This is a genomic window from Ferrovibrio terrae, from assembly GCF_943372915.1.
GTDB classification, from domain to species: domain Bacteria; phylum Pseudomonadota; class Alphaproteobacteria; order Ferrovibrionales; family Ferrovibrionaceae; genus Ferrovibrio; species Ferrovibrio terrae_A.
This window is the reverse complement of record NZ_CALSAN010000011.1, coordinates 55,139-110,654: the sequence shown is the minus strand read 5'-3', so window position 1 is coordinate 110,654 and position 55,516 is coordinate 55,139. Positions and strand designations below refer to the sequence as shown.

Annotated in this window: 57 protein-coding genes and 1 pseudogene (2 of these 58 cut by a window edge); 33 read left to right on the top strand and 25 right to left on the bottom strand. The window is 63.1% G+C overall.

The features are described from left to right. The 6 genes from AAG821_RS10085 to AAG821_RS10060 form a co-directional block, all read right to left on the bottom strand. Window positions 1-497: the 5' portion of a diacylglycerol kinase family protein gene (locus AAG821_RS10085; protein ID WP_341913183.1), read on the bottom strand. The gene continues 403 nt to the left of window position 1, outside the view; only the first 497 of its 900 coding nucleotides appear in the window; it begins with the start codon at window positions 495-497; its stop codon lies beyond the left edge, outside the window. 17 nt (window positions 498-514) lie between these two features. Next, window positions 515-1,141, bottom strand: a complete 627-nt coding sequence (locus AAG821_RS10080) for an exopolysaccharide biosynthesis protein (protein ID WP_341913186.1) — start codon at window positions 1,139-1,141, stop codon at window positions 515-517. Window positions 1,142-1,211: 70 nt separating this feature from the next. Beyond that, window positions 1,212-2,225: a TerC family protein gene (locus AAG821_RS10075; protein WP_341913188.1), complete on the bottom strand. Its 1,014-nt coding sequence runs from the start codon at window positions 2,223-2,225 to the stop codon at window positions 1,212-1,214. A gap of 201 nt (window positions 2,226-2,426) precedes the next feature. Further along, window positions 2,427-3,227, bottom strand: a complete 801-nt coding sequence (locus AAG821_RS10070) for a TerC family protein (RefSeq protein ID WP_341913189.1) — start codon at window positions 3,225-3,227, stop codon at window positions 2,427-2,429. A 165-nt stretch (window positions 3,228-3,392) separates the two neighbouring features. Further along, entirely contained in the window at window positions 3,393-4,070 is a 678-nt protein-coding gene (locus AAG821_RS10065; RefSeq protein WP_341913190.1) for a cation transporter, read from the bottom strand. 12 nt (window positions 4,071-4,082) lie between these two features. Then, window positions 4,083-4,430, bottom strand: a complete 348-nt coding sequence (locus tag AAG821_RS10060) for a metalloregulator ArsR/SmtB family transcription factor (RefSeq protein WP_341913192.1) — start codon at window positions 4,428-4,430, stop codon at window positions 4,083-4,085. 179 nt (window positions 4,431-4,609) lie between these two features. Between AAG821_RS10060 and AAG821_RS10055 the strand changes: the two genes are divergently transcribed. From AAG821_RS10055 to AAG821_RS10045, 3 genes are read left to right on the top strand one after another with little or no spacing between them, the layout of a single operon-like run. Beyond that, entirely contained in the window at window positions 4,610-5,590 is a 981-nt protein-coding gene (locus tag AAG821_RS10055; RefSeq protein ID WP_341913194.1) for a hypothetical protein, read from the top strand. 10 nt (window positions 5,591-5,600) lie between these two features. Next, a complete protein-coding gene (locus tag AAG821_RS10050) occupies window positions 5,601-6,281 on the top strand; it encodes an SDR family oxidoreductase (protein WP_341913196.1) in 681 nt (226 codons plus the stop codon). Then, entirely contained in the window at window positions 6,275-7,030 is a 756-nt protein-coding gene (locus AAG821_RS10045; protein WP_341913198.1) for an SDR family oxidoreductase, read from the top strand. Before AAG821_RS10050 ends, AAG821_RS10045 begins: the two co-directional genes overlap by 7 nt. Before the next feature lie 6 nt (window positions 7,031-7,036). Here AAG821_RS10045 and AAG821_RS10040 read toward each other — a convergent pair whose 3' ends face one another. The 6 genes and pseudogenes from AAG821_RS10040 to AAG821_RS10015 form a co-directional block, all read right to left on the bottom strand. Continuing rightward, window positions 7,037-7,687, bottom strand: a complete 651-nt coding sequence (locus tag AAG821_RS10040; protein ID WP_341913200.1) for a hypothetical protein — start codon at window positions 7,685-7,687, stop codon at window positions 7,037-7,039. A gap of 5 nt (window positions 7,688-7,692) precedes the next feature. Next, entirely contained in the window at window positions 7,693-8,151 is a 459-nt protein-coding gene (locus AAG821_RS10035; protein WP_341913201.1) for a GNAT family N-acetyltransferase, read from the bottom strand. Further along, a pseudogene (gene metH / locus AAG821_RS10030) lies at window positions 8,148-10,865 on the bottom strand (methionine synthase); the annotation flags it as partial. The gene AAG821_RS10035 and the pseudogene metH, both read right to left, overlap by 4 nt. Next, window positions 10,859-11,938, bottom strand: a complete 1,080-nt coding sequence (locus tag AAG821_RS10025; protein WP_341913202.1) for a homocysteine S-methyltransferase family protein — start codon at window positions 11,936-11,938, stop codon at window positions 10,859-10,861. The pseudogene metH and the gene AAG821_RS10025, both read right to left, overlap by 7 nt. 11 nt (window positions 11,939-11,949) lie before the next feature. Beyond that, window positions 11,950-12,864: a methylenetetrahydrofolate reductase [NAD(P)H] gene (gene metF / locus AAG821_RS10020; RefSeq protein ID WP_341913204.1), complete on the bottom strand. Its 915-nt coding sequence runs from the start codon at window positions 12,862-12,864 to the stop codon at window positions 11,950-11,952. Beyond that, entirely contained in the window at window positions 12,861-13,856 is a 996-nt protein-coding gene (locus AAG821_RS10015) for a metalloregulator ArsR/SmtB family transcription factor (RefSeq protein ID WP_341913206.1), read from the bottom strand. The genes metF and AAG821_RS10015 overlap by 4 nt, the downstream gene beginning before the upstream one ends. 179 nt (window positions 13,857-14,035) lie before the next feature. Here AAG821_RS10015 and AAG821_RS10010 point away from each other — a divergent pair, with 179 nt between their 5' ends. Continuing rightward, window positions 14,036-14,662 (top strand): ABC transporter substrate-binding protein, encoded by a 627-nt coding sequence (locus tag AAG821_RS10010; protein WP_341913208.1) that lies wholly within the window; start codon window positions 14,036-14,038, stop codon window positions 14,660-14,662. 70 nt (window positions 14,663-14,732) lie between these two features. Here the strand turns inward: AAG821_RS10010 and phoB are convergent, their stop codons facing one another. From phoB to hutG, 8 genes are all read right to left on the bottom strand, one after another. Beyond that, complete coding sequence (phoB, locus tag AAG821_RS10005; protein WP_341894146.1) at window positions 14,733-15,452, bottom strand: phosphate regulon transcriptional regulator PhoB; 720 nt, start codon at window positions 15,450-15,452, stop codon at window positions 14,733-14,735. Further along, window positions 15,449-16,168: a phosphate signaling complex protein PhoU gene (phoU, locus tag AAG821_RS10000; protein ID WP_341913210.1), complete on the bottom strand. Its 720-nt coding sequence runs from the start codon at window positions 16,166-16,168 to the stop codon at window positions 15,449-15,451. The genes phoB and phoU overlap by 4 nt, the downstream gene beginning before the upstream one ends. Window positions 16,169-16,187: 19 nt before the next feature. Then, on the bottom strand, window positions 16,188-16,985 hold the full coding sequence (pstB, locus tag AAG821_RS09995; RefSeq protein ID WP_341913211.1) for a phosphate ABC transporter ATP-binding protein PstB: 798 nt from the start codon (window positions 16,983-16,985) through the stop codon (window positions 16,188-16,190). A gap of 47 nt (window positions 16,986-17,032) precedes the next feature. Continuing rightward, complete coding sequence (gene pstA, locus AAG821_RS09990; protein ID WP_341913249.1) at window positions 17,033-18,301, bottom strand: phosphate ABC transporter permease PstA; 1,269 nt, start codon at window positions 18,299-18,301, stop codon at window positions 17,033-17,035. A gap of 61 nt (window positions 18,302-18,362) precedes the next feature. Continuing rightward, entirely contained in the window at window positions 18,363-19,745 is a 1,383-nt protein-coding gene (gene pstC, locus AAG821_RS09985) for a phosphate ABC transporter permease subunit PstC (RefSeq protein ID WP_341913213.1), read from the bottom strand. A gap of 95 nt (window positions 19,746-19,840) precedes the next feature. Further along, a complete protein-coding gene (locus AAG821_RS09980; RefSeq protein WP_341913215.1) occupies window positions 19,841-20,896 on the bottom strand; it encodes a PstS family phosphate ABC transporter substrate-binding protein in 1,056 nt (351 codons plus the stop codon). A 162-nt stretch (window positions 20,897-21,058) separates the two neighbouring features. After that, a complete protein-coding gene (locus AAG821_RS09975; RefSeq protein WP_341913217.1) occupies window positions 21,059-22,477 on the bottom strand; it encodes an ATP-binding protein in 1,419 nt (472 codons plus the stop codon). Then, window positions 22,474-23,277, bottom strand: a complete 804-nt coding sequence (hutG, locus tag AAG821_RS09970) for an N-formylglutamate deformylase (RefSeq protein WP_341913219.1) — start codon at window positions 23,275-23,277, stop codon at window positions 22,474-22,476. Before hutG ends, AAG821_RS09975 begins: the two co-directional genes overlap by 4 nt. A gap of 183 nt (window positions 23,278-23,460) precedes the next feature. Between hutG and AAG821_RS09965 the strand changes: the two genes are divergently transcribed. Then, the gene (locus AAG821_RS09965) at window positions 23,461-24,114 is read left to right on the top strand and encodes a TerC family protein (protein ID WP_341913220.1); all 654 of its coding nucleotides are present in this window, start codon (window positions 23,461-23,463) and stop codon (window positions 24,112-24,114) included. 48 nt (window positions 24,115-24,162) lie between these two features. Here the strand turns inward: AAG821_RS09965 and AAG821_RS09960 are convergent, their stop codons facing one another. Beyond that, complete coding sequence (locus AAG821_RS09960; RefSeq protein WP_341913222.1) at window positions 24,163-25,068, bottom strand: alpha/beta hydrolase; 906 nt, start codon at window positions 25,066-25,068, stop codon at window positions 24,163-24,165. A gap of 126 nt (window positions 25,069-25,194) precedes the next feature. On the opposite strand from AAG821_RS09960, the gene AAG821_RS09955 reads away from it, so the two are divergent. The 11 genes from AAG821_RS09955 (at window position 25,195) to AAG821_RS09905 (ending at window position 34,170) form a co-directional block, all read left to right on the top strand. Further along, window positions 25,195-25,524, top strand: coding sequence for a hypothetical protein (locus AAG821_RS09955; RefSeq protein ID WP_341913224.1), 330 nt, complete (start codon window positions 25,195-25,197; stop codon window positions 25,522-25,524). A gap of 121 nt (window positions 25,525-25,645) precedes the next feature. Beyond that, on the top strand, window positions 25,646-26,122 hold the full coding sequence (soxX, locus tag AAG821_RS09950; protein WP_341913226.1) for a sulfur oxidation c-type cytochrome SoxX: 477 nt from the start codon (window positions 25,646-25,648) through the stop codon (window positions 26,120-26,122). Window positions 26,123-26,156: 34 nt separating this feature from the next. Continuing rightward, complete coding sequence (gene soxY / locus AAG821_RS09945) at window positions 26,157-26,627, top strand: thiosulfate oxidation carrier protein SoxY (RefSeq protein WP_341913227.1); 471 nt, start codon at window positions 26,157-26,159, stop codon at window positions 26,625-26,627. Window positions 26,628-26,655: 28 nt separating this feature from the next. Next, entirely contained in the window at window positions 26,656-26,985 is a 330-nt protein-coding gene (soxZ, locus tag AAG821_RS09940) for a thiosulfate oxidation carrier complex protein SoxZ (protein WP_341913228.1), read from the top strand. Window positions 26,986-26,995: 10 nt separating this feature from the next. Continuing rightward, complete coding sequence (soxA, locus tag AAG821_RS09935; protein WP_341913230.1) at window positions 26,996-27,859, top strand: sulfur oxidation c-type cytochrome SoxA; 864 nt, start codon at window positions 26,996-26,998, stop codon at window positions 27,857-27,859. Window positions 27,860-27,940: 81 nt separating this feature from the next. After that, complete coding sequence (soxB, locus tag AAG821_RS09930) at window positions 27,941-29,644, top strand: thiosulfohydrolase SoxB (protein WP_341913231.1); 1,704 nt, start codon at window positions 27,941-27,943, stop codon at window positions 29,642-29,644. Window positions 29,645-29,656: 12 nt separating this feature from the next. Continuing rightward, a complete protein-coding gene (soxC, locus tag AAG821_RS09925; RefSeq protein WP_341913233.1) occupies window positions 29,657-30,928 on the top strand; it encodes a sulfite dehydrogenase in 1,272 nt (423 codons plus the stop codon). Beyond that, entirely contained in the window at window positions 30,912-31,562 is a 651-nt protein-coding gene (locus AAG821_RS09920; RefSeq protein ID WP_341913235.1) for a cytochrome c, read from the top strand. Before soxC ends, AAG821_RS09920 begins: the two co-directional genes overlap by 17 nt. Then, window positions 31,562-32,005, top strand: coding sequence for a hypothetical protein (locus AAG821_RS09915; RefSeq protein ID WP_341913236.1), 444 nt, complete (start codon window positions 31,562-31,564; stop codon window positions 32,003-32,005). The genes AAG821_RS09920 and AAG821_RS09915 overlap by 1 nt, the downstream gene beginning before the upstream one ends. A gap of 8 nt (window positions 32,006-32,013) precedes the next feature. Beyond that, on the top strand, window positions 32,014-32,604 hold the full coding sequence (locus AAG821_RS09910) for a thioredoxin family protein (protein WP_341913238.1): 591 nt from the start codon (window positions 32,014-32,016) through the stop codon (window positions 32,602-32,604). A 21-nt stretch (window positions 32,605-32,625) separates the two neighbouring features. Continuing rightward, window positions 32,626-34,170 (top strand): fused MFS/spermidine synthase, encoded by a 1,545-nt coding sequence (locus tag AAG821_RS09905; RefSeq protein WP_341913240.1) that lies wholly within the window; start codon window positions 32,626-32,628, stop codon window positions 34,168-34,170. Here the strand turns inward: AAG821_RS09905 and AAG821_RS09900 are convergent. Beyond that, window positions 34,167-35,159 carry a response regulator gene (locus tag AAG821_RS09900; protein WP_341913241.1) on the bottom strand — a complete coding sequence of 331 codons (993 nt, stop codon included), beginning with the start codon at window positions 35,157-35,159 and terminating at the stop codon, window positions 34,167-34,169. The genes AAG821_RS09905 and AAG821_RS09900 overlap by 4 nt on opposite strands. Window positions 35,160-35,222: 63 nt before the next feature. Further along, window positions 35,223-37,745: an ATP-dependent helicase HrpB gene (gene hrpB, locus AAG821_RS09895; RefSeq protein WP_341916261.1), complete on the bottom strand. Its 2,523-nt coding sequence runs from the start codon at window positions 37,743-37,745 to the stop codon at window positions 35,223-35,225. A 137-nt stretch (window positions 37,746-37,882) separates the two neighbouring features. Between hrpB and AAG821_RS09890 the strand changes: the two genes are divergently transcribed. From AAG821_RS09890 to AAG821_RS09865, 6 genes are all read left to right on the top strand, one after another. Then, window positions 37,883-38,785 carry a DMT family transporter gene (locus AAG821_RS09890; RefSeq protein WP_341915369.1) on the top strand — a complete coding sequence of 301 codons (903 nt, stop codon included), beginning with the start codon at window positions 37,883-37,885 and terminating at the stop codon, window positions 38,783-38,785. Window positions 38,786-38,923: 138 nt separating this feature from the next. After that, complete coding sequence (locus tag AAG821_RS09885) at window positions 38,924-39,679, top strand: ABC transporter ATP-binding protein (RefSeq protein ID WP_341915370.1); 756 nt, start codon at window positions 38,924-38,926, stop codon at window positions 39,677-39,679. Next, complete coding sequence (locus AAG821_RS09880; RefSeq protein ID WP_341915372.1) at window positions 39,672-40,382, top strand: ABC transporter ATP-binding protein; 711 nt, start codon at window positions 39,672-39,674, stop codon at window positions 40,380-40,382. Before AAG821_RS09885 ends, AAG821_RS09880 begins: the two co-directional genes overlap by 8 nt. Window positions 40,383-40,409: 27 nt before the next feature. Further along, on the top strand, window positions 40,410-41,624 hold the full coding sequence (locus AAG821_RS09875; protein ID WP_341915373.1) for an ABC transporter substrate-binding protein: 1,215 nt from the start codon (window positions 40,410-40,412) through the stop codon (window positions 41,622-41,624). A gap of 149 nt (window positions 41,625-41,773) precedes the next feature. After that, window positions 41,774-42,655 carry a branched-chain amino acid ABC transporter permease gene (locus AAG821_RS09870; protein WP_341915375.1) on the top strand — a complete coding sequence of 294 codons (882 nt, stop codon included), beginning with the start codon at window positions 41,774-41,776 and terminating at the stop codon, window positions 42,653-42,655. A 10-nt stretch (window positions 42,656-42,665) separates the two neighbouring features. Beyond that, window positions 42,666-43,646 (top strand): branched-chain amino acid ABC transporter permease, encoded by a 981-nt coding sequence (locus AAG821_RS09865; protein WP_341915376.1) that lies wholly within the window; start codon window positions 42,666-42,668, stop codon window positions 43,644-43,646. Between the two features lie 71 nt (window positions 43,647-43,717). Here AAG821_RS09865 and rfbB read toward each other — a convergent pair whose 3' ends face one another. Next, the gene (gene rfbB, locus AAG821_RS09860) at window positions 43,718-44,776 is read right to left on the bottom strand and encodes a dTDP-glucose 4,6-dehydratase (protein WP_341915377.1); all 1,059 of its coding nucleotides are present in this window, start codon (window positions 44,774-44,776) and stop codon (window positions 43,718-43,720) included. A gap of 155 nt (window positions 44,777-44,931) precedes the next feature. Between rfbB and uvrB the strand changes: the two genes are divergently transcribed. The 8 genes from uvrB to AAG821_RS09820 all read left to right on the top strand — a co-directional run bounded on the left by uvrB (window position 44,932) and on the right by AAG821_RS09820 (window position 52,705). Beyond that, complete coding sequence (gene uvrB / locus AAG821_RS09855) at window positions 44,932-47,163, top strand: excinuclease ABC subunit UvrB (RefSeq protein WP_341915379.1); 2,232 nt, start codon at window positions 44,932-44,934, stop codon at window positions 47,161-47,163. Beyond that, the gene (locus AAG821_RS09850; protein ID WP_341915380.1) at window positions 47,163-47,951 is read left to right on the top strand and encodes an SDR family oxidoreductase; all 789 of its coding nucleotides are present in this window, start codon (window positions 47,163-47,165) and stop codon (window positions 47,949-47,951) included. The genes uvrB and AAG821_RS09850 overlap by 1 nt, the downstream gene beginning before the upstream one ends. A 1-nt stretch (window position 47,952) precedes the next feature. Continuing rightward, window positions 47,953-48,381, top strand: a complete 429-nt coding sequence (folB, locus tag AAG821_RS09845) for a dihydroneopterin aldolase (protein ID WP_341894178.1) — start codon at window positions 47,953-47,955, stop codon at window positions 48,379-48,381. 336 nt (window positions 48,382-48,717) lie between these two features. After that, window positions 48,718-50,613 (top strand): excinuclease ABC subunit UvrC, encoded by a 1,896-nt coding sequence (gene uvrC, locus AAG821_RS09840; protein WP_341915382.1) that lies wholly within the window; start codon window positions 48,718-48,720, stop codon window positions 50,611-50,613. Window positions 50,614-50,666: 53 nt separating this feature from the next. Then, window positions 50,667-51,251, top strand: coding sequence for a CDP-diacylglycerol--glycerol-3-phosphate 3-phosphatidyltransferase (gene pgsA, locus AAG821_RS09835; RefSeq protein ID WP_341915383.1), 585 nt, complete (start codon window positions 50,667-50,669; stop codon window positions 51,249-51,251). Further along, window positions 51,251-51,502, top strand: a complete 252-nt coding sequence (gene moaD, locus AAG821_RS09830; RefSeq protein WP_341915385.1) for a molybdopterin converting factor subunit 1 — start codon at window positions 51,251-51,253, stop codon at window positions 51,500-51,502. Before pgsA ends, moaD begins: the two co-directional genes overlap by 1 nt. A 15-nt stretch (window positions 51,503-51,517) precedes the next feature. Next, window positions 51,518-51,970: a molybdenum cofactor biosynthesis protein MoaE gene (locus AAG821_RS09825; protein WP_341915386.1), complete on the top strand. Its 453-nt coding sequence runs from the start codon at window positions 51,518-51,520 to the stop codon at window positions 51,968-51,970. A 189-nt stretch (window positions 51,971-52,159) separates the two neighbouring features. Next, complete coding sequence (locus tag AAG821_RS09820) at window positions 52,160-52,705, top strand: PAS domain-containing protein (protein WP_341915388.1); 546 nt, start codon at window positions 52,160-52,162, stop codon at window positions 52,703-52,705. Between the two features lie 37 nt (window positions 52,706-52,742). Here AAG821_RS09820 and AAG821_RS09815 read toward each other — a convergent pair whose 3' ends face one another. After that, window positions 52,743-53,627: a branched-chain amino acid aminotransferase gene (locus AAG821_RS09815; RefSeq protein ID WP_341915389.1), complete on the bottom strand. Its 885-nt coding sequence runs from the start codon at window positions 53,625-53,627 to the stop codon at window positions 52,743-52,745. Window positions 53,628-53,807: 180 nt separating this feature from the next. Between AAG821_RS09815 and AAG821_RS09810 the strand changes: the two genes are divergently transcribed. The 3 genes in view from AAG821_RS09810 to AAG821_RS09800 are tightly spaced (at most 11 nt apart) and all read left to right on the top strand, a layout consistent with a single transcriptional unit that may run on beyond the window. Further along, window positions 53,808-54,302, top strand: a complete 495-nt coding sequence (locus tag AAG821_RS09810; protein ID WP_341894185.1) for a MarR family transcriptional regulator — start codon at window positions 53,808-53,810, stop codon at window positions 54,300-54,302. A gap of 11 nt (window positions 54,303-54,313) precedes the next feature. After that, a complete protein-coding gene (locus AAG821_RS09805; RefSeq protein WP_341915391.1) occupies window positions 54,314-55,003 on the top strand; it encodes a response regulator in 690 nt (229 codons plus the stop codon). Then, a protein-coding gene (locus AAG821_RS09800; protein WP_341915392.1) for an ATP-binding protein crosses the window boundary here: on the top strand, window positions 55,000-55,516 show its 5' portion. The gene runs 824 nt beyond the window's last position; 517 of the gene's 1,341 nt are visible here — the first part of the coding sequence; the start codon lies at window positions 55,000-55,002; its stop codon lies beyond the right edge, outside the window. Before AAG821_RS09805 ends, AAG821_RS09800 begins: the two co-directional genes overlap by 4 nt.

The window sequence follows — 55,516 nt, the reverse complement described above, 5'->3', positions numbered from 1 at the left end:
GCCGACCGTATCATGGCCGGCCATTTGGTCAGGCCGAACAGGCGCTGGCGTCGCTCGCGATCCACCACCATTTCCGGGTAAAGGCCCAGCGCCGACTTGTTGAGGAACAGGCTCTGGTTCACCCGTCCGACATCGATGGCGGCCACGCTGGCGGCGCACAGCGCGGCCACGGCATTTTCGATTTCCAGCGGAATGTTCAGATCGCGCGCCAGCAGGTTCATGGTGCCGAGCGGCAGCACACCCAGCACGATATCGCGCTTCATGGCCAACTCCGCAGCCGTTCGCAACGTGCCATCGCCACCCCCGACCCACACTTCCGTGCTACCCCGTGCGGCAGCAGTCAGCGCCTTCGGCAACTGTGCCGGTGCTACCAGTTGCACATCGACATCGGGCTGGCCGGCCTTGGCCGCCGCCGTGTGGATCAGCTCGCGCAGCGCCGCGGCGCCATACTGGCGCGCCGTGCCGGATTCGGCGTTGATGACAATGGATGTGGTCATGGGGCGGTGGTCATGGGTTACCAGGGCAGCAGGATCGAGAGGTCCGCGCCGGCCCGAAACAGGCCGATCCCAAGTGTAACGAACAAGGCCGTACTGGCGATCCCGACAAAATGCCCGGCCAGCGCACCGAGGCCGTCACGGGTCAGCAGGCCAAGCGCGATCAGCACGATACCGAAGGCGAAGGGCAGATTGCCGAAAGGCAGGGGCAGCGCCAGGCCGATACCCTGGATCAGAATGGCGACGGCGGCGACGGCAACGCCCAGGCCACTCACCACCCAGGTCAGGCGCGGGCGGAACAGCCGCTCCAGCCGGCGCACGAAGGGGATGGCAAAGCGCATGAACCGGTGCAGCAGCCCGGCCGACAGGCGCCGACGGCCCAGCAGGCCGGGGATCGGCGGATTGTTCGGGCGCAGCAGCAGGCCGACAGCAACACAGATGACCAGCGAGCCGGTGATCAGGCCGAGCGGCAACCCCGGCGATGGGACGAACCCCAGCAGTCCCAGAAACAGCAGCAACAGCGGCGTGGATCTCTGAGCCATCACCTCGCCGGCCGCCGCCACCGTCATGCCATCATGGCGACCATGCCGGCGCAGGCGGGCAAGATCACTCGCGATGCTGGAACGGCGCGGCGGGGAGGACGGCATTTCGGCGCAGTCTGTGTTCATCCCGCGATGATGGGGGGCGAATGGGGCAAAAGCACGGCATGCAGCACCATCAGGGCTCGGCCGCAGCGGCCGGATTCTGCTTTTGCGGGCGGGTCAGCAGCAGCGAGGCCACAATGCCGGTGGCGATCAGGCCGAGCGTGACGCCCAGCGATAAGGCGGCCGGAATCTTGCCGATGATATTGACCAGAAAGATCTTGCCTCCGATGAAGATCAGCACCGCCGCCAGAGCATATTTCAGGTAATGGAACCGGTGAATCATCGCCGCGAGGGCGAAATACAGCGCGCGCAGACCCAGGATGGCGAAAATATTGCTGGTATAGACAATGAACGGGTCCTGCGTGATGGCGAAGATGGCGGGCACGCTGTCTACAGCAAAGACGAGATCCGCAGCCTCGACCAGGATCAGCGCCAAAAACAGCGGCGTAGCCCAGAGGACCGGCTTGCCATCCGTCTCGCGGGGCTGACGCACGAAGAAGTGCTGACCATGCAATCCGGGCGTTACGCGCAGATGACGTTTCAGCAACTTGAGCAGCGGATTGTCGGCCAGATCTTTCGGCTTATCGGAAGCCAGCAGCATCTTGATGCCGGTGAGCACGAGGAAGGCACCAAAGACGTAGAGAATCCAGCTGAACTCACTGACCAGCGCTGCACCAAGGGCAATCATGATGCCGCGCAGCACGATTACGCCCAGAATACCCCAGAACAGCACGCGATGCTGATACTGCCGCGGGATGGCGAAGTAGCCGAAGATCAGGGCGATGACGAAAACATTGTCGAGCGACAGGCTCTTCTCGACGAAGAAGCCGGTATACCAGTCCATACCGGTGGAGCCACCATACTGCCACCAGACCCAGCCGCCGAAGATGCAGGCGATGGCAATATACCCAGCACTCAGGGCGAGGCTTTCGCCGACACCGATATCGCGCTGCTGGCGATGCAGGACACCCAGATCGAAGGCAAGCAGGGTGGCGACAAGCGCCATAAAGGCGCCCCATAGCCAAACCGGCTTGCCGAGAAAATCGTTTGAGACAAAGGCGGTCGAGACCGCGAGGATGCTGTCCATGCTGGCGTTCCGTATCCGGAATATGGCGGCGATGGCATCCGACATCGCTGCCGTCCGGAATGCGGCAACCAGAGGGGCCCGAATGCAAAAGGTGCATTTAGGCGGCAAACAATCCAGATCAAGGGTGGAGCCCGGCGATGGGGCAAAAAAAGAGGCGGACACATGGCCCGCCTCTTCTGCTTTTAACCAGCCCCTCTGCGCTCAGTCGGCTTCGCTGCGGCCTTCGGGGTCGCGGATGGCGCGATAGGTGCTGCTGAGTTTGGCCCGGCGTGAGGCCATGTTCAGCAGTTCGACCGCCACCGAGAAAGCCATGGCGCCGTAAATCATGACCTTGGGGATCTCGACGTCGAAACCTTCGGCCACCAGGGCCATACCGATCATGACGAGGAACGACAGCGCCAGCATGACGACATTCGGGTTCTTCTTGACGAAACGGGCGAGCGGCTCGGCCAGCGCCACCATGATGGCGACCGAAATCAGCACGGCGGCGACCATGATCTCGATCTGACGCGCCAGACCGATGGCGGTGATCACGCTGTCGAGCGAAAAGACGATATCCAGCACCGCAATCTGGCCGATGATCGCCCAGAAGGCAGGATACTTCTTCTGCGGCGCAGGCGCTCCTGCAACCACCGGACCATCTTCCATCTCGTCGCTTTCCTTCGGCGTGACGCGCTCATGGATTTCCATGGTCGCCTTCCAGATCAGGAACAGGCCGCCGAGGATCAGCACCAGGTCGCGACCGGAAATCTCGATATCGAAAACGGTGAACCAGGGCGCCGTGAGCGTGATGAGCCAGGCCGCCGAAAGCAGCAGCATGACGCGGGTGATGACCGCGCCCAGCAGACCGAGCTTGCGGCCCAGCGGCTGCTGATGCTCCGGCAGCCGGCTGGTGAGGATGGTGATGAAGATCAGGTTGTCGACCGCGAGGACGAGTTCGAGGGCAATAAGGCCGGCCAACGCGAGCAGCGCTGCCGGTTCAAGGAAAACCGAGAGGTCCATAATAATACCCTGGGCGGGGGGGCTTTTGCGAAAAGCCGTCCGACATCACTGCCATCCCGTTCATGGCAGCCAGAGGGGCCCGGACGTGGGCTGCAATCTACTCGGAACTGAGGTAATTTCAAGGCGGCAGTATACGGGAATTTTATGTCCCGGGCCTGCCGATGCTCAGTCGGCCGTTCCCGGCACCGGCGCCACAGCCTGGTCCTGCCGCAACTCGCGCCGCGCATGCAGGATCACCTGGGCCGAGCCCCAGAGCGCCAGTGCTGCCATGAAGGCGGCCACGGCCAGATCGGGCCAGGCGCTACCGGTCATGAACACGCCGCTGGCCGCCGCCATCACGGCGAGGTTGCCCAACGCATCGTTGCGGCTGCAGATCCACACTGCGCGCATATTGCTGTCGCCCTTGCGGAAGCGATAGAGCAGCACGGTGACCAGCACATTCACCGCCAGGGCTGCGAAGCCGATCACGCCCATAGTTGCCGCTTCGGGAACCGTGCCACTGAGCGCGTGATTGACGGTCATGGCCGCGACCCAGAGGCCGAATAGCCCCATGGTGATGCCCTTGAGCAGGGCGACGCGGGCGCGCCAGACCAGTGCCATCGACAGCACCGCCAGCGCGAGGCCGTAATTGGCGGCATCGCCCAGGAAATCAGCGGAATCAGCCAGCAGCGATGTTGAACCGGCGCTGAGGCCGCCGCCCAGTTCCACGACAAACATGCCGGCATTCAGCAGCAGCGCGATCCACAGCACCGGACGCGCGGCGTTGCCATGGTCATGATCGTGATCATGGTGATCATGACTGTGATTGTGGTTATGCGCGGGAGAACAGCAGGACGCACCCATGGCTACACCTGATCAGACTGTGGGTTCGAGAGCATCGTCGAGCGCCGCCTCATCCTTGTGCGGCTCGGCAACGTGATCGGCCATGTCAGCCAGCATGTGGCGCACATGGTCGTCGGCGAGATCGTAATAGATCTGCCGGCCACGCCGGATGCCGCGCACCAGCCGCGCCGCCTTCAGCAATCGCAGATGATGGCTGGCGAGCTGCGGCGACAGGCCGGCGGCTTCGGCGGCGGCGGTGGCGGGGCTCGGCCCGGCGCAGAGCGCCACCACCAGACGCAGACGCGAGGGATCGCCCAGCAGCCGGAACATGTCGGCCAGCTGAATCACCTCGGCATCTTCGATATGGCTAATATCAAACATTTCAATATCTATTTAAATGTTTAAGAGTTAAGTGTCAAGCAGTACAATTCCGCCCTCGCCTGCCCCGCCTCCGGGGTCTATGCTGCTCGGATATAACGATAAATCCACAGCCGTTTCGTGATGATCCGTATGCCTCGCCTGACAGTCTGTTCCGGGTATGTTTCACGTGAAACACCCCCATGCCCTATCCGGAAGCGCCGCCCATGATCCGCACCCTGCTCTGGTGGCCGCTGGATTACATGGGCCGCCATGCCACCAAATTCCTGTTTGGCGGCGTGCTGGTCGGCCTCGCCATCCCGCCGCTGGCCAGTCTGCTGCGGCCGGGCCTGGTGGTCTTCCTGCTGCTGCCGCTGTCGCTGTCGCTGATGCGGCTCGACTGGAGCGCCTTCCAGGCCTATGCGCGACGACCGTTGCTGTTCGTGCCGATCATCATCTTTCTGCTGCTGGTCTGTCCGCTGCTGATGTTTGCCGTGCTGACGCCGCTCGGCCTGCCACGGCCGCTGATGGAAGCCATCGTGCTGATGTCGGCCGCCCCGCCGGTGACGGCAACAGTGGCCTTTGCGCTCATCCTCGGGCTGGATGCGGCACTGGCCGTCATCGTCATGGTGATCGCCACCGCGCTGGTGCCCTTCACGCTGCCGCCGCTGGCGCTGCTGCTGCTCGACATTGAAGTGCAGATGTCGCTGGCCGAATTCATGGGGCGGCTGGCGCTGATGGTCGGCTTCGCCTTTGCTGCCGCCCTGCTGGCGCATTGGAAGCTGCCGCCGGGCTGGCTGAAGAAGAACCAACGGCTGATGGACGGCAGTTCGGTGCTGGCGCTGGTGCTGTTTGCCATCGCCATCATGGACGGCGTCGCCGTCAAGCTGATGGCGCAGCCGGGTTATGTGCTGCTCGCGACAGCCTCGGCCTTCATCGCCAACCTGGCCCTGCAGGCGCTCGGCTATGCCGTCGGCCGCTTTGTCTTCCGCTTCGGACAGGCTGCGGCACTGACGCTCGGCATCCTGACCGGCAACTGCAACATGGGCCTGGTGATGGTGTCACTGGCCGACCGCGCCGTCTTCGACATGGTGGTGTTTTTCGCCATGGGCCAGCTGCCGATGTATATGCTGCCCGGGTTGCTGCGACCGCTGTATCGCCGCATCGCGGCGCGTCCCGCTTAAGGAGCAAAGCATGCCTACCCTGCTGATCACCGGCGCCAATCGCGGCATCGGCCTGGAACTGACCAAGCGTTATGCTGCCGACGGCTGGACCATCATCGCCACCTGTCGCGAACCGCAAAGCGCCAAGGCGCTGAAGGATGTGCGGGGCGTCAGCATCGAGGCGCTGGAAGTGACCGACTATGCGGCCGTGGATGCGCTGGCGCAGAAATACCAGGGCACAGCCATCGACCTGCTGCTGAACAATGCCGGCATCTATGGCCATCGCGACGGCGCGCTGACGGTGAGTGATTTCAACACCTACCTGCAGGTGCTGCAGGTCAACAGCGTGGCGCCGATGAAACTGGCACTCGCTTTCCTGCCGCATCTGAAAGCTGCGAAAGGTGGGGCCAAGATCGCCACCATCTCCAGCCGCATGGGATCGATTGCCGCCGGCGGTGGCGGCGCCTATGCCTATCGCGCCTCGAAAGCCGCGATCAATGCCGGCATGCACAATCTGGCGCTCGACCTGAAATCCAGCAGCATCAGCTGCATCACCCTGCATCCCGGCTGGGTGAAGACCGATATGGGCGGTGCCGGCGCCGATATCGATGTGGCCACCAGCGGTGCCGGGCTGAAAAAGGTGATCGACGGCCTGACGCTGAAAGACACAGGAAAATTCTTCAACTATGACGGCAGCGAGATCCCATGGTGAGCACAGCAAAGACGATCCTGGTCACCGGCGGCAGTCGCGGCATCGGTCGCGCCGTCTCGATCCTGGCCGGCCAGCGCGGCTGGTCGGTCGGCGTGAACTATGCCGGCAATGAAAAGGCGGCGCAGGAGACCGTGCAGGCCGTGCACAAAGCCGGCGGGCGCGCCATTGCCATCAAAGGCGATGTCGCCATCGAGGCCGACGTGATCGCCATGTTCGACGCCACCGAGAAGGCCTTCGGCAAACTGGATGGCCTGGTCAACAATGCCGGCGTGGTGGCGCCGACCGCCGATCTGGCTGACATGCCGCTGGAACGTCTGAAGCGCCTGTTCGACACCAACATCCTCGGCAGCGTGCTCTGCGCCCGCGAAGCGGCGCGGCGCCTGTCGACTCGGCGTGGCGGCAAGGGTGGCGGTATCGTCAACCTGTCATCGGTGGCGGCGCGGCTGGGCTCGCCGAACCTGTTTGTCGATTACGCCACCTCGAAAGGTGCCATCGATACGCTGACACTCGGCCTGTCAAAGGAACTCGGCCCGGAAGGCATCCGTGTGAATGCCGTGCGGCCGGGCATCATCGAGACCGACATCCATGCCAGTGCCGGCGAGCCGGACCGCGCCGAGCGCCTGGGCAAGACCGCACCGCTGGGTCGGGCCGGTACAGCAGAAGAAGTGGCCGAAGCGATCATCTGGCTGCTGGATGATGCCAGCAGCTACGTCAATGGCGCCCTGCTGGATGTCGCTGGCGGCCGCTGAAGCCGTTCAGCGTTTCGAGGTCAGCGCGAGTGGATTGCCATCCCCGGCGCTGGCAAAGAAGATCAGGTAATAATGTGGCGCCTTGCCGTCGCGCGCCAGCATCGCCTGGCGCCGCCGCTCCCAGCATTCGACCCACCATTTCGGATCCTTCAGGGTGACATGCACATTGCTGCCATCGGGGAAGGTCTTTTCCGCCGGGTATAGCGCGATACAGGCATAGACGAAGTGGCGGCCATAGCCGAGCAGTTCATCCACCACCCAGTCCATATCCTCTTCCGGGATATGCTCCATCACATCGGTGCAGATCACGCCATCGAACACTTCATCCGGCAGGGTCGCCAGCGGCGGATAGCCAGGATCATAGAGATGCAGGTGCTGCAGGCCCCAGTATTGCTGCAGGGAGCCCAGCTTCTTGCTGCCCGCAACCGGAAAGGACTTTTTCTGGTAATAGCTGCCCTTGCCCGAGCCATAGTCCAGCAGCGTTTTGGAGCGGAACTCCTGGATGACCATGCGGATGCGGGCGATATGCGGCGCCAGGCTGGCGCCATCAAAGGTCTCGCTGGACTGGAGCTTGCCGGTGCCGGCGTCATGCATCTGCTTGTAGAAATCGACAAGCTGGGTGTAGCGCGGGCTGGGTGTGCTGCGGGTATACGTCACGCCCCTCACTCCAGATACAGCTTCATGCCGACATGACTGGCCTTGAAACCCAGCCGCTCGTAGAGACGGTGCGCGCCCTGCCGGCTGTTGTCGGAGGTCAACTGCACCACCTTGCAGCCCTTCTCTTTTGCCCGTGCGACAGCGTGGCGGATCAGCTCCGAACCCAGGCCCTTGCCGCGCAGACTGCTCTCGATGCGCACGGCTTCGATCTGGGCGCGCTGCTTGCCCAGGCTGCCAAGACCAGGCAGCACCAGCAACTGCAAGCAACCGATGACGGCACCGGCTTCATTCAGCGCCAGGATCACCTCGGCGCCGATGCGCTGCAGGCCGGCAAAGGCGATGCCATATTCGGGCGGCAGCGGATCGGTATACCGCTCACGGCCGCCGCCCAGATGGTCGTCAGCCAGCAGGCGCACGATCTCGGGCAGGTCGGCCGCGGTGGCCCGTCTGAACTGCAGGCTCACTCGGCGGCCTCGGCAGCATTCTCGCGCGCCGGATCATAGGCCAGATTCGGCGCCAGCCAGCGTTCCATGGTGGCGAGGTCCATGTCCTTGCGTTTGGCGTAATCGGCGACCTGGTCACGCTCGATACGGCCAATGCCGAAATACTCCGCCTGCGGGTGGCTGAAATACCAGCCGCTGACCGCGGCCGAGGGCCACATGGCAAAACTCTCGGTCAGCGTGATGCCGGCCTTCGCAGTGGCATCAAGCAGGCGGAACAGCGTCGCCTTCTCGGTATGGTCGGGACAGGCCGGATAGCCCGGTGCCGGCCGGATGCCGCGATACTCTTCGGCGATCAGCGCGTCGTTACCCAGCGTTTCATCTGCCGCATAACCCCAGAATTCCTTGCGCACGCGCTCATGCATGCGCTCGGCAAAGGCTTCGGCCAGGCGGTCGGCCAGCGCCTGGGCCAGGATGCCGGAATAGTCATCCTGTTTTGCCGTGAACTCGCGCTTGATCCAGTCGTCCAGTCCGATGCCGGTGGTAACGGCAAAGGCGCCGACATAATCGGCCAGGCCGGTATCTTTCGGTGCGACGAAATCGGCCAGCGAGATATTGGCGCGGTCGCGGTCGCGCTTCATCTGCTGGCGCAGCATATGCAGCCGCGCCACTTCCTCGCCCTGCGTCTCATCGGCATAGAGCGCGATATCATCGTCATCGATCTGCGCGGCCGGCCAGAAGCCGATCACCGCAGAGGCCCGGATCGGCTTTTCCGCGACGATGCGCTTGAGCATCGCCTGGGCATCCTTGAACAGGTTGCTGGCCGCCTCGCCCACCACGGGATCTTTCAGGATATCGGGATACTTGCCGCGCAGCTCCCACGAAGAAAAGAAAGGCGTCCAGTCGATGCGCTCGACCAGCTCCGATATCGGGTAATCCTCAAACACCTTCAGGCCCAGGAACCCCGGGCGCGGCGGCGCATAGCCGTTCCAGTCGATCTTTGTCTTGTTGCGGCGCGCATCCTCAATGCTCTGGCGCGGGCCGGTATTGCGCTCACGGGCATGGATGTCGCGAATCTTCCGGTATTCGTTTGCGATCTCGTCGGTATAAACCGGGCGGTCGTTGGCCGAGACCAGCCGGCCGGCGACGCCGACCGCGCGCGAGGCATCGGTGACATAGACCACCGGGCCCTGGTAGTTCGGTGCGATCTTGACGGCCGTATGCACCTTGGATGTGGTGGCGCCGCCGATCAGCAGCGGCAGGTTCAGGCCTTCGCGCTGCATTTCGCTGGCGACATAGCACATCTCATCCAGGCTGGGCGTGATCAGGCCGCTGAGGCCGATGATATCAACCTTCTGCTTCTTGGCTTCATCCAGGATGCGGGCACAGGACACCATGACGCCGAGATCGATCACCTCGTAATTGTTGCACTGGAGCACGACGCCGACGATGTTCTTGCCGATATCGTGCACATCGCCCTTCACGGTGGCCATCAGCACCTTGCCATTGGTCTTGGCCGGGCCGGCATTTTTCTCGGCTTCGATGAAGGGCAGCAGATAGGCCACCGCCTTTTTCATCACGCGGGCGGATTTCACCACCTGCGGCAGGAACATCTTGCCGGAACCGAACAGGTCGCCCACCACATTCATGCCGTCCATCAGCGGGCCTTCGATAACCTCGAGCGGCCTGGCAACGATGTGGCGCGCCTCTTCGGTATCCTGATCGATGAAATCGGAAATACCGTGCACCAGGGCATGCGTCAGGCGGGCGCGCACATCCTTTTCGCGCCAGGACATGTCGATTTCCTGCGACCGCGCGCCGCCCTTGAAGCGCTCGGCGATTTCCAGCATACGCTCGGTGGCATCGGGGCGGCGGTTGAGAAGCACGTCTTCCACGCGCTCGCGCAGTTCGAGCGGGATATCCTCATAGACCGGCAGCTGGCCGGCATTGACGATGCCCATGTCCATGCCGTTCTGCATGCCGTAATATAGGAACACGGCATGCATCGCCTCGCGGACCTGCTCGTTGCCGCGGAAGGAGAACGAGACATTGGAAACACCGCCCGAGATATGGCAGTGCGGCAGGTTCTCGCGGATGCGTTTTGCACCCTCAAAGAATTCGACCGCATAATTGTTGTGTTCCTCAATACCGGTGGCGACCGCGAAGATATTCGGGTCGAAAATGATGTCTTCCGGCGGGAAACCGACTTTCTCGGTCAGCAGTTTGTAGGCGCGGGCGCAGATTTCGTATTTGCGGTCTGCGGTATCGGCCTGGCCTTGCTCGTCAAATGCCATCACCACGACGGCGGCGCCATAGCGGCGCACCTTGCGGGCCTGAGCAAGGAAAGCTTCCTCGCCTTCTTTCATGCTGATCGAATTGACGATCGCCTTGCCCTGCACGCATTTCAGGCCGGCCTCGATGATCTCCCATTTCGAGCTGTCGATCATGATCGGCACACGGGAGATGTCGGGCTCGGACGCGATCAGGTTAAGGTACTTCACCATCGCCGCCTTGGAGTCGAGCATGCCCTCGTCCATGTTGACGTCGATGATCTGGGCGCCACTCTCCACCTGCTGGCGCGCAACCGCGAGCGCGGCGTCGAAATCGCCATTCAGGATCAGCTTGCGGAACTTGGCCGAACCGGTGACGTTGGTACGCTCGCCGATGTTGATGAAGACCGGGCCGTTGAAGCCGCGTTCCTTCAGATCGGACATGTCAGACTCTTTCCTGGTCATGCGGCGGGCACGGCAAAAGGCTCGAGGCCGCTCAGGCGCAGCTGCGGCGGAATGGTCGGGATGCGACGCGGCTTGATGCCCTTCACACTGTCGGCAATCGCCTTGATATGTTCCGGCGTGGTACCGCAGCAGCCGCCGACGATATTCACGAGGCCCGATTGCGCCCATTCGCGCAGATGCGCGGCGGTGGTATGTGGCGCTTCATCATATTCGCCAAACTGGTTGGGCAGGCCGGCATTGGGATAGGCACTGACCGGCACATCGGCGACGCGGCTCAGCTCAGCGATATAGGCGCGCATCTGCTCGGCGCCGAAGGCGCAATTGAGGCCGACCGAAAACGGCTTGGTGTGACGCAGGCTGTTCCAGAAAGCCTCGGTGGTCTGCCCCGACAGCGTGCGACCGGAGAGATCGGTAATGGTGCCCGAGATCATGATGGGCCATTCCTCGCCCAGTTCATCGAACAGCTCGTAGACACCGAAGGCAGCGGCCTTGGCATTCAGCGTATCGAACACCGTCTCGATCAGCAGCAGGTCGGCGCCGCCCTCGATCAGGCCGCGCGCCTGTTCCTTATAGGCATCCTTCAGTTCATCAAAGGTGATGTTGCGGAAATCCGGGCGGTTCACATCAGGCGACAGCGAGGCCGTGCGGTTGGTGGGCCCCATGGCGCCGGCGACAAAGCGCGGCTTGGACGGATCCTTGGCGGTGTATTCATCCGCCGCCAGCCGCGCCAACCGGGCGCCCTCGCGATTGATGTCATGCACGGCGGACTCAAGATGGTAGTCGGCCTGGCTGATCCAGGTGCCGCTGAAGGTGTTGGTCTCGATGATGTCCGCGTCGGCATCGAGATATTCCTTGTACACGGCAAGGATCACATCGGGCCGCGTCAGGTTCAGGACATCGTGATTGCCCTTGAGGTCGCTGTTGGCGCCCTTGAAACGGTCGCCGCGATAATCGGCCTCGGTCAGTTTGCGACGCTGCAACATGGTACCCATGGCACCATCCAGCACCAGGATGCGTTCTTTCGCGACTTTGGCCAGCAGCGCGCGACGCGCCTGGCGCTCCTCAAGCGTGGTCATCGGCATACTCCTTACGCGGCGGCTTCGCCGGCCATGCTCGGCTTCGGCCGCACGCCCAGCACGTGGCAGATCGCATAGGTGAGATCGGCGCGGTTGAGCGTATAGAAATGGAACTCGTCGATACCGGCCGTCAGCAGGCGGCGGCACTGTTCGGCAGCGATATGGGCGGCCACCATGCGGCGGGTATCAGGATCGTTGTCGAGGCCATCGAACTGATCGGCCATCCAGGCCGGTACGCTGGCGCCGCAGGCGGCCGAGAATTTCACCACCTGGCGGAAATTGGTCACCGGCAGGATGCCGGGCACGATCGGCACCGTGATGCCGGCCGAGCGGGCACGGTCGAGGAAACGGAAATAGACATCGGTATCGAAGAAATACTGGGTGATGCAGCGCGTGGCACCGGCATCGACCTTGCGCTTGAGATGCTCCAACTCGACACGCGGCGAAGCCGTATCCGGATGACCCTCGGGATAGCAGCCGACACTGATCTCAAAATCGCCCACCTTCTTCAGGCCGGCAATCAGATCGGTGGAATTGGCATAGCCCTGCGGATGCGGCGCGAAGCCGCCGGTGCCTTCCTGCGGGTCGCCGCGCAGCGCCACGATATGGCGGATGCCGGCCTGCCAGTAATGCTGGGCGACCTCGTCCACTTCGCCCTTCGACGCACCGACGCAGGTGAGATGCGCCGCCGGCTTCAGTCCGGTTTCGTTGAGGATGCGGACCACCGTGTTATGCGTGCGTTCGCGGGTGGAACCACCGGCACCATACGTGACCGAGACAAAACGCGGCTCCAGCGGGGCCAGGCGGGTGACGCTGCGCCACAGGCTCTCTTCCATCTCCGTCGTCTTGGGCGGGAAGAATTCAAACGACACCTTCAGGGGGCCCGAGCGGCGGGCGGCATGGGCATTGCTATCGGGGAGCGTCATTCGGCGGCACTCTTCTGCTGGGAATTCTGGATGGCATTGCCGCGCTTGACGGCGCGCCAGACATGCACGGTGAGCGGCTGGCCCGGCAGAGCCGTGACCGGGTCGAGATCAAGGCCGGCAGCAGCGCACCAGTGCCGCAGCTCGGCATCAGCAAAGCCAAGGCGACGATGGGCATGGCGGGCGCGCAGATCTTCCAGATCATGGGGTGCGAAATCGACGATCACCAGGCGACCCTGCGATTTGAGCACGCGGGCCGCCTCCTGGATCACCTTCTGCGGTTCATCGGCAAAATGCAGCACCTGATGGATCACCGCGGCATCGACGCTGCCACTATCCAGCGGCAGGGCATACATGTCGGCCTGGCGCACCTGGCAATGCTTGATGCCGGCCCGTTCCAGATTGCTACGCGCGATGCTGAGCATGTCGCGGCTCATGTCGACGCCCAGGCCGCGCTTGACCCGGGGCGACAGGATTTCCAGCAGCCGGCCGGTGCCGGTGCCGATATCCAGCAGGTCGTCGATTGGCGTCGCATCGCCCAGCAGCTTCAGCACGGTGGCCTCGACCTGGGCCTCGTCGATATGCAGCGAGCGGATCGCCGACCAATGCGCGGCATTGTCGCGGAAATAGCGTTCGGCGGCATCGGCACGGGCGCGCTTCACGGCCACCAGCCGTTCGGCATCGCGCGCCAGCGTCGCATCGGTGGCCGGCAGCAGGGTGGCGAGCGCGCGCACCAGCGGCGCCCCGGCCAACCGGTCGCTCACCCGGTAAAAGGCCCAGGTGCCTTCCGGCACGCGTTCAAGCAGCCCGGCCTCGCAGAGGAGTTTAAGATGGCGGGAAACGCGCGGCTGGCTCTGGCCCAGAATCTGGGTCAATTCGGACACGGTCAGTTCGCCTTCGGCACACAGGGCCAGCAGGCGCAGCCGGGTCGGCTCGGCCGCGGCCCGCAGGGCGGCCATCAGGATATCCAGGGTGAAACTCGGCTCGACGCTCATGGCGGAAATATAAACATATCTTTATGTATTTGTGTAGCGCTTAAACGCCCATTCAAAAAGAATCATGGTTTTCACCCGGCAAGCGCGTTATGTATTCGCCTCGTTAAGGCCTTATTCTCGACCTAAAAGATTAGGTATCTCCTAGCTTTAACCGCCAAGCTTTCACGGTTGTGCCCCCCATGCCCGCTGTCCTGCTGCTGCCCCGCCGCTTCCTGCTTGCCGCCCTTGCCGGCCTGCTCCTTAGCCTGCCAGGCATGGTCCAGCCGGCCAAGGCTGCCACGCCCCCTGACCAGTTCGTCCGCGAGGTTGGCGGCGACACGTTGAAGGCCCTGGGCGATCGTTCTCTGACCACCGAGAAGCGCGAAGGTCTGGTCCGCACCCTGCTCACCACCCATCTCGATCTCGATGCCGTGGGTCGCTTCTGCCTTGGCCGCTACGGTCGCGGCCTCACGGACGAGCAGAAGAAGGAATATGACCAGCTCTTCCAGGAGTATCTGGTGAAGGTCTATTCGCAGCTGCTGTCGCAATATAACGGCGAGACGCTGGAGGTGCGCGACGGCACCCGCGCCGCCGGTAGCGAGTCGATCGTCGAATCGCAGATCAACCGCCCGAGCGGCCCGCCGATCCGCGTTGAATGGAAAACCCATCACAAGGATGGCAAGCCGCTGGTCACCGATGTGGTGGTGGAAGGCGTGTCGATGGCCTTCACGCAGCGCCAGCAGTTTGAATCGGTAATCCAGAACAACGGCGGCAAGATCGACGCTCTGTTCGCCGCGATGAAAAAGCAGATTGCCGGCCGCCGCTAGGCCGTAGCACAGAAACACAAAAGGCCGGCCGTCGCGAAACGGCCGGCCTTTTTTTATGGTGGCAATCCGGTCAGGCGCTCATGGCTGGCGTGGCCGTCAGCTCCAGCGCGTAACCGGCCGAACGGACCGTGCGGATCACGTCAGCCTCGGAATCACCGTTCAGCGCCTTGCGCAGGCGACGGATATGCACATCCACGGTGCGCTGCTCCACATAGATGTCGCGGCCCCAGACCGCATCCAACAGCTGGTCGCGCGACAGCACGCGACCGGGGTGTTCCAGGAAATACCGCAGCAGGCGGAATTCGGTGGGACCGAGATGAATGTCGCGGCCGTTCCGCGTCACCTTGTGCGTGGCGACATCCATCACCAGTCCGCCATAGGTCAGCACTTCTTCCGCCAGGGCCGGACGGATGCGACGCAGCACCGCGCGGATACGCGCCAGCAGCTCACTGGGTGAGAAGGGCTTGGCGATATAGTCGTCAGCCCCGGCATCGAGGCCACGCACGCGGTCGGCTTCCTCGCCACGCGCCGTCAGCATGATGATCGGCACGTTACGGGCATTGGGATCGCGTCGCAGCTGGCGGCAAACTTCAAGGCCGGACAGGCGCGGCAACATCCAGTCGAGCAGGATGAGGTCCGGCATATGCTCGGCCACCTTCAACAGGGCCTGCTCGCCATCCATCGCCTCGTCGACGGTGTAGTTTTCCTTTTCAAGATTGTACCGCAGCAGCGCCAGCAGCGCGGCCTCGTCCTCGATCACGAGGACACGCGGCTTCACCGTGATATTCATCGCGGGCCTCCCGGGACATTCACCACCGCATAGGCGGTGTCATCCCCTTTCGGGCGATCTTCCTTCGGCATCTCGCCCAGAACCGTGTAGTGGATCAGCTCGGCGATATTGGTGGCATGATCGCCAATCCGCTCGATATTCTTGGCAATGAACAGCAGATGCGTGCAGGGCGTGATCGAGCGCGGATCTTCCATCATGTAGGTCAGCAGTTCGCGGAACAGGCTGGTGTAGAGATCGTCCACCTCTTCATCGCGTGCCCAGACCGCGTCGGCCTTGGCGGCATCATCGGTGATATAGGCATCCAGCGTATCCTTGATCAGCGCCTGCACCAGGGCGGCCATGCGCGGGATCGCATGCACCGGCCGCACCAGCGGCGCCTGGTTCAGCGCGACGGCGCGCTTGGCCACGTTCTTGGCATAATCGCCGATGCGCTCGATCTCGGACGAGATGCGCAGTGCGGCAACAATCACGCGCAGATCGGCGGCCATCGGCTGGCGACGCGCCAGCATCTCAATGGCAAAATCGTCAACCTGGTTGCGCAGGGTATCGATCTTGACATCGCCATGGACCACTTCCTCAGCCAGGCTGCTGTCGCGCTTGACGATCGCATCGACCGCGGCGGCGAGCTGCGATTCAGCCAGCCCACCCATCTGCACGATGAGCGTGGAGAGCTTCTTCAGTTCGTCGTCGTATCTCTGGACGATATGTTGCGGCATAATTCTGTCCTCGTTCTGATCAGCCGAAGCGACCGGTAATATACCCCTGGGTGCGTTCATCCTTGGGGTTGGTGAAGATCACCCTGGTGTCATCGGTCTCGACCAGGCTGCCTAGATGGAAGAAAGCGGTGCGTTGTGAGACACGCGCAGCCTGCTGCATCGAATGGGTGACGATGACGATGGTGTACTGCTCGCGCAGTTCATCCATCAGCTCCTCGATATGCGCCGTGGCAATCGGATCCAGCGCCGAACAGGGCTCGTCCATCAAGATGACTTCCGGTGACACCGCGATGGCGCGGGCGATGCACAGGCGCTGCTGCTGGCCGCCGGACAGGCTGGTCCCCGATTCCTGCAACCGGGTGCCCACTTCTTTCCACAAGCCCGCCTGCTTCAGTGAAGTTTCGACAATATGGTCGAGATGTTCATTGTTTTCTGCCAGGCCGTGGATGCGCGGCCCATAGGCAACATTCTCATAGATCGACTTCGGGAATGGATTGGGCTTCTGGAACACCATGCCGACGCGGGCGCGCAACTGCACGACATCGACCTTGGCATCGTAGACATCGAGCGCATCAAGCTGGATATCCCCGATCACGCGACAGTCGCGGATGGTGTCATTCATCCGGTTCAGGCAACGCAGGAAAGTCGACTTGCCGCAGCCCGACGGGCCGATCAACGCGGTGACGGCGCGGGCCGGGATATCGAGATCGACATCCTTCAGGGCCTGCTTCTCGCCGTAGAAAACGCCAACCTTGCGGGCGACCATCTTGATTTCGATCTCGGACTGACGGAGATCGTTATGCGTACCGTTTTGCATGGGAAGTCCTTATGGGCTCCGGGGAAGGGTTGATCAGCGCCTGTTACTTACCAGCGACGCTCGAATTTCTTGCGCAGCAGGATGGCTGCCAGATTCATCAGCAGCAGGAAGACCAGCAGCACGATGATCGCAGCCGAGGTCTTTTCGACAAAGCCGCGCTCGGAACTGTCTGCCCACATGAAGATCTGCACCGGCAGAACCGTGGCGGCATCGATCGGGGTGGCCGGGATATCGACGATGAAGGCGACCATGCCGATCATCAGCAGCGGCGCGGTTTCACCCAGCGCATGCGCCATGGCGATGATGGTGCCGGTGAGAATACCGGGCATGGCGAGCGGCAACACATGATGCAGCACGACCTGCAGCGGCGAGGCGCCCAAGCCCATGGCGGCCTGCCGGATCGAAGGCGGCACAGCGCGCAGTGCTGCACGGGAGGCGATGATGATGACCGGCAGGCTCATCAGCGCCAGCACCAGGCCGCCAACCAGCGGCGCCGAGCGCGGCATGCCGAAGAAGCCGATGAAGACCGCAAGGCCGAGCAGGCCGTAAACGATGGAGGGGACGGCGGCGAGGTTGTTGATGTTGACCTCGATCACCTCGGTCCAGCGGTTCTTCGGTGCGAATTCTTCCAGATAAATCGCCGCCATGATGCCGAGCGGGAAGGCAACGATCAGCGTGATCAGCAGCGTGTAGAATGAACCGACCACACCACCCCAGACACCGACCAGTTCGGGCTCACGGCTATCCGCGCCCGTGAAGAATCGGGTGTTGAAGCGCAGTTCAAGATCACCACTGGCCTTGAGCGTGTCGATCCAGCGGACCTGGTTGTCCTTGACCCGCCGCTGCTCCTCGGGAGCAGTCGTATCGACCTGCTTTTTCACGAAGACATCGATATCCGATGCGGTCGGCAACCATATGGTGATTGTCTGGCCGATCAGCGTGGGATCGGCAGCCACCATGCGCCCGACCTGCGATTCAGCACCGGAACTGACCAGAGCCTGCAGACGGCGGCGATCACCGCGGCTCTGCACCTCGGGGAATTTCTTCTGCAGCGCCTCCAGAATGATCGCACCATAGTTGCCCTGCATGATCTTGCGGACATCCGTGGTGCCGACCGGCGCGATCTGTTCGGCGCTCAGTTGCAGATCCAACCGAACATGGGTCTGCTGGAAGGCGGTAAACCCGGCGCTGACAATCGTGAACAGCAACAGGCAAAGCGCCGCCACCGAGAAGAGGATCGCCGCCAGGCCGATCATCTTGAATCGGGATTCAGATGCATAGCGGGCGCGCAGGCGCTTGGTCGCCGCGTCGGTCATATGAACACCGGGTGCCACGACGGCGGCCGGAGCTGTGCGCGGGGCAGTATCGGCCAAAATATCAGTCATATTGTTCCCGGTATTTCTTGACGATGCGCAGGGCAATGATGTTGAGGCTGAGGGTGACGATGAACAGCACCAGGCCCAGTGCGAAGGCGGCCAGAGTCTTGGGGCTGTCGAATTCCTGATCACCGACCAGCAGCGAGGCGATATGCACGGTCACTGTGGTGACCGCCGCCAAAGGATTGGCCGTCAGATTGGCCGCAAGGCCTGCTGCCATCACCACGATCATGGTCTCACCCAGTGCACGGCTGAATGCCAGGATCACCGATGCGGCAATACCGGGCAGAGCCGCCGGCAGGATCACGCGCTTGATGGTTTCTGATTTGGTGGCGCCAAGGCCAAAGGAGCCATCGCGCAGGCTTTGCGGCACGGCGTTGATCACGTCATCCGAGAGTGACGAGACGAAGGGAATGATCATGATGCCCATCACCAGGCCGGCGGCGAGCGCAGACTGCGAGGCCACCGCCAGACCGATGCTTTCGCCGGCATCGCGAATGAAAGGCGCCACTGTCAAAGCGGCAAAGAAGCCGTAGACCACGGTGGGAATGCCGGCCAGCACTTCCAGGGCCGGCTTGGCAAAGGCGCGTACCTTGGGCGCGGCATATTCAGCCATATAAACGGCGGCCATCAGGCCGACCGGCACCGCAACGATCATGGCAATGGCCGCGATCAGCAGCGTGCCGGCAAACAGCGGCACCGCGCCGAAGGCACCGGATGAACCGACCTGATCGGCGCGGATCGCCATCTGCGGCGACCAGGTAAGGCCGAACAGGAATTCAAAGGGATTGACCGATGCAAAAAAGCGCAGCGCTTCAAAAACCAGCGACAGCACGATGCCAATCGTGGTCATCACCGCAATGGTCGAGCTGACAATCAGCAGCACATTGGCGATCCGCTCGACACGATTGCGGGCGCGAAAATCCGGCGCGATGCGGCTGCGGCCATACAGCAGACCAGCGATACCAAAAGCCATGACAATCACCCAGAGCGCGGTGGTGCCGAGCTGGCGCAGGCTGATGTAATGGTCGACAACGGGGCGCAGCGTGGCATCGGCCTTGTCGAGCGGAATGTTGCCATAGGCCATGTTGCGGATATCGGAAATCACCAGGCCGAGCTGGTCGGCGGGCAGGCGACGGACCGCTTCGGGCAATTCGCTGATCACCAGGCTGCGCACCAGCGCATCTTCGAAGGCGATCCAGACACCGAACAGCAGCAGCGCCGGCAGGCCGCACCAGATCACGACATACCAGCCATAGAACATCGGCAGGGAATGCAGGTTGCGGATTTTGCCGCTCGCGGCAGCCATGGCCCGCGACTTGCCGAGATAGTAGCCGATGATGGTCAGGCCGAGCAGAACCAGAAGCAGCAGCGACAATGACATCGTCTTCCCCGGCAAAGAAAATCAGCGAATGTGAATGCGATTAAGAACGTGACGAAAAGATCCGGCGGCCGGGATACCCGGCCGCCGGGCAGTCTTTACATGGCCAGATTGGTCAGGCCGGTAACCTGCGAACGAACCTTTTCGATTTCCGCCTTCGGCATGGAAACCAGGCCCTTCTTTTCCAGGTAGCCATTGGCCGCCATGGCGCGGTCGCTGACGTATTCGGCCATGAATTCCTTCATGCCCGGCACGACGCCGACATGGGCCTTCTTGGCATAGACGAAGAGCGGGCGCGACACCGGATACTTGCCGCTGGAGATGGTGTCGGCATCCGGCTCGACGCCATCAACCTTGGCACCCTGCAGCTTGTCCATGTTCTCCTCGAGGAAGGAGTAGCCGAACACACCCATCACACCAGTCTGGCCGGAGGCCAGGCGCTGGACGATCAGGTTGTCGTTCTCGCCGGCTTCGATGAAGGCGCCGTCTTCGCGGATCTTGGCGCAAGCCGCGCCGCGCGCCTTGCTGTCGGTGATGGCGGTGATTTCCGGGAACTTCTTGCAGCCGACATCCATCACCAGCTCAACAAAGCTGTCACGGGTGCCCGAGGTGGGCGGCGGGCCCATCACTTCGATCTTCCAATCCGGCAGGCTGGAATTGACCTGCTTCCAGGTCTTGTAGGGATTGGCGACCAGCTGACCGTTCACCGGCACCTGGGCGGCCAGAGCCAGCCAGATTTCTTCGCGCTTCAGGCTTACGGGAGTGGCCCCCTTCTTCAGCGCGACGGCGATGCCGTCAAAGCCAACCTTCATTTCCACGATGTCCTTCACACCGTTGGCAGCGCACTGATCGAACTCGGCCTTGGTCATGGCGCGCGAGGCGTTGGTGAAATCGGGATGCTGGGTGCCGACGCCACCGCAGAACAGCTTCATGCCGCCGCCGGTGCCGGTGCTTTCCACGATCGGCGCCTTGAAGCCGCCGGTCTGCGAGAAGCGCTCAGCCACCGTGGTGGTGAAGGGATAAACAGTCGACGAGCCGACAATGCGGATCTGGTCGCGCGCCTGCTGCGCGGCGGCCGGTTCGGCCAGGCCAAGAGCCGCCATCGTGGCGAGACCGGCGAGAAGAAGAGCCTTGTTGGTCACGGTATACCTCATCGTGGTTTCCTCTGACGCACCGGATGTGCGCCGGGTGGCCAGAACGCGTGTCTTGCGTTCCGAACCGGACGAGGGGTGAAGAGCATCTCGACCGGTGGCCGCGACTTCTAAGGGGACCGGGTGACATGGTTATTGCAGATATATTGCACTGATATGACAGCGCTAGACCGGCGCAGCGGTTGTCGTGGTTTTTTCAAGAACATTAGGCATACGAACAATGAATTCGCTGCCTGTTCCCAGTTCGGATTCAATGACAAGCCGGCCGCGATGGCGATTAACGATGTGCTTTACGATGGCCAGGCCGAGGCCGGTTCCCCCCAGATCGCGGCTGCGGGCCGAGTCGACCCGGTAGAAGCGCTCGGTCAGTCGGGGCAGATGTTCGCGCGGGATGCCCTCGCCCTGGTCGCGCACGCCGACCTCCAGCCCCTCGCCCGTCGCCGCCGGCCCCAGCCGCACGGTCACCGCGCTGTCGGCGCGGCCATATTTGATCGCGTTGTCGATCAGATTCTGGAACACCTGCATCAACTCGTCACGGGCGCCGCGCACTGGCGGCAGGTCCTCCGGCAGTTGGAGAACGATACGAATGTTCTTCGCCTTCGCCTGCGGTTCCAGTGCGGCGGCCACATCGCGCAGCAGCGGTGCCAGCGCCACCGGCTCCGACGGATGATCATGCTCGCGCAGTTCGATCTGCGACAGCGACAGCAGATCCTGGATCAGGCGCGCCATACGGCCGGCCTGGTCGCGCATGATGCCGAGAAAGCGAATCCGCGCCGGCTCGTCGTCCTTGGCCGGGCCGAGCAGCGTCTCAATAAAACCAACCAGCGAGGCGAGCGGCGTGCGCAGCTCATGGCTGGCATTGGCAACGAAGTCAGCGCGCATCTTCTCGGCCTTGCGCAGCGAGGTCAGGTCATGCAGCGCCAGCACCGCCGCCGTATCTTCCCGCGCTGCCGGCAGCGCCACCACGCGCACCGAGAAACTGCGGCCATCGGGCACCGGCAGGGTGAGATCGGCCGCCGCCATGCCGGTTTCGCCGCCCAGCACCGCATCCGCCGCATCCAGCACGGTGGGATGGCGCAGCGCCACGGTCAGGTCGTTGCCGACGATGTCGTTGCCGAAGAATTTGCGCGCGGCGAAGTTGGCCCGCGCGATGCTGCGCTTGCCATCCAGCAGCAGCACCGGGTCGGGCAGCGCATTCAGGATCGCATCCGCCGTGGTGGTCTGCAACGCCACCTGCCCCTTCTCGTCCAGCAGGGTCTGGCGCAGCCGCTCGACCGTCAGGCCAAGCTCGCCGATCATGGTCAGTGCATCCCAGTCGCTGCCGGTGCGCGGGCCGGCGCCCGCGATCTCGTCGGTACTGCGCAGCACGCGCCAGGCCGCCAATGTATGCCAGGCCGCGAACAGCGCGATGACGCCCAGCATCGGCAGCAGCATCGACCAGGCCGCCGCACTCGACACCGCATCGAAAAAGCGGGCAATCGCCACGATGCTGGCCAGCGGCAGGCCGAGAATCAGGAACAGGGCGAGCCAGCGCATCAGCGGATAACGCACGGTGGGCAACCTGCTGACCGGCGACTCGCTCATCGCGGCTGCCAGTGCAACAAGGCATCCACCAGGCGCTGCAGCACTGCAACCAGCGGCGCGGCACGCAACGCATCCCAATGCTCGAGATTGGCTTCATCCATATAGCAACTCTGCGCCATTTCCAGCTGCAGTGCATGCATGTTCTCGGCCGGCCGACCATACTGCCGCGTGATATAGCCGCCCTTGAAACGGCCATTGTGGATATGGGTGAAGCCCGGGGCGGCACTCAGCACGCCATAGGCCTGTGCCGCCAGCGCCGGATCGCAGCTGCGGCCCTCATTGGTGCCGAGGTTGAGATCGGGCAGCTTGCCCTGAAAGAATCGCGGGGCCTTGCTGACGATGCTGTGGCCATCGAGCAGGATGGCATAGCCGTGACGCGCCTTGATTGCCGCCAGTTCGGCAGCCAGGCGATCATGATAGGGCCGCCAGTACTGCTCGGCCCGCCGGGTGACTTCGGCCGCATCGGGCGCCATACCATCCAGGTAGAGCGGTGCACCGTCGAAACCGCCGGTGGGGCAAAGCTCGGTATTGTCGGCCCCGGGATACAGCGCGCGACCACTGGGATCGCGGTTGAGATCGACGACGTAGCGCGATTGGGTCGCCACCATCAGGCCGGCACCCAGCCCGGTGACGAAGCTGTACAGTTTTTCGACATGCCAGTCGGTATCGGCCAGCCGACGGGCTGCCGGCGTGAGCCGCGCGGCCAGGCCCGGGCTGAGGCCGGTGCCGGCATGGGGCACATTGACCAGCAGCGGTGTATGGCCCGGAACAACAGTGAACAGGTTGGCGATGGCGGTCATGGCAAGACTGGAAAATTGCGGCCGACATAGGTAACAAAGCGAACCGCCCGCGCCAAGCTGCGAGTCAGGCCGACATGGACAATTCACAGCATGGCAATCAATTTGAGCAAAGGCCGGCTTTCGCCTAGAGTGCGCCAGCCTTTCCGCCGTTCCGATTAAGCCTCATCATTTCAAGGTTATTCGATGGACATTACACTCTTCGGGCTCACGGTCACGGCCGCCGAGCTGAGCGCCTTCGCCCAGGTCATCCTGATCGACGTCATCCTGTCGGGTGACAACGCGATCGTGATCGGCATGGCGGTTGCCGGCCTGCCGGCGGCGCAGCGCAACAAGATCATCGTCTATGGCATTCTCGCCGCCACCGTGCTGCGCATCCTGTTTGCCAGCGTGGCCGTGCAACTGCTGCAGATCATCGGCCTGACGCTCGCCGGCGGCATCCTGCTGCTCTGGGTCGCCTGGAAGATGTGGCGCGAACTGCGCGCGCAGGCCAAGGCCGCCAAGGATGGCGCCAATGGCGGTGAAGCGGCCGAAAAGCCGGCGCCGAAGACCCAGCGCGAAGCGGTGATGCAGATCATCGTCGCCGACCTGTCGATGTCGATCGATAACGTGCTGGCGGTGGCGGGCGCCGCCCGCGACCATCCCTACATCCTGGGCTTCGGGCTGGTACTGTCGATCGCGCTGATGGCCGTCGCTTCCAAAGCGATCGCGCGCCTGCTCGACCGGTTCCACTGGATCGCCTATGTCGGCCTGGTCATCATCGCCTATGTGGCGCTGAAGATGATCTGGGACGGCGGCCACCAGGTGGCCCCGTTCATCCCCGCGCTCAACGGGGGCTGATTGCTGGCCTGCATCGACCCGGCCTGGCCCGGGTCGATGCAGCAGCATTCATTCCTTCCAGAAGCCTGCCACTGCATCGGCAAGGTCTTCGCCATACAAATCCTTGAAGAAGTGGTCCGCGCCATCGACCGTGATGCTGCGCAGATGGGCCAGTTTCGGCAGCGCCTGCAGGCGTTGCGGCAGGTCAGTTACGATCTCGTCACCGCCGGCCACCACCACCAGCGTCGGGCGCGGCAGCTTCGCCATCTGGCTCGGCGTATCGTTGCGGCCGTCGGCAGCGTGATAATCGGCAAAGCTGGCCGCCGCCACGCTGGCATTCGGGCAATACATGAAGCCCGGTACCGCCATCATTTCTGCGCCCCTCCCCGCGGCCACCAGTGCCTCGGCCTTGCCGGTCACCGGTGCGAAGTCGGCCTTGAAACGCGCCTTGAACTCATCTGCGGCGCGGCTGCGATCAAAGGTGGTCGGCCCCGCCAGCACGATCTTCTGCACCGCAGCCGGCAGTGTATTGCCGGCTGTCGCCGCATAGAAGGCAACCTGCGCAGCGCCGCGCGAATGTCCGAGAAGCCCGATCTTCGTGGCCCCGGCCTTGGCGGCCCAGTCAATCCAGGCGGCAATTTCACCGGCCGCCTGTGCATTGCTGTGGCGATGCGGCTGCGCGCAGTCATACATGCCTTTGCGATCGGAAATGCCGAGCGAGAGCGAAACGGCGATCGTCGAGAGCCCACGTTCGGCCAGCAACGCCTGCTGTGCCTGCATGATCTCCATCCGGTTATGCGCCAGCGTGCCATGCACCAGGATCAGCAGGCCGTCCTTTGCCGTCTTGCCCGCCGCAAGGGTCAACTCGCCATCGAGGCCGCGCCCGTCCTGCAGCAGGCGCACCGGTTCGGCGTGGGCGCCGACCGCGACACCGAGGCAGCCCACCACGGCCGCCATACGCAACATATGAATCATTGTTCTTCCTCCCCGGGTGCGGCGACCATTGCTCGTGCCCGTCCCATCAAATAACATCAACTCATGCCCTTTTCACGCATTGCACAATTTTTATGTGTTTTAGCCCTTGCGCTGTTCATCTCACCCTTGCAGCCGCTGGCCCAGGCCAGGCCGTCGCTGCACCTGGTGATGTTCGAGCGCGATGACTGCCCCTGGTGCCGGACCTGGCATCGCGAGATTGGCGCCGGTTATGGGCAGTCCGACGAAGGCCTGCAGGCGCCACTGCGCCGTGTCGATCTGGAAAAGCCCTGGCCCGCCGATCTGCCGAAACTGCCGGTCCTCTACACGCCGACTTTCGTGCTCATGGCCTGCAGCAAGGAACTGGCGCGCCTCGTCGGATATCCCGGCGCCGACTTCTTTTATCCGAAAATCGCCCAGTTGATTGCCGATCATGGCAAGAGCGTAGCATGCCCCTGAGCAAAAACTCCACTTGCAAAGTGTGGAATGAGTTTGATATGGACTCCTTAACCCGCAGTCGACAGGCTGCACCACCGCCCCGAAGCATCATCGGGAGCAGTGGGGATAAACCGGAGGAACGATGCGACTGACGCGCCTGCTTGCCGCTGCAGCCCTGCTGCTGGCCCCCGCACTGGTTCCGCCCGCCTTCGGCCAGAATGCCGAGGTTCGCGAACCCGGCCTGGTGCCCTATGTGGTCAAGGACTACGCCATCGAACAGTCGCTGACCGGCAAGCCGGGCGATGCGGCCAAAGGGCGGCAGTGGGCCATCACCGGCGGCCAGGGCAATTGCGTGATCTGCCACAAGATGCCGATTCCGGAAGTCGCCTTCCGCATTGGCAATGTCGGCCCGGACCTGAGCGAGGTCGGCAGCCGGCTGACGCCCGCCGAAATCCGCATGCGAATCGTGAATTCAAAGCTGCTGAACGAAGAGACCATCATGCCGGCTTATTACCGGGTCAGCGGCCTGACTCGCGTGGCGCCGGCCTTTGCCAACAAGCCGATGCTGTCCGCCGAACAGGTCGAGGATCTGGTCGCCTATCTGTCGACGCTGAAATAAGCGCGCACCCTTTTACGACGCAGGAGTGTCTGTCATGACCGAACCCCTTCATCTGCCCAAACGCCAGAGCGGCCTGAGCCGGCGCCAGGCGGTGGCCGCCTTCGGTGCGGTGGCTGCGCTGACGCCGTTCGCCGCCACCGCCTCGCCCGAGACGGCCAAGAAGGCGCTGAGTGATCTGGTCAAAGCCGAGCCCAAGGCCGGCAAGGTGCAGATCAAGACCCAGGAAATCGCCGAGAATGGCAACACCGTGCCGGTGACCATCGCAGTCGACAGCCCAATGACCGACAAGGACTACGTCAAGGCGATCCACGTGGTCGCCGACCGCAATCCGCAGCCGGGCGTCGCCTCCTTCATGCTGACGCCGGCTAATGGCAAAGCAGAGGTGCAGCTGCGCATGCGCATGGCCGAGACACAGAACATCATTGCCGTCGCCGAAATGAGCGATGGCACGGCCTGGACCGCGACCCGCGAGGTCAAGGTCACCATCGGCGGCTGCGGCGGCTGAGCGAAGCGGATCAGGAAAGGATCACACCATGGCTGAAGATATCAAGCCGCGCATCCGGGTGCCGCAGAGCGCCAAGAAGGACGAAATCATCGAGATCAAGACGCTGATTTCGCATCCGATGGAGTCTGGCCAGCGCAAGGACTCTCAGGGCAAGACCATCCCACGCAAGATCATCAACAAGATGAGCGTTGCCTTCAACGGCAAGCCGGTCTTCGAAGCGAAACTGGAACCCGCCATCTCGGCGAATCCATATCTGTCATTCTTCCTGAAATGCACACAGAGCGGCAGCCTGGAATTCACCTGGACCGACGATGACGGCAGCACCTACAAGGCCACCCAAGCCATCACGGTCAGCTGAGGACATGCGCATGCCCCAAACGCATTCCCTGGCGCGCATCCTGTATGCCGGTGCAGCCTCGGTTGTATTGCTCGCCGGCCTGACCGCCTGCGACAACAAGCAGTCGGCTGGTAGCAACGATACCGAGGTGCTGGCCCAGTATCGTGCCAATCCAAAATATGCCGATCGCATCGTGGGCGACAAATTCTCGGGCTATGTCTTCGCCTCACCCGAGACCCAGACGATGCAGGATGACGATTTCGAGAATCCGGGCATGCTGGCCGTGCAGGATGGCGAGGCTGAATGGAGCAAGGTGGCTGGCAGCGCCGGCAAATCCTGCGCCTCCTGCCATAACGACGCCAAAAGCATGAAGGGCGTCGCCGTTGCCTATCCGAAATACGAGCCCAAGGTCGGCAAGCTGGCCAATATTGAGCAGCGCATCAACCTGTGCCGTACCGAAAACATGAAAGCGCCGGCCCTGCGCTGGGAGTCGAAGGAACTGCTCGGCCTCACCGCCCTGGTCGAATACCAGTCGCGCGGCCTGCCGATCAGCGTGCGCGTTGATGGCCCGGCCAAGCCCTTCTTCGAAGAAGGCAAGAAGTTCTACTACACCCGCCGCGGCCAGATGGACGTTGCCTGTGCCCATTGCCACGAAGCCAATGCCGGCATGAATATCGGTGTCGAGAATCTCAGCCAGGGCCAGTCGAACGGCTATCCGACCTATCGCCTGAAATGGCAGGCCTTCGGCTCGCTGCATCGCCGCTTTGAAGGCTGCAACGAGGAAGTGCGTGCGCAGCCCTATCCGCGCGGCTCCGACGAATACACCAATCTCGAACTCTTCGTTGCCTGGCGTGGCAACGGCCTGAAATCCGAAGCACCCAGCGTCCGCCGCTGATCGTCCGCCCTGTATAGGGCGGACGCATATTCTCGTTGTACAGAAATTTAGTGTTGTCGTTCATTTTACAGGGCCGATGAAATGCTGAGTCGCCGCGATATCCTGCAAGCCGGAGCTGCCGCCGCGGTATTGATGGGCGCCCCAGTTGGCGCTCTCGCCGCTGCACAGAAGATCAGCCAGGCCGACCTGCTGCGTTTCCAGCCACTCGGCCAGGTGACGCTGCTGCATTTCACCGACATCCATGCCCAGATTGTGCCGCTGCATTTCCGCGAACCCAGCGTCAACATCGGCGTCGGCGCTGCGCTCGGCCTGCCGCCGCATCTGGTCGGCAGCCACCTGCTGAAGCAGTTCGGCATCAAGACCGGTTCGCCCGAGGCCCATGCACTGGCCTATAACGACTTTACACAATTGGCCAAGGATTACGGCCGGCTTGGCGGCGCGGCCCAGCTCGCGACGCTGGTAAAGGCAATTCGCGCCGAGCGGCCGAACAATACGCTGCTGCTCGATGGCGGCGATACCTGGCAGGGCAGCTACACCTCGCTGGCCGAAAAAGGCGGCGACATGGTGAAGGTGATGCAGGCGCTGGGCGTTGATGCCATGACCGCTCACTGGGAATTCACCTATGGTGCTGAACGGGTGAAGCAGATCACCGAAAGCATGGGCATTCCCTTCCTGTGCGGCAATGTGAAGGACACCAGCTTCGGCGACGAAGTGTTTGAGGCGGTGAAGGTGTTTGAACGCGGTGGCGTGAAAATCGCCGTGATCGGCCAGGCCTTCCCCTACACACCGATCGCCAATCCGCGCTACCTGATCCCCGACTGGTCGTTCGGCATCGAGGAAGAGAAGGTGCAGCAGCGCGTCGATGCGGCGCGTGCGGGCGGCGCCGATCTGATCGTGCTGCTGAGCCATAACGGCTTCGATGTCGACCGCAAGCTGGCTGGCCGGGTCAAGGGCATCGACGTGATCCTGACCGGCCATACCCATGACGCCATTCCGGTCGCCGTGAAGGTCGGCAATACGCTGCTGGTCGCGCCCGGCAGCCATGGCAAGTTCCTCGCCCGCCTTGACCTTGATGTGAAAAACAAAAAGGTCGCCGACTACCGGTTCCGCCTGATCCCGGTGTTTTCCGATGCGATCACGCCTGATCCGGCAATGCAGAAGCTGGTCGACGATATCCGCGCACCACACAAGGCGGTGCTCGACAAGGTCTATGGCCAGGCCGACTCACTGCTATACCGGCGCGGCAATTTCAACGGCACCTTCGATGACCTGATCTGCCAGGCCATGCTGGCCGAGCGCGAGGCCGAGATCGCGCTGTCGCCCGGCTTTCGCTGGGGCGCCTCGCTGCTGCCAGGGCAGGCGATCACCGGCGATATCCTGTATTCGCAGACCGCGATCACCTATCCGAATGTCTACCGCAACCAGATGACCGGTGAGTTCCTCAAGACCGTGCTGGAGGATGTTGCCGACAATCTGTTCAACCCCGATCCCTATTACCAGCAGGGCGGCGACATGGTGCGCGTCGGCGGGCTGGCCTACAGCATCGACGTGTCGAAACCGATCGGCCAGCGCATTTCCAATATGACGCTGTTGCGCACCAACCAGCCGATCGAAGCCGCGAAAAGCTATACCGTGGCCGGCTGGGCCTCGATCAACGAGGGCACGGAAGGCCCGGCGATCTACGATCTGGTCGGCAAATACATCACCGCGAAAAAGAGCATCGCCATTGCGGAAAACCGCAGCGTCAAGGTGACCGGCGCCGATCCGCGCGGCATGGCATCGTAGGAGGGCCACATCATGACCTCACCGAATGATCCCTCCCGCCGCCGCTTCCTGACCTCCTCTGCCATCGGCGGCCTGACGCTGGTGGCGGGCGCCGGTGTCGGCGAGGCGATGGCGGCTGGTGACGACAACCTGCCGCCCAACGTCCCGGAATGGATGAAGACGCTGGGGCCCGGCGTCACCGCCAATCCCTACGGCAATCCATCCGCCTACGAGAAAAACACCATTCGCCGCAATGTGCCCTGGCTGACCGCGACGGAAGAATCCTCGATCAACTTCACACCGCTGCATGAACTGGACGGCATCATCACGCCGAGCGGCCTGTGTTTCGAACGCCATCATGGCGGCGTACCCGACATTGATCCCGAACAGCACCGGCTGATGATCCATGGTCTGGTTGACCGGCCGCTGATCTTCACCATGGCCGACCTGATGCGCTTCCCCTCGGTCAGCCGCATCCATTTCCTCGAATGTCCGGCCAATGGCGGCATGGAGTGGAAGGGTGCGCAGATGGCCGGCGTGCAGTTCAGCCATGGCATGGTGCATTGCTGCGAATGGACCGGCGTGAAGCTTTCCACGCTGCTGGCCGAAGTCGGCGTCAAGAAAAGCGCCAAATGGATACTGGCTGAGGGCGCCGATGCAGCCGCGATGACGCGCAGCATCCCGCTGGCCAAGGCGATGGACGACATCATCGTCTGCTATTCCCAGAACGGCGAACGTATCCGGCCGGAGAACGGCTACCCGCTGCGCCTGCTGGTGCCGGGCTGGGAAGGTAACGTCAATATCAAGTGGCTGCGCCGCATCAAGGTGGGCGACCAGCCCTGGCATCACCGCGAGGAAACCTCGAAATACACCGACCTGATGCCGGACGGCAAAGCCCGCCAGTTCACCTTCGTGCAGGAGGCGAACTCGGTCATCACCTCTCCCTGCCCGGAAAAACCGTTGAAGCACGGCAAGGGCTTCTACGAGATCCGCGGCATCGCCTGGTCGGGCTATGGCAGGATCAAGAAGGTGGATATCTCCACCGATGGCGGCATGAACTGGCGCAGCGCCGAGCTGCAGGGTCCGGTGCTGTCGCGCTGCCTCACCCGTTTCCGCCTGCCGCTGCAATGGGACGGGCGGCCGCTGCTGCTGCAGAGCCGTGCCGCCGATGACAGCGGCTATGTGCAGCCCAGTATCGAAGCCCTGCGCAAGGTGCGTGGCTTCAATTCGATCTATCACAAGAATTCGATCCATACTTGGCGCGTGCGTCCCGATGGCGAGGTCGAGAATGTCCAGATCGCTTAAAGCCCTCGCTATCCTCCTCGCCCTCGCGGCCATGCCTGCATTGGCGCAGGACAAGCCGAAACGCTTTGGTTTCGGCACTGCGGCCACGGCCGAACAGATTGCCGGCTGGAATATCGATGTGCGCGGCCCCGATGGCGCCGGCCTGCCGCCGGGCAAGGGCAATGTCGCGGCCGGCGAAGAGCTGTATATGGCCCAGTGCTCTGCCTGCCATGGCGAATTCGGTGAGGGGGCGGGTCGATATCCGGAACTGATCGGCGGCCGTGGCACGCTGAAATCCGACGACCCGCGCAAAACCATCGACAGCTACTGGCCGCATGGCCCAGGCCTGTATGACTACATCTTCCGCGCCATGCCATTTGGCGCACCGCAGAGCCTGAGCCACGACGAAGTCTATTCGATCGTCGCCTGGCTGCTGAACCAGGGCGACCTGTGGCCGGCGGACAAAGAGCTCGATGCCGCCGCCCTGCGCGCCATCAAGCTGCCAAACCGCGACGGCTTCATCGCTGGCGGCGATCCGCGCCCGGATGTGAAGCCCGATACCTGCATGACCAACTGCCGCAAAGCACCGCCGAAGATCACCAGCGACCTGGCCGCACGGCTGGGCGTGACGCCATCGCAGAAAGCGGCCGACTGATGACCACACGGCGCCTGTTTCTGTGGGGATTGACCCTGATGCCTGCCGCGGCCTGGGCCCAGGCCGGCAAATTCGCCGATCCGCAGCCCAGCATCGACAACCCGCGCAAAATCGTACTCAGCATCTCGGAAGACGATCCGAAACGGATCGCCGCCGTGCTGAGCAACATCACCAATATCCAGAAATATTACGATGCCACCCAGGTGAAACTGGCTGTCATCGCCTATGGTCCCGGGCTGGCCGCAGTGCTCAAGGGCAGCCCGGTGGCGGGCCGCATCGCCAGCCTGCAGGATCTGGAGGTCGACTTCATCGGCTGCGGCGCTACATTGGATACCATGAAAAAGACACCGGCCGATCTGCTGCCCAATGTGACCGTCGTGGCCAATGGCCTGCCGGAGATCGTCGAGCGCAGCCTGCGCGGCTGGATTCACCTGCACCCGTGATGATGCAAATGCTGACCCGCCGCACGCTCCTTGCTGCCGCCCTGCCCACGCTCACCCTGGCGCCGAGCCTGCTGCAGGCCGCCCCCGTCAACGACGACGGCCTGCATATCCAGGACTGGTTCCTCGACAGTTTCCTCGATCTCAAGCAGGACATCGAGGAGGCCGCCGCCAAGGGCAAGCGCGTGGCGCTGAGCTTCGAGCAGCGCGGTTGCATCTATTGCACCGAGATGCATGAGAAGCATCTCTCCGATCCGGCGATCAGCGGCTATATCCGCCAGCATTTCGAGATGATCCAACTCAACCTGTTCGGCGCCCGCGAGGTTACCGACCTGGATGGCCGCGCCCTGCCCGAAAAGGAAATGGGTCGTCGCTGGGGGGTATCCTCTTCGCCGACCATCCTGTTCCTGCCCGACAAGCCGGTGAAGGGTTCGGCGAAGGACGTATCCTCTGCCCGCATGCGCGGCCTGCTGCCGCCGCCGGCCTTCCTCGCCATGTTCAAATTCGTCGCCGAACGTGCCTACGAAAAGATGGAATTCCCCGCCTATCTGGCGCAGCATCACATCGGTGCGGCCAAGGCGGCCGCCACGCCCAGCAACTGAACTTTTACGTCTGTCATCCGCGTGCGCGCAAAACAGGCCGGCTACGGCCTTGCCCTCTTCCTCACTTCGGCCGGCGCGCTGATCGTCGAGATCGTCGCCGGGCGCATGCTGGCGCCCCATGTCGGCATGTCACTCTATACCTGGACCGCGATCATCGCCGTGGTGCTGGCCGGCTTATCCATTGGCCACTGGATCGGTGGTCTGCTGGCGGCACCGCAGGTAACCCACAGGCGAGCCCTGCGCGGCATTGCCCTGGCGCTGCTGCTGGCCGGGCTGACGGCGGCCGGCGCCGCACCGCTGCTCACTTGGCTTGCAGCCATGCTGGGGGGCGAAAACACCGCACCACTGCTGCTGATCGTATTGCTGGCTGCTGGCGTGTTCCTGCTGCCCAGCCTGTTCGTCGGCATCGTTTCACCGGTACTGACCAAGCTGGCGATCGACGACGCGCCCGCGCAACAGGGCCCGATCATCGGCCGCATGTTTGCGCTTGGCGCAGCCGGCAGCATCCTGGGTACGCTCAGCGCCGGCTACCTGTTCATCTCCTGGATTGGCTCAAGCGGCACCATGCTGGCGGTGGCCGCCCTGTATCTGGTTTTTGCGGCTCTGTTCTGGCAGGGCAGCCGGTTGCTCACCCTGGCCGCTATCACGGTGGCGATCACCGGCAGCCTCGGCCTGAGCCGCCTGCCTGCCTTCGCCGCGCCCTGCGCCACCGAAAGCGACTATTACTGCATCCGGATTGTTGATTTCGCGCCGCAGAGCGGCCGGCCATCCTCTGCCATGGTGCTGGATCATCTGGCGCACAGCATCAATGACCGTGACGATCCAACCCTGCTCTACAGCCCCTACCTGCATTTCATCGCCGAACGCAGCGAACGCCTGCTGGGTCATCGCACTGCGCCGCGGGCCTATTTCATCGGCGGCGGCGCCTTCACCCTGCCGCGCGCCTGGGCCGCGCTGTATCCCCAGGCCGAACTGACGGTGGCAGAAATCGACCCCGCCGTGACGCAGATGGCAGCGCAGGCCATGTGGCTCGATCCTGCCGCGACGGCTTTGCATATCCGTCATACCGATGCACGCCGTCTGCTCGCCAGCCTGCCGGCGCAGCCGACCTTTGATCTGGTGCTGGGCGATGCCTTCCACGACTACGCCATCCCCGCCCATCTGGTAACGCGTGAATTCCACCAGATCATCCGCCAGCGCCTTGCACCAAAAGGTGCCTATGCGATCAACGTGATCGACCAGAGCGAAAATCCACGCTTCACCTTCAGCCTGGTCAAGACAATGCAGCGCGATTTTCCTGCTGTCGAAGTCTGGCTTGATGACGAGAGCCGCCGGCGTGGCGGGCGGGTCACCTTTGTCGTGCTCGGCCTGCTGGAACCGAGCGAGGCGCCGAGCCTGCGGGTCACACAGCCGTTCCGCCGCACCTGGCTGCGCTGGCCGCAGGACGATCTCGATGCACGCATCGATGCCGCCGATGTGCCGGTACTGACGGATGATTTCGCGCCGGTCGACCGGCTGATGGCCGGCTTCGTCTTCCGGCCCGACGAGATGCTGCGCCAGCGCTAGCTGGCAGGAACCTGCCCCACCTCCTGGGCCGCCTTGCGGGCACGGAAACGGTCAATCGCCACCGCCACCTCGCCAGCCAGGGCCGACGAATCGCGATCAGGATGGAAGAGGGCCAGAACGGCATCGGCCAGCGACTTCAGCAGGTCGAATGACTTCTGCCAGTCGAAGCTGAAGACGAAATCCTCACCGCGCTCATACATCTGCCTGGCCGGCAGCAGCAGGCGATCACAGATCTGGCCGACATGCACCTGCTCGGTATCGGCAACGCGGCGCTTGATATCTTCGGCCGAGGCAATCATGTCGCGCAGCATCGCCAGTGTATTGGCATCCGGCATGGTCTGTGCCTTGTAGAGTGGCACGACCTGGGCGGCGACGAAGGCGATGCGGAACGCGGAGGCGCGCAGGCGCTGCTGGTTAATCTGCTCGTTCATCATCATGATCGCCTGCTGCAGCATGCGGGCATCGAAGGCCTCGCCGGTCAGCTTGGCGCGCATCGGATTGGGCACCTCGAACAACGGCACATTGCTTTCGCGCCGGGCCTCCGCCCGTCGGCGGTCGGGGCCGATATAGTCTGAGGTGACGACGAAAGGCTTGCGGTTCATGCCCACCGCCTCAATACGATCCAGCAATCCCTTGGTCGACAGCGGCTTGATCAGCAGATCATCGGCACCGGCATCCATCAGCTTGCGCACCACGGTCTGCTCGGCTTCCCAGGTGGTCAGGATCACCGGCAGATAGGGGTTGATGCCAAGCCGGCCATGGCGCAGGTCGGATACCAGCTGGGCGACATTGCCGCCCGGCAGGCTGATGTCCATCAGGATCAGATCGGGCTGTGCCACGGCAACCAGATCGATGAAGCCGTCCAGCGTGTCAAACTCGCGCAGGTTCGTGTAACCCGCCCCGATCATCGCCTGACGATACAGCGCACGCGACCCCTGCGCCGGGTCTCCGTACAGGATACGCACCTCGTGACGATGACCGGTCTGCATGCAGTGATCCTACGGACCGCAGCCATCGACAATCAAGCACCAGTTCAGTGATCAATTGATGTATCAGCGCACGCGCGGCTTGGCGCGTGCAGTCGGCGTCGCCGCCAGAGGATCCTCTGGCCAGTCGTGTTTGGGGTATTGGCCGCGCATCTCTGCCCGCACAGCGCGATAGCTGGACTGCCAAAACCCGGCCAGATCGCTGGTGACCTGCAAGGGTCGGCGCGCCGGTGAGAGCAGATGCAGCACCAGCTTCACGCGACCGCCGGCAATAGTGGGCGTATCGGCATAGCCGAACATCTCCTGCAGCCGCACGGCCAGAACTGGTACATCGCCCTGGGTATAATCGAGTGGAATGGTTGAGCCGGATGGCACGCGCCAATGTGTCGGCGCCTCGGCGTCCAACACTTTCTGTTGGGCATAATCGAGTTGATGAGTCAGCGCCGCATGCAGATCGATACCCGCCAATTGCGACAGTTTGGCGATACCGTCCAGATATGGTCCGAGCCATTCGGACAATCGCGCGGTCAGGGCGGCATCGCTCATATCGGGCCACCCGGCCGCCGTCGGCAGATGCAGGCGCAGCAATGCGACCCGCGCCTGCCACTGCCGCAGGCCCGCCGACCAGGGCAGCACATCGAGCCCGCGTTTGGCGATGGCCTCCAGCAGGGCGCCGCGGATAGCCTCTGCCGGCGGATCAGGCAGTGGCTTTTCCCGCAGTACCAGGGCAGCGAAACGGCGCTGCCGGCGCGCCAGCACGGCGTTGCTGCGCTCATCCCATTCCACCGCATCGCGCATCTCGATCAGGGGGGCAAACTGCGCCTCGATACCGGCCTCATCGATCGGCGCGGCCAGAAACACCCGCGCATCCGCCTGGGCACCATCGACCTCGGCAATTGCGAGATAGTCCTCGCGGCTCAGGGCATCCAGCGGATCAAGCCTGGCCCCGCGTCCATTGCTGAGCAGGAAGCTGCCGCCGCCGCGCTTTTTTGCCACGCGGTCAGGATAGGCGAGCGCCACCAGCAGGCCCGCATCATCGACCGGCCCCTGATGCGGTGATGCCTTGATCTGGCGCCGCCAGTCAGAAGCCAGTTTGCGGATCTGCTTCACGGCATTCATATCGACATGCAGGCCATGCGGAGCCGAATGCCGCTCGCTTTCACCCGCGACGATTTCCAGTCGCCAGCGCAGATCCGCATCCCGTGCAGCGCCACGCGGCACACGGGCAATGTCGCGTTCTCCCAGCAAGGCAGCCAGCGCACAGGACAGGCCGCCCAGCCCCTGCGCATGGCCGCGGATCACCATATGCGCCAGCCGCGGATGCAGCGGCAGTTCTGCCATCGCCTTGCCATGCGCCGTCACCGCACCGGCAGCATTGATGGCCTCCAGTTCCCGCAACAGCTCCTGGGCATAGCCCATCGCCGCATCCGGCGGCGGATCGAGCCAGGGCAGCGCCTTGGCATCCCGCACGCCCCAGACGGCCAGATCGAGGGCCAGCGGCGTCAGGTCGGTGACGGCGATTTCGGGCGCGGTGAATTTCGGCAGGCCGCCATGGGCGGCCTCGGCCCAGAGACGGTAGCAGATGCCCGGCCCCAAGCGGCCGGCACGGCCACGGCGCTGGTCGGCCGAGGCCTGGCTGACCCGCACGGTTTCCAGCTTGGCCATGCCGGTGCTAGGCGAGAAGCGCGGCTGGCGCATATAACCGCTGTCGACCACCACGCGCACACCTTCGATGGTGAGCGAGCTTTCCGCAATCGAGGTCGACAGCACCACTTTGCGTCGACCGGCCGGACTGGGTCGCAGGGCTTCGTCCTGCTGAGCCCCCGGCAAATCGCCATAGAGCGGTTGCACGCTGATGCTGGCCGGCAGGCGCGCCTCGGCCAGCAGGGTCTCGACCCGACGGATCTCGGCCACGCCAGGCAGGAAAACCAGCAGGTCGCCCTCGGTTTCCAGCAGCGCGTCCTGCACCACGCCCGCAACGGCGGCATCAAGACGTATCTGCGGCGATATCGCACGCCAGCGGGTTTCGACCGGATAGCTCTGGCCGGCACCGGTGACCACGGCGCAATCACCCATGAGCTTCGCAAATGGGGCCGCATCCAACGTGGCCGACATCGCCACCAGCCGCAGGTCGGGCCGCAGTGCGGCCTGCGCTTCCAGGCAGAGTGCCAGGCTGGCATCGGAATCGAGGCCGCGTTCGTGGCATTCGTCGAACAGCACGGCCGCCACGCCCTTCAACTCCGGGTCACGCTGCAGCCGTCGCAGGAACACGCCATCGGTGTTCAGCTCGATACGCGTCTTCGGTCCCACCTTGCTGTCGAGCCGGACGCGATAACCGACCGTCTCGCCGACGGCCTCGCCCAGCAGGTCGGCCATGCGCTTGGCGGCCATGCGTGCCGCCAGCCGGCGCGGCTCGAGCACGATGATGCGGCCCTGCTGCGACCAGCTCTCATCCAGCAGCGCCAGCGGCAGCACGGTGGTCTTGCCCGAGCCGGGCGGCGCCTGAACAACCAGATTGCTGGCCTGGGACAGACTCGCACAGACCTCGGGCAGGATCGCCTGAATCGGCAGTGCATGAGAGAGTTGCAAATTTTGCAATGTTCGCGCGCCCGACAACCTGAAATGGTACGATTTTAGCGAAACACGGTCAGATGTCCGAGCTCCCTATCGCCGCCGCCCCTTCCTCGCCGGCGCCTGTCTCAGCCCCTCCGCTCAAGGCGATGGCCATGATGGTCGGGTCGGCACTGTGTTTCTGCGTCATGCATGCCTTGGTCGCCAAGGCATCGCAAGAGGTGCCCCCGATCGAAGTGGCGTTTTTCCGGAACCTGTTCGGCTTCGTGGTGCTGCTGCCGGCCATCATGCGCAGCCGCTTCACCGCGTTTCGCACCACCAAGCTGCACCTTCACGCCATTCGTGGCGGGCTGAACAGCGTTTCGATGATGATGTTCTTCACCGCGCTGGCGATTACGCCGCTGGCCGAAGCGACCGCCCTGTCCTACACCGCACCGCTATTCATGACCATCGGCGCGGTGCTGGTGCTGCATGAGAAGATTCATGCCCGCCGCATGATCGCACTGCTGATCGGGTTCCTTGGCGCTCTGGTGGTGCTCCGCCCCGGCATGGTGCCGATCGGGCTGGGGCCCATGCTGGTGATTGGTTCGACCGTGCTGTGGGCCGGCTCGATGCTCGACATCAAGATCCTGGCCCGCACCGATTCCAGCCTCACCATTGCCACCTACATGGTGGTGTTCCTGATGCCGATCACGCTGGTGGCCGCACTGTTCGTCTGGCAATGGCCGACCTGGGAGCAGCTGGGCATCATGTTCCTGCTCGGCGCCTGCGGATCGGCCGGCCATATGCTGTTCACCGAAGCCTTCCGCCATGGCGACACCACGGCCCTGATGCCACTCGACTTTACCAAGCTGATCTGGGCCTCGATCATCGGCTTCCTGTTTTTTGGTCAGATGCCCGATATGTGGACCTGGATTGGCGGTACGGTGATCTTCGCCAGCGCCACCTACCTATCCTATCGCGAGCATCAGCTGGCCCGGCGTGCGAAAGCCGATGCCAAACTGGCGGTCAATCCCGAGGCAGCCACCGTTCCGGCGGCCGATCTGCCCCGAAGTTAGGCATAAGATGCCCTTATTTCGCGTCGCAACATATTGTAGGCCTAGGGCTATTTACAAGTTCGGCTGAATCCCGTTTGATTTGCACCGCGTTCGGAATACCGGGCGTCAGGGAGCAAAAAACAACGAGCGTTCGGGATAATGGCCGACGACTATATTCTTACGACCGAGAGTCTGACCAAGGAGTTCGCCGGCTTTATTGCGGTGAAAGACGTCAACCTCCAGGTCCGCCGCCACACCATTCACGCTCTGATCGGCCCCAACGGCGCCGGGAAGACGACGTGTTTCAATCTGCTGACCAAGTTCCTGATCCCGAGCCGGGGGCGGATCACCTACAACGGGCGGGACATCACCAGCCAGAAGCCGGCGGATATTGCCCGCTCGGGCATGGTGCGCAGCTTCCAGATCTCGGCGGTGTTTCCGCATTTGAGCCTGCTGGAGAATGTGCGCGTTGCGCTGCAGCGACCGCTGGGAACCAGCTTCCACTTCTGGCGATCCGAGAACAGCCTGAACGTGATGAACGACCGGGCGGAAGAGCTTCTGCAGGCGGTCGGCCTGATCGAATACCGCAAAAATACGGCCGTGGAGCTTCCCTATGGGCGCAAACGCGCCCTGGAAATCGCCACCACGCTGGCGCTTGAGCCCGAAATGATGCTGCTGGACGAGCCGATGGCGGGCATGGGCCATGAGGATATCGACAAGATTTCCGCCCTGATCAAAACCGTGGCGCAGAACCGCACGGTGCTGATGGTGGAGCATAACCTGAGCGTGGTGGCCAAGCTGTCGGACACCATCACGGTGCTGCGGCGGGGCGAGATCCTGGCCGAAGGCAACTACGAAACGGTGTCGAAGAACCCGGAAGTGATCGAGGCGTATATGGGGACCGGCCATGCATAACGGATCAACCGAGCTGGCGGTTGCCGATCTGAACGCCTGGTATGGCGAGAGCCATATCCTGCATGGCATGCAGTTCGAGGTGAAGAAAGGCGAAGTGGTCACCCTGCTTGGCCGTAATGGCGCCGGCAAGACCACGACGATGAAGGCGGTGATGGGCATGATCCCGAGCCGCAAGGGCTCGGTGCAGTTTGAGGGCCAGGAGCTGATCCAGTTGCCCTCGAACCGGATCGCCAAGCTGGGACTGGCGTTTTGCCCGGAAGAGCGCGGCATTTTCTCCAGCCTGAATGTCTACGAGAACCTGACGCTGCCGCCGGTGGTGAAGGGTGGCGGCATGAGCCTGGAGGATATCTACCAGATCTTCCCAAACCTGAAGGAACGCCTGAAAAGCCAGGGCACCAAGCTCTCTGGCGGCGAGCAGCAGATGCTGGCGATCGGCCGTATCCTGCGCACCGGCGCAACGCTGTTGCTGCTGGACGAGCCGACCGAGGGCCTGGCGCCGGTGATCGTGCAGCAGATCGGCGCGATGATCCGCCTGCTGAAAGAAAAGGGCTTCACGATTTTGCTGGTGGAGCAGAATTTCCGCTTCGCCAGCACCGTTGCCGACCGCCATTACGTGGTCGAGCACGGCAAGGTGATCGACATGATTCCGAACGACCAAATCAGTCAAAACACAAAAAAACTCGAGTCTTATCTCGGCGTATAAAATAAATCCAACCAGGAGGAAGTGACCATGCGTTTCAAGAATGTGCTCGTTACGACGGCCGCCGTGCTGGCTGCTGGCGCAGCCAATGCCCAGATGACCGATGGCGTGATCAAGATCGGCGTGATGAATGACCAGTCGGGTCTCTATGCCGATGTGTCCGGTCCGGGTGGAACCTGGGCTGCCAAGAAGGCCGTCGAGGATTACGGTGCCGCGGCCAAGGGCCTGAAGGTTGAGGTGGTCTTTGCTGATCACCAGAACAAGCCCGACGTCGGTTCCAACGTCGCCCGCCAGTGGTATGACGTCGACAAGGTCGACGTGATTGTCGACGTGCCGACTTCGTCGGTCGCACTCGCGATCAACCAGATCACCAAGGAAAAGAACAAGGTCTTCCTCGGTTCCGGCCCGGCAACTGCCGATCTGACCGGCCCGGCCTGCACGCCCAACACCGTGCACTGGACCTACGATACCTGGGCGCTGGCCAACGGCACCGGCAAGGCGATCGTGGAAACCGGTGGCAAGAGCTGGTTCTTCCTGACCGCCGATTACGCTTTCGGCCATGCGCTGGAGCGTGACACCAAGGCGGTGGTCGAGGCCAATGGCGGCAAGGTTCTCGGCGCCGTTCGCACGCCCTTCCCCGGCACCGACTTCTCGTCCTTCCTGCTGCAGGCGCAGGCCTCGAAGGCACAGATCATCGGTCTGGCCAATGCCGGTGGCGACACCATCAACTCGATCAAGCAGGCCGCCGAATTCGGCATCGTCGAAGGCGGCCAGAAGCTTGCCGGCATGCTGATGTTCGACACCGATATCCATGCGCTGGGCCTGAAGACGGCCCAGGGCCTGAACTTCACCACGGCCTGGTACTGGGATGCCAACGACAACAACCGCGCTTTCGCCAAGGATTTCTCGGCGGCCAACGGCGGCAAGTATCCGACCATGGTGCATGCCGGCATTTACTCGTCGGTCATCCACTACCTGAAGGCTGTCGAAGCGCTGAAGAGCGACGCCGATGGCGCCAAGGTCGTAGCCAAGATGAAGGAAATGCCGAGCGATGATAAGCTGTTCGGCAAGGGTACCGTTCGCGAGGACGGCCGCCACATGCATGACATGTATCTCGTCGAGGTGAAGAAGCCGGCTGAGTCGAAGAAGCCGTGGGATTACCTCACCGTGAAGAAGACCATCCCGGCCGCGCAGGCCTTCCGTCCTCTGAACGAAGGCAACTGCCCGCTGGTGAAGAAGAGCTAAGCACAAGCTGCAACCGGAGCCGTCGGGCCTATGCCCGGCGGCTCCGGCCAGTCTTTCAGCCTGCGGCCTGACTTCCGGCGGCCCCAGGCTCAAAGACTGCCCAACGGCAGATGATGAAACGACAGGGTTAAAGAGGGGACGTTTAAGCGATGTTCGAACTGCTCGGCATACCGCCGCAGGCATTGTTCGGCCAGCTGCTGCTTGGTCTGATCAATGGGGCTTTCTACGCCATGCTCAGCCTGGGCCTGGCTGTGATCTTCGGCCTGCTCAACGTCATCAATTTCACCCATGGCGCGCAGTATATGATGGGCGCCTTTGCCGCCTGGATGCTGCTGGAGTGGGGCGGCGTACCGTACTGGGGCTCGCTGATCCTGGTACCGGTGATCATCGGTGCCACCGGCGTGGTGATGGAGAAGCTGTTCCTGAAACGGCTGTACCACCTCGATCACCTCTATGGCCTGCTGCTCACCTTCGGCCTCGCCCTGATCATCGAAGGCTTCTTCCGCAAGCAGTTCGGCTCGTCCGGCCTGCCCTATCCCAACCCGCTGCCCGGCGGCACCCGGCTCGACTTCATGTTCCTGCCCAACTACCGCGCCTGGGTCGTGGTCGCCTCGCTGGTGCTGTGCTTCGGCACCTGGTTCATGATCGAGCGCACCAAGCTTGGCTCCTATCTCCGCGCCGCCACCGAGCGGCCGGACCTGGTGCAGGCCTTTGGCATCAACGTGCCGCGCATGATCACGCTGACTTACGGCTTCGGCGTCGGCCTGGCAGCCCTTGCCGGCGTGCTGGCTGCGCCGATCTACAACGTCAACCCGGTGATGGGCTCCAACCTGATCATCATCGTCTTTGCCGTGGTCGTCATCGGTGGCATGGGCTCGATCCTGGGCGCCATCATCACCGGCTTCGCGCTCGGCATCATCGAAGGCCTGACCAAGGTGTTCTACCCGGAAGCCTCGAACACCGTGATCTTCATCATCATGGCGATTGTGCTGATGGTGAAGCCCGCTGGCCTGTTCGGCACGCCGAAGTGAGGATTTCCATATGAGCAATGCCGCCATCACCGCCGCCGCAGCCACCGCCAAACCCGGCACCCGCAACCGCGACCTCATCATCTTCGCCATCTTGCTGGCCATCGGCCTGGTGGCACCGGCACTGATCTACCCGGTCTTCCTGATGAAGGTGCTGTGCTTCGCGCTGTTTGCCTGCGCCTTCAACCTGCTGATCGGCTATGTCGGCCTGTTGTCGTTCGGCCATGCCATGTTCTTCGGCTTCGCCGCCTATGTCAGCGGCTATTCCGTCAAGGCCTGGGGCTTCTCGCCGGAACTCGGCATCCTGGCCGGCACCGCCTGCGCCGCTGTGCTCGGCCTGGTCACCGGACTGCTGGCGATCCGCCGCCAGGGCATCTATTTCGCCATGGTGACGCTGGCGCTGTCGCAGATGGTATTCTTCTACTGCGTGCAGGCCAACTTCACCGGCGGCGAAGACGGCATCCAGGCAATCCCGCGTCGCGCCTTGTTCGGGCTGATCGACGTCAAGAGCGACATTGCCTTCTATTACCTGGTGCTGGCGATCTTCTGCTTCGGCTTCCTGGTGATCTGGCGCACCATCCACTCGCCGTTCGGCCAGGTGCTGAAAGCAATCCGCGAGAACGAGCCGCGCGCCATCTCGCTGGGCTATCGGGTCGACCAGTACAAGCTGCTCGCCTTCGTGCTCTCGGCCACGCTGGCCGGTCTGGCTGGCGCCACCAAGGCGCTGGTCTTCCAGCTGGCCTCGCTGACCGACGTGACCTGGCAGATGTCGGGCGAGGTTGTGCTGATGACCCTGGTTGGCGGCATGGGCACCGTCTTCGGGCCGATCGTCGGTGCCGCCATCATCATCACCATGCAGAACTATCTCGCCGGCTTCGGCGAATGGGTGCTGGTGATCCAGGGCTTCATCTTCGTCATCGTCGTGCTCGCCTTCCGCAAGGGTATCGTCGGCGAAATTCAGGACTGGTGGGCGCGCCGGGCCAACAAGGCCTGACGCACTCGCCCATCCAAACGACAACGGCCCGCTCTTTGGCGGGCCGTTTCATTTTCAGGCTTCCCGTCCGATCAGCTTTTCTCGGCACCTAGGCCGATACGGCCGCGGTCATAGGCCTGGCTGGCACGCCGGCACCAGGACGAATTGTCGAGATACCACTGCACCGTGGCCTTGAGCCCGGCATCGAGCGCATAAGACGGCCGCCAGCCCAGCTCGCGCTCGGCTTTGGATGGATCGATGGCATAGCGCGCATCATGGCCCGGCCGGTCAGTGACATAGGTGATCTGCGCGGCATAGCCCTTGCCATCCTGGCGCGGCACCAGGCCGTCGAGCACGGCGCAGAGCCGGTTGACCAGATCGATATTGCGCTGCTCGCTGCGCGAACCGACCAGATAGGTCTCGCCCGGAATGCCCTTCTCGACCGCCAGCTGCAGGGCCGCGGCATGATCCTCGACATGGATCCAGTCACGCACCTGCAGGCCCTTGCCATAGATCGGCAGCGGCTTGCCTTCCAGGGCGTTGAGCACGGTGAGCGGGATCAGCTTCTCCGGGAACTGGTAGGGGCCGTAATTGTTACCGCAGTTGGTGACCAGGATCGGCAGGCCGTAGGTGCGGCCGAAGGCCCGTGCCAGATGATCTGACGAGGCCTTGCTGGCGGCATAAGGCGAATTCGGCTTGTAGGGGCTGTGTTCATCGAACAGGCCGGTTTCGCCCAGCTCGCCATAGACCTCGTCGGTTGAGACCTGCAGATGGCGGAACTGGGTCTTGGCGGTGGCATCGAGGCCACGCCAGTGGTCCAGCGCCGCCTCCAGCAGCACCATGCTGCCATTCACATTGGTTTCGATGAACGGCGCCGGGCTGTCGATCGAGCGGTCGACATGGCTCTCGGCGGCCAGATGGTAAACCGCCTGCGGTTTCACTGCAGCATAGATGCGCTTGATCGCCGCGCGGTCGCAGATATCGACCTGCTCGAAGCTGTGCAGCTCGGGATGCGGCAGGGCGGCAATATTGTCCGGATTACCGGCATAGGTCAGCTTGTCGATGGTGACGACGCGACGCTTCTGGGCATTGAGCCGGCGAACCAGGGCGGAGCCGATGAAGCCGGCGCCGCCGGTGACGATAACGGTCATGGATGATCTCCCTGCCCCCTGTATACCGGAGGGCGAAACGGGCCGGAAGGTCTTGCCAAACTATGGCAGCAATGGGGCTCAGACCCGATTCCCGGCCGATTCTGCTCCCTACCAGCGTCTTGGCGCCGGCCCCGTCCCGCCCCATATTGGCAGCCATGAGCCAGCCCCCCGTCATCCAGAGCATGGAACGCGAGATCGAGGATCCCGACCGTTTCGCCGATGCCAATTTCCCGGATTTCGTGCCGCATCGTCCGCCGCGGCCGGACAAGAGCGAGGGCGGCATCGCCTTCGACCTGCAGGCGCCCTACGAGCCCAAAGGCGACCAGCCGACCGCGATTGCCGAACTGACCGAAGGCGTGCTGAACCAGGAGCGCGACCAGGTGCTGCTGGGCGTCACCGGCTCGGGCAAGACCTTCACCATGGCGCAGATCATCGCACGCAGCGGCCGGCCCGCCCTGATCCTGGCGCCGAACAAGACCCTCGCCGCCCAGCTCTATGGCGAGATGAAGTCCTTCTTCCCCAACAACGCGGTGGAATACTTCGTCTCGTATTACGACTATTACCAGCCCGAAGCCTATGTCGCGCGCAGCGACACCTATATCGAGAAGGACTCCTCGGTCAACGAACAGATCGATCGCATGCGCCATTCCGCCACGCGCGCACTGCTGGAGCGCGACGACGTGGTGATCGTCGCCTCGGTGTCCTGCATCTACGGTATCGGGTCGGTCGAGACCTATTCGGAAATGACGCTCAACCTGAAGGCCGGCGACCGCCTCGACCGCGATACGCTGTTGCGCCGGCTGGTCGACCTGCAATACCGCCGCAATGATGCAGCTTTTGCCCGCGGCGCCTTCCGGGTGCGCGGCGATGGCGTGGAAATCTTCCCCTCCCATATGGAAGATCGCGCCTGGCGCCTGTCGCTGTTCGGTGACGAGCTGGAAAGCATCGTCGAATTCGATCCGCTGACCGGCCACAAGACCGGCAGCATGGAAGCGGTGAAGCTTTACGCCAACAGCCACTATGTGACGCCGAAGCCGACGCTGAACCAGGCCATCGAGCAGATCAAGGTGGACCTGCGGCTGCGGCTCGATCAGCTTTATAAAATGGGCCGCCTGTTGGAGGCCCAGCGGCTGGAACAGCGCACCACCTTCGATCTGGAGATGATGGTGGCAACCGGCGCCTGCGCCGGCATCGAAAACTACTCGCGCTACCTCACCGGCCGCGGCCCCGGCGCGCCGCCGCCGACGCTGTTTGAATACCTGCCCGACAACGCACTGCTGTTCGTCGATGAAAGCCATGTCACCGTGCCGCAGATCGGCGGCATGTTCCGCGGCGACTTCCGGCGCAAGGCCACTCTGGCGGAATACGGCTTCCGCCTGCCGTCCTGCATCGACAACCGGCCGCTGCGCTTCCGCGAGTGGGACCGCCTGCGCCCCCAGAGCGTCTTCGTCTCGGCCACGCCGGGCAAATGGGAAATGGAACGCACCGGCGGCGTCTTTTCCGAACAGGTGATCCGCCCCACCGGCCTGATCGACCCGATCACCGAGATCCGCCCGGTCGAGCATCAGGTCGATGACCTGCTGGCGGAGTGCAAGGAAGTGGTCAAGAAAGGCCATCGCGTGCTGGTCACCACGCTGACCAAGCGCATGGCGGAAGACCTGACCGAATACATGACCGAAGTTGGCCTGAAGGTGCGTTACCTGCATTCCGACATCGAAACCCTGGAACGCATCGAAATCCTGCGCGATCTGCGGCTTGGCGTGTTCGACATCCTGATCGGCATCAATCTGCTGCGCGAGGGCCTCGATATCCCGGAATGCGCGCTGGTCGCCATCCTGGATGCCGACAAGGAAGGCTTCCTGCGCTCGGAAACCTCGTTGATCCAGACCATCGGCCGCGCCGCGCGCAATGTCGAAGGTCGCGCCATCCTCTATGCCGACAAGATGACCAACAGCATGCAGCGTGCACTGGCCGAGACCGAGCGCCGCCGCAGCAAGCAGCAGGCCTATAACGAAGAGCATGGCATCACGCCGGAAAGCGTGCGCAAGCAGATCGGCGACATCCTGCAGTCGGTTTATGAACAGGATCATTTCACCGTCGATGCCGGCGACGCCGCCGGCGGCCACCTGGTCGGCAACAACCTGAAGGCCCATCTGGCCGACCTGGAAAAGCGCATGCACGATGCCGCCGGCAATCTCGAATTCGAGGAAGCCGCCCGCCTGCGCGACGAAATCAAACGACTGGAAATGAACGAGCTGGAAATCGGCATCCAGAACCGCAAGCCGGCCGGCTTTTCCGAAGCGGCTGCCGGCGCGCCACGTCCATCTGGCCGCTCCACCGGCGGTCGCGCTGGCTCGCGCCGCGCCTATCGCGGAAGTAAGCGCTGATGACGGTCTCAGCAAACGCTCCCACCGCCCTGGTCACCGGTGCCGGCCGCCGCATCGGCCGCGCCATTGCCCTGCATCTGGCCGGCCGCGGTTATCATGTCGCCGTTCATTGCAACCGCTCGCGCGATGAAGCCGATGCCGTCGTGCGCGAGATCGGCCAGGGTGGCCATCGCGCCGCCGTCCTGCAGGCCGATCTTTCCGACCATGCTGCTGTCAGTCGCCTGATCGGGCAGGCCAGCGCCGCGCTCGGTCCGCTGTCGCTGCTGGTCAACAACGCTTCGCTGTTCGACTATGACCATGTCGAAACCGCCACCGAGCAAAGCTGGGACCGGCATCTGGATGCCAACCTGAAGGCGCCATTCTTCCTGTCGCAGGCCTTTGCCGCCCAGTTGCCGGATGGGGTGGCGGGCAACATCGTCAACCTGGTCGACATGCGGGTCTGGCGCCTGACACCGCATTTCGCCTCCTACACGGTGTCCAAGGCCGGTCTGTGGACCCTGACCCAGACGCTTGCCATGGCCCTGGCGCCCCGCATCCGGGTCAATGCCATCGGTCCCGGCCCGGTCCTGCCCAGCCCGCACCAGACGGAAGCACAGTTCCGCAAGCAATGGGAAAGCACACCGCTCAGGCGCGGCGCCGAGCCGGGCGAGATTGCCGCAGCCATCGGATTCCTGCTTGACGCCCCGGCCGTGACGGGCCAGATGATCGCCCTGGATGGCGGCCAGCATCTGCCCTGGCAGCAGGGCGGCGGCCCCCTCACCGCGGCCCAGATCGCGCTGGAGGACTGACATGACGATCCATGATCGTGCCCGCGCCGCCTGGGCTGAAATCCCGGTCCCGGTGATCGCCGAGGCGACCCAGCCGGTCCGCCGCGTCTTCGTGCGCGACCTGCTGCTGGATGCCCTGATCGGCATCTACCCGGAGGAACGGGTCAAACCGCAGAAAATCCTGATCAATCTCGACCTCTGGGTGGCCGAGACCCCTGGCGAGCCGCCGCGCAGCTATGCCGAAGTGGTGTGCTACGAGAATCTGGTGAACCGGTCCAAGGCCCTGCTGGCCGAGGGCCATGTCGACCTCGTCGAGACCCTGGCCGAACGGCTGGCCCGCCTCTGCCTGGCCGATCCGCGGGTATTGCGGGCACGGGTACGGGTGGAAAAGCCTGAGGCGATCGCCGAGGCGGCCGGAGTCGGCGTCGAGATCGAGCGCCAGCGCAGCTAATCAGCTGGAAACCGCTCTTCGTTACCGTCCGGTGATTAGACCTTGACTCTGCGAGACGTTTCCTGTTGCCGCCAAGGTTGTGCACAGGCCGGGCTCCCGAGTCGTAGTGCTAGAAAAATTGCCGATTCAATGCCTATATGCTGTGGATAAGGCCAATTTCCCATTTAGTTACAATAGTTTAAATCTTAAGCCTCGCACTACGTGTGCGGGTATTGGTTTTCGAGGCGACACAACACTGCATGCGCACCATTGTTTCCCCACACAGTTATCCACAGCCTTGGGACGCTTTTGTCAACGCCGTGTAATCATTAGGTTTTTATCGGTATGGTGCTGCGTATGAGTGACGATCCTGCCGGTGAACCGCTGCTTGAGGCTCCGCCCCAGCCCGGGGAGATCGGGGCTGCAGTGATTCAGCGTCACCTGCCGACCTTGCCGCTTGGGCCGGGCGTCTATCGTATGATGGATGCCAAAGGTGATGTGCTCTACATCGGCAAGGCGCGCTCTCTGCGCAAGCGCGTCACCTCCTACACCAAATTTCAGCTCCTCTCGATCCGCATCCAGCGCATGGTACGCCAGGTAGCGGCGGTTGAGGTCACCACCACCCATACCGAAGCCGAGGCGCTGCTGCTGGAAGCCAACCTGGTCAAGCAGGTTCAGCCCCCCTTCAACGTGCTGCTGAAGGATGACAAATCCTTCCCCTACATCCTGGTGGCGCGCGACCACCCCTACCCGGCCATTACCAAGCACCGTGGCGCCCGTGACATCCCTGGCGACTATTTCGGGCCGTTTGCCTCGACCGGATCGGTGCATGTCACGCTGAATGCGATGTCACGGGCCTTCCCGCTGCGCAGCTGCAGCGACAGTGAATTCGCCGCCCGCACCCGCCCCTGCCTGCAGTATCAGATCAAGCGCTGTACAGCGCCCTGCGTCGATCGCATCAAGCATGAAGATTACCTCAAGGTGGTGGACGAGGCCTGCGACTTCCTGTCGGGCCGCAACCGTCAGGTGCTGGATATCTGGCAGGGCCGCATGCAGCAGGCTGCCGAACAGCGGGAGTATGAAACAGCCGCCGAACTGCGCGACCGCATCCGCGCCCTGGCGCATATCACCCAGAAGCAGGATATCAATCTCAGCGACATCGAGAATGCCGATGTGATTGCGGTGCATGCCGAGGGCGGACTGGTCTGCGTGCAGATTTTCTTCTTCCGGGCCGGACAGAATTTCGGTAACCGCTCCTACTTCCCGGCCCATACCCGCGATGTCGAGATCAGCGAGGTGCTGGACGCCTTCATCGGCCAGTTCTACGCCCAGCGCGAGGCACCGCGCCTGATCCTGCTGAGTGATCCGGTGGAGAATGCCGGCCTGATCGAGGAAGCGCTCGGCAACCACAGCGGCCACAAGGTGGAACTGCATGTGCCGCAGCGCGGCACCAAGCGCGACCTGGTCGAGTATGCCGCCAACAATGCCCGCGATGCCCTGCGCCGCCGACTGGCCGAGGCCGCCTCGCAACATCAGCTGTTGCAGGGTGTCGCCGAACTGTTCGGCCTCGACGCCCCGCCACAGCGTATCGAGGTCTATGACAACAGCCATATCATGGGCCGCCATGCGGTTGGCGGCATGATCGTGGCCGGCCCGGAAGGCCTGCGCAAGAACGCCTATCGCAAGTTCAATATCAAGGACGTGACGATCGAGCCGGGCGACGATTACGGGATGATGCGCGAGGTCCTGACCCGCCGCTTCCAGCGCCTGCTGAAAGAGGATGCCGAGGACGAGAATGCGGCCGACTGGCCGGACCTGCTGCTGATCGATGGTGGCAAGGGCCAGCTCAGTGCCGTGATGCAGGTGATGCAGGAACTCGGCGTCGAGGATGTGCCGGTGGTCGGCATCGCCAAGGGACCGGACCGCAATGCCGGCCGCGAGCAGTTTTTCCTGCCCGGGCGCGAGCCCTTCATGCTGGAGCCGCGCCATCCGGTGCTGTTTTTCCTGCAGCGGCTGCGCGACGAAGCGCACCGTTTCGCCATCGGCACGCACCGCACCAAGCGGGCCAAGGACCAGATTCGCTCGCCGCTGGACGAAATCAGTGGCATCGGCGCGGCCCGCAAGAAAGCCCTGCTGCTGCATTTCGGCTCGGCCAAGGCGGTTTCGCGTGCCGGCCTGAGCGACCTTGAGGCGGTGCCCGGCGTCAGCAAAACTGTTGCCAAACGAGTCTACGATCACTTTCATGGCGGCTGAATACAGGTCCGGCTCTGGCCCTGTTCTGCCCCCCATGCGATAATTCATCCGTCATGTGGAACAGCCTGCCCAATATCCTGACCGTTTCGCGCATCCTGGCGATTCCGGCCATTTGCGCCGCCTTTTTCCTGCCCGGCGCCTGGAGTGCCTGGGTGCCGCTGGGCCTGTTCGTCGCCGCCGGAATCACCGACTGGTTCGATGGCTACCTGGCGCGCAAGCTGGGCCAGATGTCCGACCTTGGCCGCTTCCTCGATCCGGTCGCTGATAAACTGCTGGTCGCCGCCGTCATCATGATGCTGATCGCCTTCGATCGCATTGACCGGATCACCTGCGTCGCCGCCGTGGTCATCATGTGCCGTGAGATCACTGTCACCGGCCTGCGCGAATTCCTCGCCGAACTGCGCGTGAAGGTGCCGGTATCGCGGCTGGCGAAATGGAAAACCACGGTTCAGCTGATCGCACTGGGCATTCTCATTGTTGGCGACTATGGCCCGTCGATGCTGCCGATCCGCCTGCTGGGTGAGATCGGTCTGTGGATCGCGGCCGTGCTGACCCTCTATACCGGCTGGGACTATCTGCAGACCGGCCTGCGCCATATGGCGGCCGATGATCGTGCGCCAGCCAAAGGGGCTGACTGATGCGGGTGCTGTATTTCGCCCTGCTGCGTGAGCGCGTCGGCGTTCCCGAGGAAACCGTCACCCCGCCGGCCGAGGTGCGCACCGTCGCCGAGCTGGTGACCTGGTTGCGCGGCCGCAGCGCCCAGCATGATGCTGCCCTTGCCAACCCGGCCCTGGTGCGGGTCGCAGTGAACCAGGATTATGCCCAGCCCGATCAGGCTGTGGCCGCCGACGATGAAATCGCCTTCTTCCCGCCAGTCACCGGCGGCTGAACAGGGGATCGAGCCATGACCGTGCGCGTACAGCGCGAGGATTTCGACACAGCCGCCGAACTGGAACGGCTGACCGCCGGCAATACCCGGATCGGTGCTGTCGTCACCTTTACCGGCCTGGTGCGTGACTTCGCCGATGCCGCGGGCGTGCAGCGCATGACCCTGGAGCACTATCCGGGCATGACGCAACGGCAACTCGAGGCGCTGGTGGCCGAGGCGCAGCAGCGCTGGTCGCTGGATGGCTGCCTGGTGATCCATCGGTTCGGTGAACTCGCGCCGGGGGATCGGATAGTCCTGGTCATCACAACCTCTGCGCACCGTCAGGCCGCCTATGATGCCAGTGCCTTCCTGGTCGATTGGCTGAAAACCAAGGCGCCGTTCTGGAAACTGGAAGAGAATGGTGCAGACCGGCGCTGGGTCGAGGCCAAGGCCAGCGATGACGAGGCTGCCGCCCGCTGGCGCCGCTGACATACAGTCGTACTACCTAGGCATCATTTACTTAGCGGTTTACTGAGGCTGGCGCGTGTGGCATGTCCTAGTGACAGGCTGCCGGAAACGCCTCGCGGAATGGTGGCCTGGGCGTATAGTCACAGCAACCGTTGCCATTTTCACTGCTTGCGAGTTCACCGTCCCAACATGTCGTCGTCAGATCCGAATGTGCCCCAGACCGAGGTGATCTCTTCGGTAACGCCGGATCGGATTCGCAGCAAATCGCTGCGTAACCTGTTGGGCTATTGGGAAGCTAAAGAAAGCTATCTCGGCCGCCTGCCGGCGCGCGCCGACCTGCAGCCCGACGAGATGGTGCCATTCCTGCCCTTCGTCGCACTGATCAACGTGCAGGCCGGTGCGCCGCGGTTCCAGTTCCGCCTGGTCGGCACCGGCATCGTCGGCTCGATGGGCCGCGAAACCACCAACCGACCGGTCGACGAGAACCTGTTCGGGGCCAATGCCGTGGTGGTGGAAAGCTTTTTCAGCATTCCGCTTGATACCCGCGGCCCTGCCTATGCGGCCGGTCAATACACGGTGGCACCCAGCGGCCGTATGCTGGCCTTTGAGACCCTGCTGTTGCCGCTGTCCAGTGATGGTACGGCGATCGACATGCTGTTAGGGGGCCTCGTCGGCGAACGGATCCAGCGGGATGAGCAGATCTGCGGCTTCCAATACGATTACTACTGTCCGGTCATGCAAACGGCCACGCGATAACGCGTGGCCGCCTACAAAGCCTGAAAACTGAAGCGACTCAGGCCGCTTTCCTGGCCCGCGTGGCGATGTCGAATTCGCCCAGCAGTGTCTGGCAGATCTTGCCCGGCGTGAACTTGTAGGGACCGATCTCGGAAACCGGCGTCACTTCTGCGGCCGTGCCGGTCAGGAAGCATTCATCGAAGCTGGCCATTTCCTCGGGCTGGATCGCGCGCTCGATCACCTCGATGCCGCGGCCCTTGGCCATCGCAATCACGGCGCGACGGGTGATGCCATCCAGGAAGCAGTCCGGCGTCGGCGTATGCAGCTTGCCATCCTTGGCAAAGAAGATGTTGGCACCAGTGGCCTCGGCAACCAGGCCGCGCCAGTCGAGCATCAGCGCATCCTGGTAACCGTCGCGCTCGGCCTTGTGCTTGGACAGCGTGCAGATCATGTACAGGCCGGCCGCCTTTGCCTTGGTCGGCGCCATGTTCGGTGCCGGGCGACGCCAGTCGCTGATCTGCAGCCGCAGGCCCTTCATCTTGGCTTCCGGCGAGAAATAGCTCGGCCATTCCCACACCGCGATGGCGACGTGAATCTTGTTCTGCTGGGCGGCGACACCCATCATCTCCGACCCGCGCCAGGCGACCGGGCGCACATAGCAGTCCGGCATCTTGTTGGCGGCAATGGTCTCGCGGGTGGCGCGATCGATTTCCTCGACCGAATAGGGCAGCGTGAAATCCATCAGCTTGGCCGAGTCGATCAGGCGCTGGCTGTGTTCGGTCAGGTGGAACACCTCGCCCCCATAGGCGCGCTCGCCCTCAAAAACGCAGGAGGCGTAATGCAGACCGTGGCTCAGCACATGCAGCTTGGCATCGCGGAAGGGAATCAGCTTGCCGTCGAGCCAGATCTGGCCATCACGGTCGTCATACGGGATCAAGGACATGGAGGTTCCTCCTTTGGCGAAACGGGCGTTAGGTATTATTATTACCTGCGGACGGCTGTATAGGTAACAATCTAAGCAAAATATGTCAACACTACTGCCATATTTTTCGTGCACTGCTTTCCCGGGTTATACTGCCGGCTGCCTTGATGCCGTCTATCCCTTTGGGCCATATAGAAGATCATGACCGACCTGAAATCGCTGGCCAACCCATTGTTCCTTCGCGAAGACGAGCTTCGCCAGGCCATTGAGCTGCTGTTTTACGCCTATCGCGATTTCACTCGCGGGCCGGACGAGATTCTGGAGCGCTACGGCTTCGGTCGCGCCCATCACCGGGCCCTGCATTTTATCGGTGGCAATCCGGGCATCACGGTGGCCGAGCTGCTCGCCATCCTGCGCATCACCAAGCAGAGCCTGTCGCGTGTCCTCTCGGCACTGATCGAGGGTGGTTTCGTGCGCCAGCAGCAGGGCACGCGGGACCGGCGTCAGCGTCAGCTGTTCCTGACCGACCAGGGCAAGCATCTGGAGCGCCAGATCAGCACCGTGCAGCAGGCCAAGGTGGCCGAGGCCTATCGCGAGGCCGGCGCGGAAGCCGTTGCCGGGTATCGCAAGGTTCTGGCCGGCCTGATCGACGAACAGGAACGGCCGGCCATCCTGCGCGCCATCCAGCGGCGCTGAGGAACTGCCGCATGGATCTCGCTGAGGTTCACATCCTGGTCGTCGATGACGACGAGCGCATCCGCACCCTGCTGTCGCGCTATCTGGCGGGCCAGGGCTTTCGCGTCACCAGTGCAGAAGATGCCGCCGATGCCGGCGCCAAACTCACCTCCGTCAGCTTTGATCTGCTGATCGTCGATGTCATGATGCCGGGGCAGAACGGCTTTGAATTTGTTCGCGACCTGCGCAAGCGTGGCAATGCCGTGCCGGTGATCCTGCTGACTGCGCGGGGTGAAGCCGAAGACCGTATCGAGGGGCTGGAAACCGGCGCCGATGACTATCTGCCGAAGCCCTTCGAGCCGCGCGAACTGACGCTGCGCATCAATGCCATCCTCAAGCGCGCCGCCCGGCCTGCCCCGGTGGCACCAACCGTCACCACCCGCTTCGGCGACTTCAGTTTCGATGCCGTACGCGGCGAATTGAAACGCGGCGAAGAGATGGTCCCGCTGACCACCGGCGAAGCGCAACTGCTGCGCATTCTCGCGCGCAGCCCGGGCCAGACCGTGCCACGCGCCGCACTGGCCGATCCGGCCAGCGCCGGCGAAAGCCGTGCCGTCGATGTGCAGATTACCCGCCTGCGCCGCAAGATTGAGACCGATCCGCGCAATCCACGCTTCCTGCAAACGGTGTGGGGCGAAGGTTATGTCCTCTGGACCGAATGACCGCCCATGACGATGCCAGCATCATGATGGCCCTCAAGCGCTTGTTGCCGCGCAGTCTGTTCGGCCGCTGGCTGTTGATGCTGGTCGGTCCGGTAGTACTGCTGCAGGTGCTGCTGACATATGTTTTCTACGAGCGTCATTGGGATGCGGTGACACGCCGGCTTGGCCTCGGCCTCGCCGGAGAAATCGCTGTCGTGATCTCGACGCGCGAAAGCAACCCCGACCCCATCGTGCTGGGCGAACTGATACATCGCATGGGCTTGGCGCTGGAAATCGACATCAGTTTCAGACAGGGGGCCGATTTTCCGAGCAATATTCCATTGCCGCGCCGTTATTCGATCCTGGATCGCATGCTGATCCAGGCTCTGGGTGAGCGCATAAACCAGCCCTACATGATCGACACCCAGCGCAACGACCGCACGGTGATCGTCTATGTAAAGCTGCCCGATGCATTGATGACCGTGGTTGCACCGGAAAACCGTGTGTTCTCGACCAGCACCTATGCCTTCATGG

Excerpts from the sequence above, each read along its gene's own strand:
- AAG821_RS10045 (WP_341913198.1), top strand. The coding sequence starts at position 6,275 with ATGGTGAGCACAGCAAAGACGATCCTGGTCACCGGCGGCAGTCGCGGC.
- AAG821_RS09880 (WP_341915372.1), top strand. The coding sequence starts at position 39,672 with ATGCATAACGGATCAACCGAGCTGGCGGTTGCCGATCTGAACGCCTGG.
- uvrB (WP_341915379.1), top strand. The coding sequence starts at position 44,932 with ATGAGCCAGCCCCCCGTCATCCAGAGCATGGAACGCGAGATCGAGGAT.
- AAG821_RS09805 (WP_341915391.1), top strand. The coding sequence starts at position 54,314 with ATGGATCTCGCTGAGGTTCACATCCTGGTCGTCGATGACGACGAGCGC.
- soxA (WP_341913230.1), top strand. The coding sequence starts at position 26,996 with ATGCCCCAAACGCATTCCCTGGCGCGCATCCTGTATGCCGGTGCAGCC.
- moaD (WP_341915385.1), top strand. The coding sequence starts at position 51,251 with ATGCGGGTGCTGTATTTCGCCCTGCTGCGTGAGCGCGTCGGCGTTCCC.
- AAG821_RS10070 (WP_341913189.1), bottom strand. The coding sequence starts at position 3,227 with ATGGACCTCTCGGTTTTCCTTGAACCGGCAGCGCTGCTCGCGTTGGCC.
- AAG821_RS09870 (WP_341915375.1), top strand. The coding sequence starts at position 41,774 with ATGTTCGAACTGCTCGGCATACCGCCGCAGGCATTGTTCGGCCAGCTG.
- uvrC (WP_341915382.1), top strand. The coding sequence starts at position 48,718 with ATGAGTGACGATCCTGCCGGTGAACCGCTGCTTGAGGCTCCGCCCCAG.
- AAG821_RS10075 (WP_341913188.1), bottom strand. The coding sequence starts at position 2,225 with ATGGACAGCATCCTCGCGGTCTCGACCGCCTTTGTCTCAAACGATTTT.
- hutG (WP_341913219.1), bottom strand. The coding sequence starts at position 23,277 with ATGACCGCCATCGCCAACCTGTTCACTGTTGTTCCGGGCCATACACCG.
- AAG821_RS10025 (WP_341913202.1), bottom strand. The coding sequence starts at position 11,938 with ATGACCACGCTTGAGGAGCGCCAGGCGCGTCGCGCGCTGCTGGCCAAA.
- AAG821_RS09910 (WP_341913238.1), top strand. The coding sequence starts at position 32,014 with ATGCTGACCCGCCGCACGCTCCTTGCTGCCGCCCTGCCCACGCTCACC.
- phoU (WP_341913210.1), bottom strand. The coding sequence starts at position 16,168 with ATGCCGCAACATATCGTCCAGAGATACGACGACGAACTGAAGAAGCTC.
- metF (WP_341913204.1), bottom strand. The coding sequence starts at position 12,864 with ATGACGCTCCCCGATAGCAATGCCCATGCCGCCCGCCGCTCGGGCCCC.
- AAG821_RS09865 (WP_341915376.1), top strand. The coding sequence starts at position 42,666 with ATGAGCAATGCCGCCATCACCGCCGCCGCAGCCACCGCCAAACCCGGC.
- AAG821_RS09920 (WP_341913235.1), top strand. The coding sequence starts at position 30,912 with ATGTCCAGATCGCTTAAAGCCCTCGCTATCCTCCTCGCCCTCGCGGCC.
- soxC (WP_341913233.1), top strand. The coding sequence starts at position 29,657 with ATGACCTCACCGAATGATCCCTCCCGCCGCCGCTTCCTGACCTCCTCT.
- AAG821_RS10065 (WP_341913190.1), bottom strand. The coding sequence starts at position 4,070 with ATGGGTGCGTCCTGCTGTTCTCCCGCGCATAACCACAATCACAGTCAT.
- AAG821_RS10080 (WP_341913186.1), bottom strand. The coding sequence starts at position 1,141 with ATGCCGTCCTCCCCGCCGCGCCGTTCCAGCATCGCGAGTGATCTTGCC.
- AAG821_RS10060 (WP_341913192.1), bottom strand. The coding sequence starts at position 4,430 with ATGTTTGATATTAGCCATATCGAAGATGCCGAGGTGATTCAGCTGGCC.
- rfbB (WP_341915377.1), bottom strand. The coding sequence starts at position 44,776 with ATGACCGTTATCGTCACCGGCGGCGCCGGCTTCATCGGCTCCGCCCTG.
- folB (WP_341894178.1), top strand. The coding sequence starts at position 47,953 with ATGACGATCCATGATCGTGCCCGCGCCGCCTGGGCTGAAATCCCGGTC.
- AAG821_RS09980 (WP_341913215.1), bottom strand. The coding sequence starts at position 20,896 with ATGAGGTATACCGTGACCAACAAGGCTCTTCTTCTCGCCGGTCTCGCC.
- pgsA (WP_341915383.1), top strand. The coding sequence starts at position 50,667 with ATGTGGAACAGCCTGCCCAATATCCTGACCGTTTCGCGCATCCTGGCG.
- AAG821_RS09960 (WP_341913222.1), bottom strand. The coding sequence starts at position 25,068 with ATGATTCATATGTTGCGTATGGCGGCCGTGGTGGGCTGCCTCGGTGTC.
- AAG821_RS09915 (WP_341913236.1), top strand. The coding sequence starts at position 31,562 with ATGACCACACGGCGCCTGTTTCTGTGGGGATTGACCCTGATGCCTGCC.
- AAG821_RS09815 (WP_341915389.1), bottom strand. The coding sequence starts at position 53,627 with ATGTCCTTGATCCCGTATGACGACCGTGATGGCCAGATCTGGCTCGAC.
- AAG821_RS09810 (WP_341894185.1), top strand. The coding sequence starts at position 53,808 with ATGACCGACCTGAAATCGCTGGCCAACCCATTGTTCCTTCGCGAAGAC.
- phoB (WP_341894146.1), bottom strand. The coding sequence starts at position 15,452 with ATGAATATCACGGTGAAGCCGCGTGTCCTCGTGATCGAGGACGAGGCC.
- soxY (WP_341913227.1), top strand. The coding sequence starts at position 26,157 with ATGACCGAACCCCTTCATCTGCCCAAACGCCAGAGCGGCCTGAGCCGG.
- soxZ (WP_341913228.1), top strand. The coding sequence starts at position 26,656 with ATGGCTGAAGATATCAAGCCGCGCATCCGGGTGCCGCAGAGCGCCAAG.
- soxX (WP_341913226.1), top strand. The coding sequence starts at position 25,646 with ATGCGACTGACGCGCCTGCTTGCCGCTGCAGCCCTGCTGCTGGCCCCC.
- AAG821_RS09900 (WP_341913241.1), bottom strand. The coding sequence starts at position 35,159 with ATGCAGACCGGTCATCGTCACGAGGTGCGTATCCTGTACGGAGACCCG.
- AAG821_RS09885 (WP_341915370.1), top strand. The coding sequence starts at position 38,924 with ATGGCCGACGACTATATTCTTACGACCGAGAGTCTGACCAAGGAGTTC.
- AAG821_RS10050 (WP_341913196.1), top strand. The coding sequence starts at position 5,601 with ATGCCTACCCTGCTGATCACCGGCGCCAATCGCGGCATCGGCCTGGAA.
- AAG821_RS09965 (WP_341913220.1), top strand. The coding sequence starts at position 23,461 with ATGGACATTACACTCTTCGGGCTCACGGTCACGGCCGCCGAGCTGAGC.
- AAG821_RS09875 (WP_341915373.1), top strand. The coding sequence starts at position 40,410 with ATGCGTTTCAAGAATGTGCTCGTTACGACGGCCGCCGTGCTGGCTGCT.
- AAG821_RS09890 (WP_341915369.1), top strand. The coding sequence starts at position 37,883 with ATGATGGTCGGGTCGGCACTGTGTTTCTGCGTCATGCATGCCTTGGTC.
- AAG821_RS09825 (WP_341915386.1), top strand. The coding sequence starts at position 51,518 with ATGACCGTGCGCGTACAGCGCGAGGATTTCGACACAGCCGCCGAACTG.
- AAG821_RS10055 (WP_341913194.1), top strand. The coding sequence starts at position 4,610 with ATGCCCTATCCGGAAGCGCCGCCCATGATCCGCACCCTGCTCTGGTGG.
- pstB (WP_341913211.1), bottom strand. The coding sequence starts at position 16,985 with ATGCAAAACGGTACGCATAACGATCTCCGTCAGTCCGAGATCGAAATC.
- pstC (WP_341913213.1), bottom strand. The coding sequence starts at position 19,745 with ATGTCATTGTCGCTGCTGCTTCTGGTTCTGCTCGGCCTGACCATCATC.
- AAG821_RS10015 (WP_341913206.1), bottom strand. The coding sequence starts at position 13,856 with ATGAGCGTCGAGCCGAGTTTCACCCTGGATATCCTGATGGCCGCCCTG.
- pstA (WP_341913249.1), bottom strand. The coding sequence starts at position 18,301 with ATGACCGACGCGGCGACCAAGCGCCTGCGCGCCCGCTATGCATCTGAA.
- AAG821_RS09850 (WP_341915380.1), top strand. The coding sequence starts at position 47,163 with ATGACGGTCTCAGCAAACGCTCCCACCGCCCTGGTCACCGGTGCCGGC.
- AAG821_RS10010 (WP_341913208.1), top strand. The coding sequence starts at position 14,036 with ATGCCCGCTGTCCTGCTGCTGCCCCGCCGCTTCCTGCTTGCCGCCCTT.
- AAG821_RS09975 (WP_341913217.1), bottom strand. The coding sequence starts at position 22,477 with ATGAGCGAGTCGCCGGTCAGCAGGTTGCCCACCGTGCGTTATCCGCTG.
- soxB (WP_341913231.1), top strand. The coding sequence starts at position 27,941 with ATGCTGAGTCGCCGCGATATCCTGCAAGCCGGAGCTGCCGCCGCGGTA.